Genomic DNA, 57,671 nt, shown 5'->3' on the forward strand with positions numbered 1-57,671 from the left:
CTGCCTCCGGTATCATGGTCTTTAGTTTTTTTCTGCCCATATAATACCGGAAACTTCAGTCAGGGGTGGGGGAATTTTGCGTTGTCACAAACCCCTAAAATGGGGGAATTTTAGATTATCACAATCATTTACTCATGGTTCTGTTAATATTTAACGCCTTTTCGGGTAGACATCAGAAAATACAGCAGCGTTCCAAAAGCTCCAAGAAATATTCCCATGATAATCACCTCCTTTCAATATTTACTGGTATTGATTTCATATTATGAGAATGATGCAACTGATGTGCCAAGTGCTGGGCAATTGCATTGCAATTATTTTTCAACTAGTTGCCAATAATACATCAAGGGAGGGATCAGGCAAATTAAGGAGTGTTTATTGCAAATTTGCAAGTAAGCGAGATTTCCTATTGCATTACTGCACTTATTCTGCAATTTTGCAATTAATAGCCACAAAGATTTTTCGCTCAGGGATATGGCCGGTCCGTGGTTCCGAAGGGTTTGTTGGCGGTGGATATAACTGACAGCAAAGATGCAATTCAAAACCATCATCCTGCTTATGCCTATAATTTTACTTCTCTTAAAGCTTTCTTCCGCGATCTTAACTGGAGGGCAAAATATATCATAGCTAATAAGGTTAATAGATTGGATTGAAAGCAAAGTCTGCCCATTGAGCACAGAGCGATTATTAAAATTGATGAAGAATTATAGTTTCTTCTCAAAAAATTAATAGCAGGTTGATTATCCATAGTACTCCAGACCATAAGGACAGCCTTTACAAGCAAAAGTAACGTAATATTGCAGAGAAATGAACCAAGCAGGTAAAAAAACATATAATTATCATGCGTAATCAAGGACAGGAAAATTAGCAGCAACTTTTTAAATAAAAATACCGGTATGTAGTGCAGCACTGTCGCCAATAGTAAATTTTCAGATAGAAAATTTACTACCTTTAAGATAATCGGGATGCTGCTAAACAAGTTATTAAAACTATTAATCAGATTGAGAAGAAGGATATTTGCACCCCAAAATAGTAAAAAGTATGGCGCAGATAATGGCTCCTTTATAATCTCAAGGCCAGGCCATTCTATCCTTTTTGACAAGTAATAACATGCCCAGGATATCAGGATCAAACATAGGGAAATGAGATAGTCTCCTCTCCAAATAAAGCCGTTTCGCATACGGCGTGAATATAATAGTCCCGCAATTACGAATAATCCCCAGGGAAGCAAAGGGAATGGTCCTGGTATCAGAACACTAAAGATGTTTGACAATAGGTCGTTTGATATAATAAGCATTAAAACGGATAGTATCAAGAAAATGAAAAGGTAAAGGTCTTTTGTCGCTTGTTTTTCTCTTTCAATAGCTAAAAAAATTACTTGCCAGGATAAAAGAAAGAAGAAGAATTCTGTCACGAAGAATGCGGGAGTATACATAAAGAGGTTGTGTGCGATAGCCAGGTAAAAAAAAAGTTGTAATACTGCAAGTTGATTACCAAAAGGTTTTGATAGGAACTTATCCATAGTTAAACCAAAAGCAAAAAAGAAGAACGCAGGAGCTGATTCCCCTATAAAGCTCAGACAGGAAGTTGAACTGCCTGGAATTGATCGTGCAAAGTGAATCGAGGTCATAAGGATTAAAGCTATTGCCCGCAAATAGTCTAATCCCAAGTTACGGTTAGCGGCAATATCAGTATTGTTGATTCCCAATGGAGATGCACTGTTAATCGGTATCGCTTTTTTGCCTTGATTTCTCATTTATCATCCTTGATATTATTGACATGAGTCCAGTTACTATACCACCAATTTGATAGATTTACTTAAAGGTTTTGTTGCCGGCAAAGGTAATTAATAGCCAAGGGGACAGCGAGCAGTATGTATGGGAAAAAGCTCATACTATTGGCAGTAAAATAGACTAAAACCCCTGAAGACTCTGTCAGGTTGTACACTATATGGCCACAAAAGGTAGCTGTAGTTCCCAGTAAAATGGCTTTCAGTTGAGGATCTTTAATTCTTTTTTCGGTTTGAAGTGCACTATAGAGGATGAGGATATAAAAGGCCAATACCAGAAAGGCTGAAAATACCCCCATTTGGACGGCATTGGACAGATAGACGTTATGCCCGTGGATCATGTTTGGAGGATTCACTCCCCAACCTATTCCAAAGAGTGGATTTTCTACTGCGGCCTCCCAATATTCATCCCAAACCGGTCGGTCCTCATATACCTTTTGCCATGTGGTTTGATAGATTCTCCCCCCTATCAGTACAAAAGTTGACAGATTTACTATGATAGCCAAAAGTAAAATTCCTACACCCAAGGCCTTGTTTTTCCGAAAGAGCAGAAAAAACAGGGCAAAGATGAATCCGTTCCAGGAAGAGCGGGCAGAGGCCAATATAAGGGCGTAACCTGCCAAAATGATAAGCAGAAATCGCCAGACTCTGTATCTGCCTTGAAAATGAGAATTGATACCATAGTATGACAGTATCAGCGGGAAGAAGAGAAAGAGAAAGTGCCCCAGGAAATTTGGATTGCAAAAACCAGCATAAATATTTTTAAAGAGTTTTTCTCCTCTGGACAGTTTCTGAAAAGATTCTAAGGTGGACCAGCAGGAAACAAAGATAACGAAAAAGGTGATTACTTTGCGGAAAAACTGTACATTCTCTTCGCTTCGAGCAAAAAAGTCATAGAAAATATAAGAATCGAGCAAAGCAATCAAGAGGTGGCCCATTCGCTTTACTCCAATGGCTGGATCTTGAGAAAAAAAGATCGATACACACGCCCAGAATAAAAAAAGATAAAGAACGATCAGAAGCCCTCTCTCCTGAAAGGGTATAAATCCCCTTTTCCGGCTGATATTTTTCGTAATCCAGACAATAAAGAATAATCCGTTCATCCCCCACAGCAACAGCCGGGATTGCCAGGTAGGAAGGGCAAAATAGTCCATGGAACACATAATCAATAACCAGACAATGATAATTGTTTTTAATGCCTTATCTTCCATCAGGTATAATTTATCCCCATTGAAGGTGATATGGAATTATGTTATTTTATAAAGCAGATGGTTTAAGCATTGGCAGCCTTCTCTCCACGCCCAGTCGAAGTATCGCAACACTGATTACAAGGGGGGCATAGCTCTCAAACTGCCCTCCAGTGTCCAGTAGCCTGATAATCACCATGGCCTTTAACCTGACTATGATCTGCAAAGGGGGCGGAATGAAAAGAACAGGTGGTTTAAAATTTATATCCAGCTTGATGAAATATGTCTTGTTGATAGGTGCAATTTCATATTTCATTGTCTTTATTATTGTTGCTCTTTGCCGAATTCGATATCCGTTTGAGCTGGAATGGCTCGAAGGAGGTGCGCTGGACCAGGTTAGAAGGATACTTTCTGGACAAAAACTCTACGTTGCACCATCACTGGAATTCGTGCCGTTTATTTATACTCCTCTTTACTTTTATCTTTCGGCTGCTGTATCAAAAGTCAGCGGAATAGGATTCACCCCTTTGAGGCTCGTATCCCTGGCTGCCTCTCTGAGTTGCTTCTTGATCATATTCCTTATCGTTAAACGAGAAACAGGGGATACTTTCGCAGGTATTCTTGCCTCTTGTTTATTCGCAGCTACATTCCGAATATCTGGTGCATGGTTTGACATCGCTCGAGTAGACTCATTATTCCTTGTCCTTCTCTTAGCAGCGCTTTATGAGGTCAAATTTAAAGATTCATCGAAATCATGCATAGCAGCCGGAATACTTATATCTTTCTCTTTTTTAACGAAGCAGATAGCACTCCTGACCTCCTTGCCGATAATGATCTATTGTCTCCTGGTGGGGAAGCGACGGTTCCTCTATCTTCTGGGCACAGTAGCAGTAATTATAGGGGCAAGCACTTTCCTTCTTGATTACTTTCATAACGGATGGTACAACTATTATGTTTTTCACTTGCCAAGGCAGCACGGTATTCTTAGATCCGCATTTTTTTACTTCTGGTCTTATGATTTAAGGCCAATTTCTATTGCTATGGCTCTGTCCATCCTCTATCTGTTTATCCAGTTTTGGTATAAAGCAAAAAAAAATTATCTGTTCTACTTTTTATCAGCCGCTGGTATGATAGGCGGAGCATGGCTTTCAAGGCTTCATTCTGGATCTTACGATAATGTTTTACTTCCCGCCTGCGCTATCATATCAGTCCTTTTTGGACTAGCTGTGCACTCGATTTTTCAACTTGTTCAAGCTGCACCCGCCAATAGCCGGAGCATAATGGAAATTTACGTTTATCTTGTTTGTATCATACAATTTGCCTGCCTTATCTACAACCCGTTTGACCAGATTCCCAGTCAATGGGATTTAGAAGCAGGCAAAAAGTTTATTACCCAAATAACCCAGATAAAAGGTGATGTTTTTATTCCTTATCACCCGTACCTGGCAACGCTGGCCAATAAAAGCGGTTTTGCCCATGCTATGGCCATGGCTGATATTATCAGAGGAGATAAGGGAGAAGTCAAGGCAGAATTGGCTAATCAAGTGAGGGATGCCTTGAGGAGAAAAATCTTTAGTACCATTTTCCTTGACTCAAAGCAGGATTGGTTTCAAGAAGACGTTGATCACAATTACCGGGCAATCCAGTGTTCAATTTTTGATACTGAAACCGCATTCCGACCGGTAACGGGTGGGGACACAAGGCCTGAATTCGTCTATGTTCCCAGGTGATGGCAGGTATTTAATGCACAATTCACAGCAAGCGGTTCGGATTCATGGAAGAAAAAAGAAAAAAAGCACGAATTGCCAGTATTGATTCAATGAGAGTGCTGGCCATCATGTCGGTAGTCTATCTTCATAGCATATCATTAAATATCTTCGATTACCAGGAAGGACTGCCCAGGTTGTTGGTTATTATTACCAATCAGAGTGCACGTTTTGCCGTACCCTTCTTTTTTCTCGCCGCCGGGTATTTCTTTGGGAAAAAAGTGCAATCCGGGATCAAAGTAAGGCAGCTCTTTATTCAGTATACTAAAAGATTACTCAATATTTTAGGCTTTTGGTCGATCATTTATTTCTTTATCCCCATAAGTATTCAAGAACTTTCGCACAAGGGTTTATCAGGCATATTGCATAGCCGAGCTTATTTCTGGATAGTCGAGCATCCCGGCAAGCTTTTATTAGAGGGGACCTATGACCACCTTTGGTTTCTCATATCGTTAATCATGGCTCTAGGGATCTTAACAGTTATGATCTCTTACGGGTTGGACAAAGCGATCCTTTGGGTATCGCTTTTCCTGTATGTTTTCGGCCTTTTAGGCGGCCCTTATGCCCTCACTCCCCTGGGATTCCATTTTCCCTTCAATACACGAAACGGTCCCTTTTTCAGTACAATCTTTCTAGCCGTGGGGTGGTGGTTGTCGCAAAACAACAAGCTTTCAGTAAAAGTATCGACTGCCTGCATAATTTCAACAGCAGGGTTTTTATTGCATACCACCGAAGTCTTCTTGCTGTATAATATTTATGGCATCTCTCCCATGTGCCATGACAATCTGATTGGAACGCCGCTGTTTGGTATTGGCGTTATGCTTTTCGTTCTGGCCCAACAAGACTTCCTGCAATCTTTGAATCTCCCCGCGTTGGGAAGATATACCCTGGGAGTTTATGTAACGCATATTTTATTCATATTCTTATTTAAACCCCTTAAGCCCCTATTTTCTGGTGCAGTTTGGATCGTCCTCTATCCATCTGTCACCTTTATCTGTTCACTTTTATTGACCATATTAATGTCAAAAAATCAATATCTTAAGAAGGTTGTTATGTAATCTGCAGTACTTGTCACTCAGATGCTGTCAGTAATTGACTGGATAAGAATCAATACCCGGTATTTGCTGTCCGTACTTTGAAAGGTCCACTCCTGTCATGGACATGGCTCCCTGTGCTGCATCCAGGTAATAAAGCCTGAATTGCCGTGCCTTAAGGAAACGGATATCTTCCCTGGTTACACTTTCCAGATAGAACAGGTCTCTTCCTCTGGATTTGAGGGCTGGAATCCGGCCATCGATGTTCACTTCATCGAGGGTATTTTGGTTGAAAAATTGAAAGACCGGCTGATACCACCCGATTACGACAGCTATATTATCCCCTCCGGGCAAAGCTTCAGCAAGAATCGGAAGTTTTTGTGCATTCTGATAGACTCTTCTTTTTCTTATCTCATTTTTGATCACCGTCCCGTAGTCACAGGCAAGCAACCGTATCTGCCCATTTCTCCGGTAAGCCCTTTTATCAATGACGGCAATGGAAATGATGCCATTCAGGACGAAAAAAAGGCAAAACAGGATGAGAAATCGTCGAGAGAGAATTTTATCCAGAAAAATCAAGCCGAAGGGAATGATAGGCAGTAAATAGGCAGTTTCTGCGGGAAGCTTTAAAAAGAGGAAGGTATAACTTACGATGACCAGAAGCAGGACCAGGGCATTGGGGTCTGATTTTCCTTTTGCCCGGTTATGGATAGCAGCAAAGATCCCCAGAATCAGGAAAAGAAGTGCGGGGAATCCTAAAAGCTCGGACAGGGTTCTATAGCCCCAGATATAAAAAGGAGCATTGTTTGGAACGTATTGCCAGAAGGAAAATCCATAGCTCAAAAATACCGGAGTGTATGTCAGAAGAGAAACCAGCCCGAAGAGGAAAAAGGGGATAATGAATTTCCTGATGCTTTTCTCCTGAAAGAGGAATTGCAGGCTCAAGGGGAGGATCATGAGTCCGGAGGTGATCCGAAAGCCCACGGCAATCCCGAGAAAAAAAGCGCCCCGCAAGTATTTCCGATCAAGAAAAAAATAGTAAGCCATCATGACGAAAAAGAGTGCCCACTGATAATCCATGGTGCAGGTACTGGTGATCCATAAGATAGGCGCAAAGCAGAAGGTAAATAAAAGCCAGCCTTGATTTTTAACGGACAAAAGCTTCATGATTCCCATGAAGGGAAAGAGTGAAAGGAGCGAGATCAAAGCGGTCATTCCAGTGGTTGCCACAGGGCCTCCCGGTGAAAGAAGGGCACAGATTATTTCAAAGAGCGGGTATCCGGGCGGCCGGGACATAAAGTACCTGCCTGTGGCTAAAATTTTTTGCGCACTCAAGAGGACATAATAGGCATCAGGGTCAAGCCCGTATCCTGATCCTGAAAAAATAAACGGTACTCTGGAAACCAGAAACAAGCCTCCCCATATGAGCAGGACAAAATCTGATGATAATCTGCTTTTGGGCAGGCTGAACGACACTAACCTGACTTCCTTTCCAGCATGAGAGCAAAGCTTATAAGCCTGGTGATGGGAAGCCAAGGCACTTCCCGGATCCAAAATACAGTCGCCTGCAAACCCGCAGCAACGGAAATAACCCTCTTGACCAATTCTTCAGGAGAATAAATCCGTCCGAATCTATTCAGAAATCCAAACCTGCGAACGATCGCTGCCCCCTGGTCAAGCTCAAGCCGCTGAAGGGAAAACAGGGACGGATCAGTCAGGTTAATAAAATCTCTATCGAGGTAGAGAGGAACAATGAAACACTTACCCCCTGGCTTCAGCAGTCTCTGGGCCTCTCTGATAAAGAGGGTATCAGTATTCTTCTCAAAATGCTCGAATGTACAATGGAGAGTCATACTATCGACCGATTGGTCCGGCAAGGGGATATGCGCCGCACTGCAGCCGATTTGATCCTGATAAAAGCCCTGCCGGTAAGCCAGATCCTGACAATACACTTTTTCTACCCTGCTTCTTATCAACTCGGGAAAAGGGGAAAACCAGCTCCCGATATCGATATACGTATCAGTTTCCCGAAAATCGATGAGTTCGAGAGTAAGGAAATATTCCAGGGATTTTTTATAATTTGGATCATCATATGATCCCCATTGACCGAGGGCTTTTTCCCGGCTTTCTAAAAATCTTCTGAACTTGTCCTGCTCAATGGTCAGGGAAGGACATTCTGCCCCCATTAATTTTTCTATATGCTCCCTGACCTCCGCCTGTTCTGCCTTGCTATGGCTCATAAATCCCATTTTGTGCGGCTCCCAGGGGAAGGTTTTAAAGACATGATACCAGTACCTTTTCCCTGACGACCCGGCTTTGTTGATTACTTTTTTCATGAACCAGACCAAATAGGGATAGCACCCCTGCGGTGAAAAAACCCTTCGAGAAATATGCCTGTTGTCAGCTTTCACACCAATGGCTCCTTGTGATCTTCAGCTTTTACTGCTGACTTTCTCTGCCAGCGATCGTCCGATATATAGTGAACAACTCCCTGCCGAGGGCCTCGAAGGAGTAGTGAGTATGGTAATATTCCCTGGCAGCCTCACCCATTTCTTTCATCACCTGCGGATGTTCTACAAAATACCCGATTTTCTCCTCCAGGGCTCCCGGCTCTTCTTTCTGAACAAGAAAACCGGTTTTCCCATCTTCAATCAATTCGGGAATGCCCCCGACCCTGGTTCCGATAACGGGTTTGGCATGAAAGTAAGCCAGCGATATGACTCCGGTCTGGGTAGCGTTCGTGTACGGCAGGACTACAAAATCCGAGGCGGTAAAAATCGGACTGACCTCAGAATTGCCGATATATCGATTGATCAGCACCAGCTTGTCCTTAACAGAAGAGTAGTCGAAATACAGCCGCCCTTCTCCAGCTAAAATGAGCTGTATCCGGTCAGGAAACCTGGCTGATAGCATTTCCACCGCCCGGATCAGATATTCTACTCCCTTGTAGGGCCGGATGCGGCCAAAAAACAGTATCCTGATTGTACCGCTTTTCAGACTGTCCAGTTCCGCCGGGCGGGTCGGGTGGCTGAAAAAGTCCTCCACGATATTCGATACCATATGGGTTGCGAAGATACGGGATTCGGAGATATTGAATGCAGCCTGGGCTTCAGCGATATGGGACCCGGCATTGACATGGAAATAAGGCACCCGTCTCAGGCACGATTTTCTGATGAGAAAATAAATCAGGTTATTGATTCTTTTCAACGGCGGCTGATTGGCCTCGTTATGTGGCGAAGGGTCATGAATGGTCAGGATTTTCGCCTTGATATCCAGATTGAAAAAGGCCGCCGTCATGACCTCAATGATGCATCCTGTGCTGTAATGGATAAGGTGAGGATGTATCTTTCTGATCAGCCGGGCGACTCGAAAGTAATATAAGGGATTATAGACATAAAATAATAACCTGCGAATCTTTCTGTCGAGGTCGGTTTCATACTTGAGAAAGAATATCCTTATCCTGCCTGATGGAAAGAGTGAGCGGTGATAGATTTTTTCCGTCTCCGGGGACCGCAGGGTAATAAAAAAGATATCAATTTCCCCGGGGATGAGCTCCAGGCCTTTGAGGACCGCATAGGGAATTTGAGCCAGGCCGCCCCATGCCTCCATGCCCAGGATGCAGATTCTCAGTCGGTTATGGCCGGAGAGTTTCATAATCTCTCCATCCTTGCACCAGGCAAAAACAAAGGACGAAGCAGCCGGTGTTTCATGTCAGATGTCCTTACTTTATCGAAGCTCATCCAAAGATACGTGGAAGCGATCCCACCAGGAGTGCCTTCAATTTACCTCTTGATATTCATATAAACTAAGGAGGTACCATCAATATGCTTCAAGCTGCTGAATCTCCTATCACCCCGGTAGAGCTCATTCAAGGCCCTGGTAACTCCATTCCACTCACCATAATCATGCCATAAGATTATGCTTTGATTTGTCTCGTTCATCAACTTAAGTACTTCTTCGGTATCATGCAGTACATAATCATAGGCATGGGAGCCGTCGACAAAGGCAAAATCGATCTTTCCGTAAAACGGAGAAAAATCAAATTTGGCAGAGTCTCCATAAAACTGGGTTATTTTTTTCTCGAATTCTGTCCCCCAGTACCTTGACCCGGACGTTTCCTTATTGATATATGCTTTATCCCCGACATCCAGTGCAAGTGCTGTATCATTCAAACCATTCTTCGGTAAGTCAAGGGTATAAACTTTTGATTCTGCCGAACAATTTGCAGCCATATTCAAAGTGGTTTTCCCATCGAATGTTCCGATCTCGAACAGCATCTTGGGCTGGTACTGCTGAACAAGCTTGGTAATTACCAGCAATTCGACAGGGGAAATATTTCCATCCACCTGAGTGAGCGAGTGAAGATGGACAGACAGATCATCTGATAAAACATCAGATAGCCTTACTCTGGGGATTAATGTCTTAACTCCTCCTTTACAACCAAAATGATAGCAAATAGTTGATATAAAACAACGGTGCCTTGATGAGAAAATTCCAATTGTAAACAGATACAGACACGATATCGAAGCACGAAGATACTGCCGAGCGAATACCGTTATTTTTTTCATCTTGCCTTTTGCCTGTTTGAAATCCATTTGCCTAAATATTACTCTGGAGTCCTATCTTCCCCTGCCGGATGAGGCCTTTGGATATTCCATACCTTCATCCCCATATTGTCTTTCCTCTGCTTCCACGGCAACCCGGGCAGCTTTCTTCCAACTGGGGGGCTGGCTGCCCTGAACGAACCTGACGAAACTCATAAATCCGGCTACATTTAAGGATACGAAATAAAACGGAAAATAGAAAATCTCCCATAACCCCTGCACTAACCTCATACCATCTGCTCCTTTTGTTCTTCAGGCAGAAAGCCGCTCTTAGCAGACCGGGTCTTCAACCTTATGCTTTTTCTTATTCCCCAGGTAACACAGAAAACCCAAAAAAGCCACCAGGTAGAAAGAAACCTGGCTTCCAATCAAATATTGGTATATCCGCCCCTGATGGACCAGGAATATATTGCTGATCAGGGCAGCCATCAGGCAAAAAGGAAGAAACCAGCGGATAATCTTATGAGACCACAAAATGTAAGCAATCAATCCCCGGGTAGGGGACAGAAGAGGATAAATATATTTCAATCCATGAAAGTTCCCGGCCCCGATCCGGATCTTTTGCTCGAATGAATCCACGACCCTGATGCAGGTATCTTCCAGGGCCTTGACTTGCGGGTCACTGATGGCCCGGTATCCCATACCGATGATGCGCAGGGTAATAATAAAATCATCCATGATAGCCCGGTCGATCGGCAGCGGTCTGAACAACAGCCTGCGGATGGCGTAGATGCCGCCGTTCGCTCCCGGAAGGGAAGCGATGTTTCCCTCCTTGATCTTTACCCAGGTTTCGTAGTTCCAGAACCGGCTCTCGATCATTCCCAGGGGATTTCCCTTCACCGGTCGAAACTGCAGCCTGCCGGATACACAGCCGATGTCCGGATCCGCAAAGTGGCGGATCAGCTTGCGGACCGCATCTTTCTGAACAAAGGTATTGGCATCGGAAAAGACAACGATTTCTCCCCGTACATGAGGCATGGCGATATTCAGCGCGTTGCTCTTCCCTCCCCTTGGCCGGACAGGGAGAAATCGCACAGCACCCTTCTTCTGATATTGAGCGATAATCTCATCGGTGCCGTCCGTAGATGCGTCCGAGGCGAAGAAAATCTCAAGCTTCTCTTTCGGATAATCCAGTGAGAGACAATTCTCGATTTTCTCCTGAATGACATCCTTTTCGTTGTGAGCAACCACCACGACAGAGACAGAAGGCAGAAAGCTCTCATCGATCAGGTGGTCTTTTTTCTGTCTGAGAATAATATTAAGACAGAAAATGACCAGCGGATACAGAAGATACGTATAGAAGATTAAAAACAGGCTGAAAAAAAACAGAATCTTGATCATCAGAATACGGTTCCCTATTATACGGGTAAAACACCTCTACCGCGCTCCCTGGGCAGTAATCACAGCCCAGATAGTTTTTATGACAATAACGATATCCAGGTAAAGAGAGTAATTATGAATATAGAAGATATCATGCTGCAGCTTGTCATTCAGGTCAGCATCATAGCGGCCATTAATCTGGGCCAAACCGGTCAATCCCGGCTTGATGCAAAGCCTCAGTCCCTGAAAACCCTCATATTGATTTACAAAATGCGGTCTTTCCGGCCGCGGACCGACAATACTTAATTTTCCCCAGAGTACTAAAAAAAGCTGAGGAAGTTCATCCAGGCTGGTTTTGCGCAGGAATCGTCCAACGGGCGTGACCCGCGGGTCATTATCTTCTGCCCAGATCGGTCCTGAAAGCTGTTCAGCATTATTGACCATAGAGCGGAACTTATAGATCACGAAAGGCCGGTTATCTTTCCCGATGCGGATCTGTTTGAAAAAGACCGGGCCTTTGGAGCTCAGTTTAACCGCCAGCGCAACAATAACCATGATGGGGAAGAAAAAAACGATTGCCGCCAGTGAAAAAAGGATATCGAACATGCGTTTGGCAGCCCGGTTAAAGCCGTCGATAGGCTCCAGAATCAGCTCATACAGGGGCATGGATTCCAGAGACTGGAGTTTTACCTTTCCGGCAAACAGCCCATACTGGCTGGGAAGAACGAAAAACCGGATCCCCAGGGCATCACACTGCCCAACCAGCTTATCGATCAGGTCCGGAGGAAACTTGTTACCGGCCAGAATGACATTTTTAATCTCATACTGGTTCACAACCTCTAAAAAGTTGCTGATATCGTCCAGGCATCTCAGTGAGGAATTCCGCTCCGTGGATACTTCGCTCTGCCCTGCTGAAGTCAGATATCCCACCACATTCCAGTGCTGGTACGGGATATTCTTCAATTCCTCAAATTGAGCGGCCCCTTCAACACCCTCACCAAGGATCAGGGTATTTTTCCCTGCCGGTATTTTCCGTGAAATTTTGGGTTCAAGGCAGGAGTAAACAAATCGCCAGCCAAACAGAAAGAGGATGTTCAGAATCCATTCAAAGAAACAGATATACCGGGACAGGCTGACATTCACCTGGTAATAGCTTCGCAATCCGTGGATGGAGGCGAAAATAATGATCGTACTTAAGGTTGCAGCCTTAAAAACCTTTTCAATAATCTCGTAGGCAGGACTCTCTTCATTCAGGTCATAGGCTCCGAAAAAGAACAGGAAAAACAATCTGATGCAGGTGGCAGCCAAGGCAAAGGTCCGGTAGAAAATCCACAGAGAGCCATGAAAATAGATTTCCTCTCCTGGATACAGGAGATATCCGCCGATTATGGCCAGGTTGATAAACAGGATATCAACCAGGACCGATACGGCTTTTCTCTGATTATTCTTCGGTGACAGACCTTTCATTACCTTATTCCACCTGTTGTAACAGTGATCAGTGATCAGTGGTCAGTGATCAGTGGTCAGGAGCGCAAGGCGTTATCCTGCGCAGTGGCCAAAACACAGCTCCCTGAACTCGGGTGATCAGTTTATAGCGATTAGTGATCGTTACTGCTTTACTGGCCACTGATCACTTTTCTACTCTTTAATGAACCACCGTATTTTCCACCGCAGGCTCCGGCAGTATCTTCATGGCCGCAACCTCCGGCTCCATCAGCCATTTTTCTGATAAGGTCAGGGCTTGGGGAATGCACTCGATAATCTTATTGACCTGGGTGGCCGGGGTCGGCCTGGCCAGTCTTCCTGCCTCACGGTTGGCCCGGGCCGCAATCAGACAGGCATCGATCAGGTCGATGCCCCGGTAAGCCAGGGCGGATAAAATGCCGGTTATGGTATCTCCGGTGCCGCCAATAGCTTCCAGTTCCGGGATGGAGGGTTCGCTCATGCTGTGGTAAATTTGCCCGCCACGGCAGATATGATCGGTGCTTCCTTTCACGAAGAGGATATCGGCTGCATTTTTCCAGTGATAAGCCCGCTGGACCAGTTCGCTGGCCTGCTCGTTCATATGCCAGATGAACCCCCGGGTGTAAGCCGGATGGGCCGCTTTCTCATCCGCCAGAAAAGCCAGCTCTCCCATATCGGGAGTAAAAATGTCGTAATAGGGTGCATGGCCGCCTGCCTTGGCCACATACATGGAGCCTGCATCGGCAATGAGCAGCGGTTTTTGCCTCACCAGTTTGATGGCTTTAATCAACCGGTTATTTTTCAGGATATCCGGCATGATATAGTGGAAAACCATAACCTGCGGATTCAATTCTGAAACGTGTTCGGTAAGGTAGTTATACACCTTGCTGCTGCCGTCCCGCTTGCCAATGTCCCCGGCCACGACGCACAGCGGAGCGTCCAGGCCGTATTGCTGACAGACCACGGCCACCGTGGTCATCATGGCCGCAGTCCCCCGGTTCTGATCCAGCAGATGGCCATTGATCACCAGTCCTTCGGAAGTGAGAATTCCCTGTCCGGCCAGGAGCGGTAATCCCTGCACGGGTATAGTGCCTGCCAAAACTAACATCGTTGTTCCTCCATAATTTTCAAAGCCTCTTCATAGGCCACGCTCAGGGAGTAAGCGCACAGGGTATAGCCGAGCTTGCGCGGATTGGGAGCATCGGAAAGGCGCTTGCCGATCATCTCCGAAGCCAGGTATGGGACGTCGGGACATCCTCCGCCGGAAATGTTGACGATTTTCCAGCTCAACTTATGAACCGTAATCTTCATATTGGCCGCTTTGATCATCAGATAATCCCCAAAGTCGGTTATCCGGCAGAGCTTCAGCGGCTCCAGACGGTCTCCGGAAAGCGGCAGAACATCAAGAGGGGCAATACCTTCCTCTTTCAGGCGTCGGACTATTCCCAACTGCTCCACCAGGGGAAAATCGATAGCCAGATCACAGCCGGTTCGATACTGCGCCGGCGGGCTTACGACCCCGATCTGATAACCACTGGATTTTAAAACCTCTTCGGCTTTTATGACCTCAGTGGTATTGGAAAATATCAAAAGTCCCCTGGCCTGCTGTGAATCGGCATCGCTTGGGGTCTTTTTATTATCAAAAATCCTGTTTAACAGATTCTTCATGACTCTCTCGTTCCTTCATTCACCAGGAGCTCAATCTCTGGGACCAAAGATGGCACTCCCCACCCGGACCAGGGTAGCTCCTTCCTCGATAGCTACCTCGAAATCGTGAGACATGCCCATGGATAGAGTTTTCAGAGGAGATGGCAAATACCGGTTGAGCTGATCGCGCACATCCCGCAAACCGGCAAAATATGGCCTCACCTTTTCAGGATCATCGACCTCGGGCGGTATGGTCATCAGCCCTTCCAGAGAAAGATGGGGCAGCTTGATGATCTGCCCTGCCATCTCCCCTGCCTCCTGCGGCGCGATACCGGATTTTGATTCCTCCCCGGCCATATTTATCTGGATAAGGATCGACTGTATCTTTCCTTCTCTTTGTGCCCGCTGACTGATCAGCCGGGCCAGTTCCAGAGAATCCACCGTATGAATCAGGGTAAAGAGGGGAACAGCCAGCTTGACTTTATTGCTCTGCAGATGACCGATCAGATGCCACTCGATCGGATATCCGGTCAGCAGGGGAATTTTCTCCTGAGCCTCCTGAACATAATTTTCACCCAAAACCCTGGCCCCGGCATCGACAGCCTGGCGGATCTTTTCCATGCTCTGCTTCTTGCTGACCGCAACCAGGGTAATTTCCTCCGGTGAGCGGCCAGCCCGAAGCGCTGCCCGGTCAATGCGCTCTTTGATCCTTTGCCAGTTTTCCTTTATGCTTACGGTATTCTGGACCATCTCAATCTCTCCCCAGGGCCTGTTATTTCAAAACCGCCTCTTCCAGGCAGGGTGCATCACACCTGCCCTGGCTGCATTGATCTTCCGCCATATCCTGCGCTACCTCTTCCACTTTCTCCAGGAACATCATAAGATCGGCAGGAGTATGGGCCGTGGAAATCGCCCCGCCGCCGTGCATTACAAATACCCCTTTGTTTAACAGCCGCATCCTCAACTCCTTTTCCCGCTTTTCCAGATCACAGTCTACAGCCAGGGCATGGGAATCTTTCAGCTCTTCCAGCCTGACCTTGGGGAAATGAGTCATAAACAGGGAACCGATACCCGTACACCTGGCCGCAATCCCATGCCGGGCAAAAGCCCTCTCGATACCGCCCCTGACTTGAATTCCGGCAGCTTCAAGAGAGGGATAAATTTCCCGGGCATTTTCTTCGAGATGCCGCAGCATGGCTATGCCTGCCGTCATGCACAGGGGTGCACAGGAGAACGTCCCTCCGCCGATGAGTGTTTTCCGGTATTCAGGCAGATTAGCCGTCGGACTGCACAGCTCCATGATATCCGCCCGGCCGGCGACTGCACCGATGGGCATCCCGCCGCCCAGGATCTTGCCCAGGGTGGTAAGATCGGGAGTAATATTATAGAGCCCCTGGGCTCCTCCCAGACCCACCCGAAAGCCGGTGATGATCTCGTCGAAGATGAGCAAAGCTCCGGCTTTCTGCGTCTCCTCACGGATGACTTTCAGGAATTCCCGGTCTCCGGGGATAAAACCGCCCTCGCCCAGGATCGGTTCCATGATGACCGCAGCCAGATCATCGGCATGTTCTCTGATCCGGTCAAAAGCCTCCTGGGTATCGTTGAACCGGACCAGAACGGTATTCTGGATGGCATCCTCACAGGCACCGCCCCGCTTTCCCTGATTCAGGTCCGGGTTGTCGATCGTGGCTGAATGCGTGCCCGCACCATGCCATGATCCTTCCATTTTGATAAACTTCTGCCGGTCAGTAAAGGCCCGGGCCAGCCTGCGGGCATAAATGACCGCTTCGGTGCCGGAGCAGCAGAAGCGGACCTTTTCCGCCGAAGGGATGAGCCTGCTTACGATTTCGGCCAGTTCGATCTGAAGCTCATGAACAATGCCCCACTGGACACCCTCCCGCACCTGCCTCTCCAGGGCGGAGGTGACCTGCCACGGCGTGTGCCCCAGAATGTTCAGGTAATGCCCCATCCAAAAATCCAGATACTCGTTGCCGTCAACGTCCCAGAACCGGGGCCCCTCGGCCCTGGCCAGATAACAGGGGTAGGGAGCGAAATAGCGCAAATTGTGGCTCACCCCGCCAGCCATGACCCGCGAGGCGCGGGTGTACAGATCGAGAGATTTCCCGGTCCGGGATCGATACTTTTGGTATTCCTGATTCAGAGAACTCATGTTGACTACCCTTCCATTTCTGCCTGCAGCTCCGGAACATCAAGGCGCAGCCTGCCGGTGCAGCCGATAACTACGGTCTGGTCCGGCCGGATCATTCCCTTTTTGGCCAGCTTCTCCACTCCGGCCAGAGCAGCCAGAGATTCAAGACCTGCCTTCCCTTTGGGAATGCCATCGGCATGGAACAGCTCCAAAAGCCGCGGAAATTCTTTCAGTTCAGTTTTCTTTCCACCTTCAAAAACATCTTCAAACGTCACGCCGATCCTGCACAGATGAGGATAGGATTCAAAAATTTTCGGAATACCGATGCCGATTACATAGGTATCGAGAACCGGTACCACCCGCTTGCCAACCGTACCTTCAACCAGACCGCGGGAGGCCAGAACCATCGGAGCGCATCCTGCGGGCTGAATGCCGCCAAAGTTCGGGCTCTTTTTGAAAACCTCCGTGCATCCCTTCCAGAAGGAAAAGATGCCCGTACCACTGCCCAGTCCCTGAACATACCAGTCAGGGATCCGGCCCAGGTCCTCCAGAACCTCAAGACCCAGGGTTTTCATCCCCTCGATTCTCATCTGGTTGTAAAACCAGTATTCTATGGGCAGATTCATCTTGTCGGCAAAGGCATAGGCATTGGCAATGGCCTCATCGAAGGTAGTGCCGCTGTAGTGGATCTGGACATAGCTGTAATCATATGCGCCGTCGCCGGACATCATCCGGTTATACAACTCCTCCCACCGCTCACGGGCATTATTCGGGACAAACATGTGCAGGCCCATCCTGCTGATGGCTGCTCCCCGGCAGTGAGAGATACCGCTGTCTCCGGTGCTGGCACCCACCAGTTCCCGGTAGCCCATCTCCTTCAGCCGGGAGAGGGTCATGAAGGCTTCCCGGTCCTTGAAGGTCTCGGTAGGCTGCATGGAATCCAGCTTGACATAGACCTCGGATAATCCAAACTGCCGGGCAATGTTGTGGCAGCGAATGAGCGGAATCTTTTTGATACCCAGCTCGATTGCGTTTTCCATATTGAAGAGGGGGAGAATTTCATGAAAACGCCATACCGAATCACCATACCGGGGATCGGGATAATTATCCCAGTTAACCTCCGGATAGTAGAATGGCAACAGTCCCTCCGGCGAGCAGTCGCAGTTTCTGACATGTTTATTAACATCATGGATTTTGCCGCACTTGACACACTGGCGATAAAATTGGCGGGCCATAAAAAGGATCCTCCTTTCCACATGCGGCCCTCTTCAGAGGGCGGTTTTCTTACAACGAAATACTTAAGAGGGCGGTTTTCTTACAACGAAATACTTACATTCCGGATGAACGATAATGCTTCCTCTGGTATTCTTCCGGAACTTCCCATTGCTCTTCCTGAGCAACCGATATCTTCCGGGCTTTAATCTTCCGGGTCCGAAAAGCGATACCGACCGCCAGAAGAAAAACCAAGCCGGTCAGTACGGCGACTTTACCGGCAAAGGTAGCGCCGGCAATGGTAGCGCGAATCTCCCAGCTTTGAACGATCCCTCCTCCGATCAGCATGCCCAGGAGAGTCAGACCTGCATCCGTATTCCCCTCACCGGCCATGATAACCTGCCGAAAAGGGCATCCGTTGGCCAGGACCGAGATCCCGCCCACCAGAAACATTCCCAGAAAGGACCAGCCATGAGCCAGATGAGATCCCGGCTGGCCGTTGATGCCAAGCCGGAAATGTCCGGTCAGAAGGGCCAGCCCCAGGGCTGTCAGGAACATGGCCAGAATGCCCTTGAGCAGAAAGCCGTTTCTGGCGATAAAAAAGTTCCGGAATCCGGCCATCATGCAAAAAGTCGACCGCTGCGCAAACCCGCCGATCAGGATGCCAGCCAGCAGGGAAATCCAAAGCGGGGCATGCATGGCTGCCGGGCCTTTGGCACCCAGGACGATGAAAGCAGGCTTTATCAGGATGAACAGAAGCAGGATGCTAAAAAAGACCGGCATAACCAGACCGTTGACCTTGCCAATTTCCTGCTCCCTCTCCAGGGCAAAACCTCCCCGCAGGTACTGTAAGCCAAACCATACACCCGCCACAAATCCCAGAATAGCGGGAGCAGCCGTCAGGTCACCGGCAGAAAGGCGGAGCACCGATTTTACCGGACAACCGATAAACATGGCTGCCCCGACCATAAGGAAAAATCCCATCAGGAACCGGATCAGGGCGGATGAGCCTCCCCGGACCCGAAACCGTCCGCTCATGAGGGCCATGAGAAATGAACCGATTACCAGGCCGATGATCTCTGGCCGCAGGTAGCTCATTCTCGCATTCTGGTGCAGATGGAGGGACCCGGCAATATTTTCCAGAAAGCAGGAGATGCAGATCCCCGAATTTTCAGGATTTCCCATGATAGCCAAAAAGATGCCAAGTCCTCCCAGGAGCACTCCGGTAATAATTGCACTGCTCAGCGGTATCTTTTCTGCCTTATGGATAAGTGTTCTCATGATTTCACTCACACCCCTGGCCAAGCTTTCGCTGGCAGAAATACAGATTTTGCAGAAGGTTTGCAACCTGTGCGTCATTTGGCTTCAGTTCCCTGGCACGCTTGAGCTTGGGAATGTTTTTCTGGACCATGTCCTTGAGATTGGCCGATGCCAGCTCCACAAGGTCCGGATTATTTTCGATGCTCGTGCGGCATAAGGAGATGGCCTTTTCCATGTCTCCCTGCTGGTTATAAATTGCAGCCAGAAAGACCTGCGACTCAGGTTTTTGAGGATATCTGTTCATAATGTTCTTCAATACCTTCAGGGCTTCCTCGTATTGTGCCGATTTTATAAGCCTCTCCACCTCTCCATAGAGATTCTGATCAACAGATTTTGCCTGTTGCGGCTGAGCGGAGCCTGCAACCGGAAGCGGCTCCTGATGCAGGGCAACCATACCCGTAATCAGGGCACTCAAGAGAATAATCAAGCCGATACTCAGGATATCCAGCCGGTCCATGATCAATATTCCTCGTAAGGAGACATCTTGCAGCGCCTGAGCATCTCCCTGAGAGGATCATAGTCGCTGTCTTTTACCTCGACGAAGCGCTCAAGCCCGGCACTTTTCAGAATCTTCACAACCTCTCCTCCCACCAGGGAGCTGTCTTCCTGGGTAATGCCGACGAGAAGGCTCTTGACTTTCTGAACAAGCTGAGGATCCACATGGGACAGGGCTGCAAAGGTGCAATATGCAATTGGCTCGCTTTCAGCCACGATAGTAAAGTCATTCAGATCGATTTTCCCCTCTTCAGCCATCTGATCAAGGTCGATCCGCGGCGCTGCTCCTGCGTCATAAGCACCGAACAGGACCCCGTAGATAACCTTTTCATGCTTCCACGATCCCCCCGGAATATTATAGAAAGCCAGATCTTCATCCGGATTAATGCCGGCTTTCAGCATGAGATCATACTGGGCCAGAAAGCCCATGGGGGCCAGAGACGGTCCGAAAATCATGCTCTTGCCTTTCAGATCCTGAATGGTTTTGATACCGCTCTTGCGGCTGGCAATGATCGTGCCTGCATCCTTGTTGCCATACCTTCCCCGGATCTCTCCGGTCAGGGGGACGGCCTGATACCTTTCCTTAAAGATCACATACAGGATGGAATTGGTATGGGTAAAGTCGATCTCTTTTTTCTGGACCGCAGCCTCGACATCCTGGGTGTTCAGATAAATCGATTCCACCGGCCGCTTCAACTGCTCCGCCAGATAGGCGGTGATCGGCTCGAAACGGGCTCTCGATTCAGGCAGGCTGTTGCAGATCATATAACAGATTTTCAATGGCTTTTGAGAAGAGGCCGCTGGTTTCCGGCAGCCGAAGGCCAGGGTACACCACAGCACCAGCAGGCTTAAGATGACCGCTCCCTTTTTTAACATCGTATCCTCCGTTTGAAAAGTGGTCAGTGGTCAGTGACCAGTGGTCAGTAAATTTTTGTCTGGCCACCGGGCACTTTTTTTCCTGACTCACTAGATTGCCCATCGAATCAGTTTTCTTTCCTCTAAGAATGCCTTGACCGCAACTTTCAGTTCTTTCTTCTGTTTTAACTCCCCGATGGCCTCATTGGAGACCTTGCCGCCAAGCTTATTGATCAGCCTGGGAAGGACCGGGAAGCGGTTCAGGACATCGCGTCGCGCTACACAAACCGCCTGATTCGGAATACCCTTCAGCTCTTCGGGGACATGAGGAAGGATAGCCGGATTGTCGTAACCGAAGGGTTTCAGCCAGATCAGAGAAAACCGCTTGTCAGACAGGTGCTTAACTGTGGAGTAAGCCTTATCGGGAGTTTCGATCCGGGCTTTTTCACCACCGAGAACAGTCAGCAGGCCAGAGCAGACATAATCCACATAGAGATCCAGCTCCTGCTTTTTGATAGCCTCCCGGCACTCATCCAGGGTTTTGAACTGGACAATATTTACCTTTGTGCCCGTGCTCTCGCCGATCATCGTGGCCAGCATTTCAGCCATAACCTTCTGATCTTCGATATTCGCAACTCCCAGAGAAAGAATACGGCCAACGCACGGGATTGCCTTTGGCGGCAGAAAGCCGGCCAGGAACATCATCAATACAGTGACACTCAAGATCCTTCTTCTCATTTCTCCCCTCATCTCATTCTTCCTTTGATCATACGCTACGCAACCATCACTTCCTCAGACTCTCCCTTTGGATGCTGGAGGCAGTATTCAGTTGTCAGTTCTCAGTATTTACTGACCACTGACCACTGATCACTGGCCACTGGCCACTTGCTTCTCCCTCTCCTAACCTCTGAGCTGCTTCAGCCAGTCAAAGTAACTCACTAAGCCCTGGGAAATCCTGTCGCCAAAATGAGCAGTAATGGAGATAGGTATTTCCCTCTGAAATTTGACAGCTTCGCCAAACCGGACACCGTAGTGCTCTGCCACCTGGTTGGCCGCTGTCGTCCAATCTCCGGTTGAGCCATCGTGAGGCCCGGCCACAACGAGCAGGCTGTACCCGTCATCGCGGAAGGCATAAATGTCCTCGATCTCCTGGCTGGAAAAGGGACGGCTGTCTGCCTGCCCCGACAGTATCCACAGTTGCCCGTAGCCTTCCAGGGCTGATCTATCCAGGTTCGGCAGATCCTTGCGGGCAGCGAAGGTGACCTGAAATTCCCCCTCTTCAGTAAGAATCGCCTCCAGTCCTTCCCGGAAAGAATCGTTGGTCAGGCCACGATCCACATAGGTGTTGTAAATCAGGATGCGGTTATTGTCCGGATGGATTGCAGTCTGTTTCAGCCAGCGGGCAATGTTTCTGATATACTGCTGATTTCCCTTCATGTGAAGAGACCCGTTGCGGAAACGGTTCCAACTGGCATCAAACACAATGCCGCTTCCTCCTTCCATATCCTCATACCAGGCAATAATAGGCTTTCGGTCCGGATCAACCGCCACCCGGACAGCTTCACCAGATTTGGAAATTATGGCCGACTCTCCACCGGCCAGAGCCGAGACTTTGGCCAGAATCGGACTGTTGGTATCGACATGGTTGATAAACAGCAGATTACCAAAGGTGTAGGCGAAAAATATCGTGCCCAGGATACTGATGCCCATATACAGGACAAAGACTCTCTTTCTAAACATGCTCCACAGCAGCGTCATGGCAGGAATGGCGGTTACCGGCCCGCCGATAAGGAAAGCCAGGGCGGCGCTGTTATCCATCGTTCCGGGCAAGGATGCCTTGATATGATAGAGAATGCTCGAAGCACTGATCTGGTGTAAGAAAAGCGGTATACTGCCTACGGTTACCCAGATAACGCTTAAAGTTCCCCCGTGGCCGAACAGACTTTGAATGTAGGTATGAGGGATATACCTTTCCACCACGCAGCCGACGGCAATGCCCACCAGAACATATTTTCCGATCAGCCAGAACATCTCCGTAGTTTTGGCCAGAAAGATGATCAGCTTGTTTTTCGTTTTCCGGGCTATCCGGTTGCTCATCTTCTCATTGCAGGTGCAGCGAAGCCGCTCGTCAGGATAGTCCGGATCATGAAAATCACCTTCCGGAATACCTCCGTCAAGGAATAAATCAGAGGCCTCAAATCCCAGTCTGCTGACGAGCAGGGTGACAACTCCAGCCAATACCCCCATCAGAAAGGCCACCAGGGTCCGGACAAGAGCCCAGTGCATTCCCAGGTCATTCAGCGTCAGGAAAAAGGTCGTCGGGCTCATCAGGGGTGATGAAATGAGAAGCGCCATGGCCGGTGCCAGAGGAAGACCGGCAGCGAGGAGAGCAACCACTGTGGTCAGGATGCCGCAGGAACATAAGGGGCTGAAGACGCCAATAAAGGCAGCCAGAAAAATCCCGCTGTATTTATACCGGATCAGCACTTTCCGAAGCCGGATGTGGAATTTGTAAGTCCTGATATAGCCGGCAATGATAATACCGATGAGAAAGTAAATAAATACTTCCTTAAGCTCCATCAATATTCCATGCCGGTCGATAATGAGAGACCAGAGCTCTTTTCCGAAGGAAAGAACCATCGACTGCCGGTGGTGAACCCAGACATGCCAGGTAACCAAAAGGAGTCCCATCAGGATCAGCGAGCCGAGTGTCCAGTTCACCGTTCTCTTTGTTTTGCCATGGAGCTCACAACTTTCCCTTTTGCTCATCTTGCCATCCTTACCATAAGTCCTGCTGAAGAATTAAAATGGTTATTAACCGCCCGAAGCCTGGACGGTTGTCGATATTTCAAAGTTGAAGGTTTCATGGATAATAGACAAAGGAAAATCATTTTTCTTGCACTCTCACTCCCTAGCCATTAAATTAATCAGGATATGTACCAAGATAACCTTTGCTCAGAATCCACGGCAAATACAATCTTGGCTCTGTTTCCAGCAATTTTGGTGCCTGGTTCATGCTGCCGTAAAATCCTTGGAGCAGCAAGCCCGGGGATATACTACCCGGGGATATAGGGGATATACTATATGACAATATGAGGAAGCAATATGATCTACCGGCTTATTGTCATGTAAGGAGCCCCTTTCCTGGCATCCTGATTTCAGGTTATCAGCTTTTCCCTTCACTATTTTAAATTATTGCAACACTGATGCCAAGAGGATAAGTTAATTTTTAGCCAATTTTATTCCGATGTATTTTTTGTCCCTTTTGTACTGATTATAACTGAATGTTTTAGGATAATTAAGCACCTGATACCCATATCTTCAAGATCATGGTTCTTAAAAATATTTATGGCCATAAAGTCACCATTGACGATTCCCTCCAGGCGGTAATTTTTTTGATCCCTGGGAGGAGTGGCTTATGAGTTATATTTTCCAGGTCATCAATTTTATGTTCTTTTCGACGTAGATACTACATAAATTTAGTACCTGCAAAGAATATTGATTTTTATATCTATCTTACCATATTTTATACTATGGTATATATATCATTTATACGAGCGATTGAAGCCGACCTTTCCCTTGTAGTCAATTATCAATATATTTTATATAATATAAAAAATGGTTCAATAATTTCATGGAAAAAATAAAGTTGATACAATGCATCATCATATGTAAAAATTTGCATAGTACGCAATTCCATCTGCCTCTGGCGCAAGACCTGGCAGCAGCAGTAAAAAAATGCCATTCCGGAAAACAAAATTCTTTACAAAGAAGGGGAGAGTGTGTATAATCTGCTCTTACATTTACTCAATAAGAAAAGTCCCCATCGTCTAGCCCGGTCAAGGACATCGCCCTTTCACGGCGGTAACGGGGGTTCGAATCCCCCTGGGGACGCCTTTGTGATATTTTTCAGATACCTCTTTTCTTTAACCTTTCCATCTCATTTCAACTCATTCGATACCAGGCAGGATTGTGCAGGGTGCTTCTCATGTGTGTAGAAATTTGCACACTGCCTTGAGATTTCCCCGGCGGTGAGATACGCAAGAGAAACCTCTGGATAAATTCCTCCCTTCCTGATAAAATGATCTTCTCCGGGAAAGTATTCCACAAGGCGACTTTCACCACAGAACCAGACACAAGCTCAGGGACAAGACGACCATCATGCCGATGAGAGCAAAAGCGCTTACTCCACAAGGGAAAAAACTTATTGCAGGAATTTTCTTCCTGGCATTTTCCCTCGCAGCCCGTGCGGGCACCAGCAGGGATATCTTTGTGCCGGAAGATTTTCCTACCATTCAGGAGGCCATTGAGGCTTCGGAATTCGGAGATTCAGTCCGGGTCAGGCCCGGCATTTACTATGAACGGGTTATTATCCGGGAAGGCATCTCACTGGTAAGCGACAGCGGACCTGAGGGCGAAAGACTGATCAAGGGCCCCGGTGAGAAGCAGGTCCTTCAGCGGGCACTCAAGACCATTATCGATGGATCCAAACTCGATCCTCCGGATTATCTGGTGAGCTTTCAAAAGGAAAGCACCTCTCCGATGAAACTCGATGGCTTTACCATCCGCAACCTTCCGACCAGGACTATCGATAAGCTGTACCTCGTGGAGGTACGGGGCTGCTCTGCGGAGGTTATCAACAATATCGTCTGTCAGAACCACTCGAAGGGGAAGGGAGGGGGCATGCTTCTGACAGGATTAGGCCCTTCCATGGGTTCCCCTTTGGAAACTGTGGCCAAACCGACTGTTCGTAACAACGTTATCTATGATAACTTCGGTGCAGGTATTGCCAATGGACCAAACTCGATGGCTCTTATCGAGGATAATGAGATTTTCAACAATCATTTCCAGCAGGCCAAAGATACAGAACAGGATGCGCCTGGTATTGGTATCAGGGAATATGCCAGGCCCCGGATCATCCATAATCTCTGCTATCAGAATGGGAGCGGGATTGGCGGGCTCGATCTGGTCACTCACGATCGGCCGATCGTGATCCAGGACAATATTATCCGCCACAACTGGCGGGCCGGGATCGGCCTGACCGGAATCAACGATCGGCAGAAAAATATTACCGTCTCAATAGAGGGAAATGAAGTGTACGGGAACCTCAAGGCTGGAGTACGGCTTGAAAGTATTACCGAGTCTAACCTGAAAGCCAATCAGATTCACCATAACCTGAGAGCGGGCATAGCCGTGCATGGGGGAGGAATCACCCGGATCATCCAAAATACTATCTCCGGAAATCTTTCCGCCGGCTTAGTCATAGATACCCGTGAAGCCCTGGTCAGGCACAATATGATTTACCATAACCTGACCACGGGCATTACGGTCCTGCCTCCGTCCGAGACCGTGGAGAAATAGCCGATGCTCATGAACAGAAGAGGGCTCATCTTCCTGCTTCCGGTCTGGCTCTGCTGGCTACTTTTCTCCTGTCAGAAAGCCCTGTTCAGGCAGCGGAACCTGTTCGTTCCGGATGAATTTCCCACCATCGAGAAGGCGGTGAAAAATTCAACCTCCGGAGATACCATTGTCGTCAGCCCGGGAAAGTATTCCATTTCCCCGGCAGGCATCCATATTACCCAAAAAAATCTGACTCTTCGTGCTGCTTCAGGTGCCCAGGAAACGGTTTTGACAGGAACGGGAGACAGACCGCTCATCTCATTCGGAAAGGAAAGTCAGGCCATCCTGGATGGTTTCACTCTCACCGTTTCAGCACCTGATCCCAATAAGCCCTGTCCACTCCACGGAGGGGGAATTTATTGTGCCCCTTACTCATCTCCCACCATTATCAATAATATCATCGTTAATCAAAAGGCTCAATTCGGAGGGGGAATTTATTGTGCCCACTCCTCAGCTCCGAAAATCCTTCACAACACCATCGCCAATAATCAGGCCGGAGTCTGCGGGGGAGGAATATTTTCTTTCCATGCCTCTGCCAGGATCGTACAGAACCGGTTTTTCCGAAACACTGCCTGCTTTGGAGGAGCGATATTCTGTGATACCGACAGCTCGCTTATTCAAAACAACATCCTGGCCGAAAACAGAGCCTCGCATTCCGGCGGAGGATGCAGCCTGATCGATTCTGCGGCGGCTGTGATTAATAACACCTTATCCCGCAATACTGCCCTGTTCGGGGGAGGCATCTTCGGATCAGCCGGGGAATTTCAGCAGATCAATAATATCCTCTGGGCAAACCAGGACGACCTTTGCCTCGTCGATTTCAAGATGACATCCCGGCCCAGATTTTCCAACATTGCCGATGCCGATTATCTGGGGGTCAATGGGAACATTGCCCAGGACCCATTGTTCATCGACCCCAATCAGGGAGATTACCGGCTGAAAGCCCAATCCCCCTGCCGCCACAGCGGTGATCCGCAAAGTATATACCATGATCCCGATGGTTCCCGAAATACCATAGGCGCGTATGGCGGGCCGGAAGCTTTTCAATAAGGTAATCCTGGCCAGGTGAACCTGAAAGCCCGATTCGGGCAAAGAAGTCAGAAGGCAGAAGTCAGAATGGATCGACAATGGGCTTCCAGATGTCACCGATACAACAGCCCGTCGTAGTTGTGAAGTTAACCCCTCGACTTCCTCTTTGGGGAAATTATTACTCTAGCGGTAAACAGAACCCTACCCCTGTGGTTATAAGAGAGAACAGGCGGGGTCGGCGAACCCCGCCTGTTGAAATCTTCATTCTTCGCATATACTCTCAATAAAGCCGGTCGATAGGCCCGGTTAATTCCATGCCTCTGCCTTCGTAGCGGGCGGGTTTGCGGCCGAAGCAAAAGCCCATGGTTTCATAGAGGGCTACCATGTCCAGGTTAACATGCCGCTGCTTGATGACCTCCTCGGTTTTTTGATAAAGGATGGTCCTCCCTTTAACCCCGCAAATCGTCACTCCGGAGATTCCCTGCTTCAGCAGCAGCACCGCACCGGCCCCTGCTTCCTTGCCAAAGTTGACATCGTAGGATGAGGATTCACCGGACCGCACCAGGTGGCCGGGAGTGACGCTGCGGACTTCGGGTATCTCGTAAACTCCCTCTACATACTGGCCGCTGTCCTGCATAAACTTTTTGATCCTGGGGTCAGTTTTCAGCCTTTTTTCCAGTTCCTGGCAGACGTATTTTGCCGCTCCGGCCAGTTTCTTGTGTCCGAAAGCGTCAACTCCGGCACTCTCGTCAACGATTTCTTTACCCGAAGCATCGGCCAGCCCCTCGGCCACGACAACGGTATAGGTTCCGGCCCTTACGTCATTTTCCAGGATGCGCCGGGTAAAGGTGGAAAACATATGCTGGTAGAGAATGTCAAAGTCTACCGGGATCTCCGGAATCAGGATGGCGTCAGCTTCTGCAGCCACTCCGCCCCGGAAGGCGGTATGACCGGCATATCTGCCGAAAACCTCGGTGACGACAACCCGGTTATGGGTTCTGCCCGTGGTTTTGAGATCCTGCACAAACCGGCTGATCCGGTTGATAGTCGAATCTCCCCCCACGGAGTAACTCTGCAAGTCCAGGTCCATGGTCTTTGGCGCATGGATGCAGGAGATACCCTTTCCCGCCAGGTCCACCAGCACGCTGCCGGTATCATCTCCTCCACTGATAACCAGAGCGTCGATTCCAAAGCGCTGCAGCCCCTGTTTTATCCGGTCATATTTGTCAGGATCCTTGATTTTTTTTATTTTTACCCGTGAATGGCCTGCCTCTGATCCGGCGGGATAGGCTTCGAATCGGTCCAGGCGGTTTGGGGTGAGCGTAACCAGGCTTTCGAAATTCACCAGGTTATAGAGTCCCGCATACCCATTCGGAACAATTACCGCCTCGATTCCCAGGGAATTAGCCATCTGGGCAGCACCTTTGACTACCGCGTTCAGGCCGCCACAATCACCACCACTCGTCAGAATGCCGATTTTCCTGATTTCAGCCATGCTTTTTCTCCTTTTTTGCCAACGATAAAATAATAACTGCCGGGAAATACCGACTATGAAATTGGGTGATTAGGGTAAAAGTTTGACGATCAGCGAATAAATACTGTGCTGCTGTTACAGCACAATACATACTGTGCCGTTGCTAAAGCACCTGGATAATCTGTGGCATAAAACGTTCTGTTGATTTTCGGCGGCGGTCGAAAAACCGGATGCCGAAAAAAATTCCAGCCATGACACTCAGCCCGGCCACGGCAGCGAAAAGCTCCGATGCCCGGTCGGACACAACAGGGGTCACAAGCGCCTTTCCGGCGATGGATCCCAAAATAAGCCCTGCCAGGGGGAGGAGATAGAGCAAAAACGATGCAGCCAGGACCGACCCAGGGGCGACAGACAATTGCACGCGCTGGCCGACCCTGGCCCCGGCACTGTTGCGGGCTTTGACGATTATCGTCTGATCAGGCCCGATGTGACAGAATCCCGCCGACGGGCAGTGCGCACAACCAGCGCTGCGTACAACCCTGACCAGGGCATAGGGTCCCTCAACTGATGTTACCATTCCTTCCTCGGCAGACATCTTTTACTCCTGAGAACCTGCCCACCCATGAGCTTTTCTCTGTGCCTCTGTGTCTTGAGTGGTGTCCTTTGTATTTGTTTTTGTTTTTATTTTTGTTTTTGAGGACATCCTCCTTATCTCCAGCGAGAGTTTCCCTCAGGCGACTTACTGAAGCTCTCATCTTTGGCATGGCGGACCCGGCTTTTTTTCGCTGCTCTCTGCGAATCAGTCATCCCCTGCACCAGTTGAGAGATCGTTACGATCTCATAGCCCTTGGCGCGTAATCCGTCGATTATCCCCGGCAATTGGAGGTAAACCTTGTCCTGATGGGGACGGTTTGTACTGAAATGCATCAACACGATCCCCCCATTGGCTCCGGATTCCGTACCCTTGCCGAAGTTGACAATCTGGTTGCGAATCTCCTCTGCCGTATGATACCTGCCTGAATTCGTATCCGCTACCCAGTCCATACTGTCCAGCCCATTCTCCCAATCCCGTCCGCAGGTCCATGAGACATGAACGTATCCCAGCTCTTCAGCCCACTTGCGGATATCCAGATTGGTCTCTCCATAGGGAGCACGCCAATAGGGGCTCATATGCCTGCCGGTCAGGTGGTAAAAGGCCTCCTCTGCCCTTTTCAGCTCATGGTGGAGAAATTCCCGATTGACTCCGGGAAGGCAGGTGGTGGACCGGCGATTCTCGATCCTGGTGAGGTGAGGATGGGTATCGGTATGATTTGCGACCTCATGGCCTTCCTCGACTATTCTCCTGACAATTTTCGGGTTTCGTCGAATAAATTCGCCGGTCAAAAAAATGGTTGTCCGGATACGCTTTTCTTTCAGGATATCCAGGATAACCGGGGCGGCATCCGCATTCTCCCCACTGTCAAAGCTCAGGCAAATCCTGGCCTGGTCCATGTTTCCCCGATTGATATCGAGGCCCTTTTCCATAACCTGCGAGGTCGCCGTATCGACAACCAGCTCCAGGGTATTGGAATAGCACCAGCCTCCATCCGCAGTAATCAGCTTGGCCTGCAAAACGTTCCTGTTCCTCTCCAGGCCAATCCGAGGGAAGAAAAACCGATCTCCCCTGCACGGTACAGTATCACACAATCGATCATTTTTGTAAAGAGCAATGATACTGTTTGGTGGAGCATTGCCGTAAATATCAACAATATAGACAGGTTGCTTGATACGATTAGGCGCAAGACCGATATGAAAATTGGAACATATTTCATCCATAACAGCATCGTCTTGCGTTGATTTGCCGGCAGCCTTTGCCGGAGAGCTCATCTTTGCCTTTCCCTTGGACGGGCGAGTTGCCGCAGGCTCTTTCTCTTTTGAATCCAAAGTTGTATTCTGGCCGCTGGCGGGAATTGCCGCAGGCTGAGAAGCTGCCCTGGGCAGAGGAGTATGCTTTTCCTCGGTCGATGCGGAATGCAGGAGGAGTGCGCCTGCGCCAACGATAAGCATGAACAGGAGGAAGGTTGAGTATTTATTGAGATGTTCAACTTTTGTGCGCAGGTAAAGATTGTGCCTGAAAAAAACCCGCTGGCTGTGCAGCCGGATATTCTTGAGCTGGAAGAGAGTATGACATTTCCGGCTGCAAAACGATTGATCTTTCACCCTGATTTGACAATCCTGGCACAGGGATTTCCAGCAATACTGGCACCGCCCCTTTGCTTGTCTTTCCGGATGATTTTCGCAATGCATGGATGTTATGTGCTTTTTACTCTCATCATAAAAATAGGTCAAAATTCCCGGCTACTACAATTATGGTTCCTGCAATTTTCGTGCCTTCACTTCAGCCTCTCCTAACAAAAATTGCAGTTGAGCGACCTGCTGATTGGCATTCTCGACCAAAGACTGCTGCTGTGCCAGGGTGTCAAGTTTTACCTTGAGATCCTCCGCCATCAGATCCAGGTTTCTCATCCGATAATCAGCATCGTCAATCAATTGAACATTCTTCAGAATAGTTCCCATCTTCTCGTGAGTATCGGCAATCAAATCGTGAAGACTCTTCAGCTTGGCACCGACCTCATCCACCTTCTCGCTTTCGGAAAGCAGATTTTGCATCCTTGCCCGGATGTCCTGTGCCAGCAGCCGTACTTCCTGAATTTCACGGTTGGTCCTCTCGATCACATCTTTTCCGCCTGATATTTTTGCCAGGTTTTCATCAATTCCCTGGGATAGCTCCTCCAGAGTTCCGATCTTTCTCTCCAGCTCGGAGAGGGCGGCTTTGCGGCTGGTAAGCGTATCGATTTTATGCTCGATATCCCGGTGCAGTTGAGAGAGATTTTGCAATTTATTTTCCATCTTGTCAATATCTATCATTCCATTCAAAACCCGGCCCACCCCTTCTTCCATCTGCCGCAGCAGATCCCGGAACTGCCCCCGGTGGCCCTCCGCTATTCCCTGGGCCTGGGTGCGCCAGTGTTCGAGGTCATTGATTTTATGGTCAATCGCCCCAAAGAGACTGGATATCCTGGTCTCATTTTCCACCATCTCAACATGAATCCGCTGGACTGCATCCTTATTCCGGTTGATTTGACTCACCATCTGCCGTATCTCTTCAGCCTGGGTCTTCAGCTCTGCCAGTTGAGCAGCCTGTTCCTGAATCTGCTCTCTCTCGGCCTGCAATTCGGTGTTCCTGATCTGAACATCCTCGATAATGACTTTCAGGGCATTCAACCCCTCTTCGGCCTTCTCGACTTCGGATTTATTCTGAAGAACAACCCCGATCCGGGTTTCCAGCTCGTTACTGAGCTGGCTCAGCCGCAGAATCCGGTTCTCCAGATTCTGCACCAGGGCCTGCCGGTGTTCCAGCCGCCCCATCTTTTCATTCAGCTCGCCGGAGAGGGTGACCAATTTCTCCATTTGCTTGCGGGCATCTTCAATGTAATCGATCTGCTCGATGATTTCATCTTCCGTCCTGGACAGGTCTTCGGCCAGCTTTTTAATGTCCTGGATCTGGGATTCCAACTGGCCCAGCTCGGACCGTTTGTTTTCCAGATCGTTCATTCGATCCTCGATATCCATAAGGCTGGACGTCAGGGTTTCCACTTTGCTTTCAATCCGCTCGATCAGCTTGCTTTTCTCCTGGATCTTCTCTGCCTCGGATTGCATGTTGTGAGCCAAAAGGTCTATTTCCAGTAACTGGTTTTTCACCTCTTTAATGATACCCTTCTGATTGAGCACCTCTTCAAATTCCCGCTGCAGGTCCTGCAGTTCCTGATTCACCTGCTGAATCTGATCGTTCACCCGCTGAATGTCAGTCTGGAGGGCAAGAATTTCATCTCCTTTGCGTTCCGCATCTTCCAGCCGGGAATGCAGGTAGTCGATCCTCCCGCTCAGGTTGTTCATAACAGCCCGTGTCTCATTGAGCTCCCGGGTTTTATTGCTGATTTCCGTTGACAGGTTCTGGAGCTCCTCCATCCGTCCGGTAACAGCGGCCAGAAATTCCTTGGCCTCGATAACCTGCCTGGTCTTGAGGTCTATCTCGTTGAACATGGATTCGAGCCGCCAGATATTCTTTTCCGTCTTTTTAATTAATTTATTCTCTTCGGCCAGTTTGTTGATCTTGGCTTCCATGTCCCAGAACAGGACATTGAGTCTTCCCGCTTCCTCATTGGCCTTTTCCACAATCAGCCGCTGCTGGGAAAGGGTATTCATTTTGGTTTTAATGTACTCGCCCAGGGAATTCAAACTGTCGAGTTTTTGCCGGGTGGATTCGTAAAGCTTTCGATCTCTGTCCAGCTCTTCGGCCTTTTGCCGCATATCGAAAGCCAGAGATTCATATTTGGCGACCTGCTCGGTAAAATTCTTCATTTTAGTGAGAGCATCCAGCCGCTCCTGCTCCATGCCCTGAAATTCACTGCGTAACTTTTTCGTCAGGGAGGAAAACTGGTTGGCCTCTTCCACTGCCAGGTCAATATCGACCTTGCGGTCGGAAATCTGAGCCATTTTCTCCCCCAGATCACGGGTTTGGGTCTGTAAAACATCAACCGTCCGGCCAATATGCTCGGCAGCCTGCTGAAACTGTCCGACCTCTTCCTTCATCTGGTTGAAGACCTGGGCCTGGCCGCTCAGCTCATCGAATTTTTCAGACAACTCGAGAGCCAGGGTAGTAAAACTGTCCAGTTTCCGATTGACCTCGTCGATATTTTCCCGAAACCGCAGGACCTCGGTAATTTTCTTCTCCGTGGATTGAGACAAAAACTGCAGGGTCTCGACCCGCTTTTCAACCCGCAGGATCATCTCACTGTTTTCACAAAGGCTGGCTATCTGCATCCGGATCTGATTCAGCAAGGCCTCCAGACCTTCCCGCTCTTTCCTGGACTCCTCCAGCATATGACCCAGAATAGCCATGTTCTCGGCAAGGATTGATTCTTTGTTATCGCTTCGAAGCATAGACTGGCTTTGTATATCCTTATGCATTTCCTTCTCCCAAAAATGGTAAAATCGTCCAGGAACACTCGACCTGGCAGTAATTCCTGCAAACTACTCTGGCAGCCTGTCGAAAGACCCCGTGGAATCCCTGGGATCGTGCTTTTCATCCTGCCGTGAATGAGAGCTAGAGTAATAGGAATAATAAGTGATCAATCGTCTATCTTTATATTATCATCTAAGCCCAATTCACGTAAAGCGATTTTGGTCTCTTCGATCTTTTGCTCTGAGATGCCCTCATCAGGAGCGACCTCTACTTTTAAGGTTAACTTTAGACCTTTGCCCACAGCAAACTTAGAAAGAACTTTGGTGTAAAAGTTCATCCATTTCTGTGGCTGGACATCTCCGGTCCAGGCCAATCTTGCGGCACCAGCTCTTGGCAAAGGCGAAGGTGTAACGGTAGCATTTCCTCCCCTCGGTTGTACCCCGGTGAAATCTGATAAATTGCCGGGCTCAGGCGGGACTGGAGGTCCCGGAGGCCATGCATAATTAGGAGTAGGTGTATCAGGTGAAGAGGATGTTTTTTTCGTGCTTAAGCAGGTTTCTGCAACCTCCTTGGTGATGATGAACATATCATCTGATATCTCCACTTCGTGAGCAGTCAAGCTTTTATTGTAAATAAATGGATTATAATCACCCATCCCTGTCTTACCAACATAAGCCAGCAAACCGTTACTTACCCCCCTGGCGATGGTGTCTTTAATTATCTCAGGCTTAAGAAGCCTTGGGAATTGTGGTGAAGCGTAGAACATATCCCGAACGGACTTCGTGCTCCACTCCGTGAAAGCGGGAGGCCAGTTTGCTATCAATTTAAGGGGGCTATACCCTTCTGTTATCTCATCTTCCTGCCGTAGCCGGTTCAGGATAAAGGTAACTATGGTATCGGCTGCACTGGAATGAACCAACCCGAGGTCTATGGGGCGCATGGTGTTATCTTTGCCCAAAAATAATATGTTCTTATAGGTTCGCCAGACGCATTCCCTGAGGTCTCTTTGCGCTTTCTGGTGGCTTTCAAACAATTGGCGTCTTTGCCCCTCATCAAGACGATGGGACTCTTCCTCATCCCGAATGTCCTCCCAGGCAAGAGCTTTTCTCGCCTCATCGCGGATGGTACTGGCTCCGTCCGGAATACACCAAATCAAGGCGCTTTTATAGGTTCTGGCTGAAGTACCATACTCTCTGGTCATGGTATCCACCCAATCGGTAGTCTTCCTTTCATCCTGCATTACCTGGTCAGGGGCAACAATTATTAACGTCAAGGCAGGCCGGTCAGGGATCTGGATGCTTTTTTCTGGGAAAAAGACTTGCTCTACGATATTTGATCCGCAGGTGAATACCTTCTGTATCTCATTGCGTACCCGCTCATCGATCTTCGACGACTGGATGCTGGCCCTCCGGTCAGCCAAGATTTTATTCAGGTTCTTTAAAAAGCTAAAGCGGTACTTATTTCGCTCCACACAGAGAAAATAACAGGTGTTGCTCAAGGCTTCAAGAACAGTCTCCACATTGCCGATATCCAGTCCTGGTTCAGCTACAGCAATACGGATCTCAGGTACAGTGGCTTCAGCCTTCATTTGTCCTCCATTCGATTCGAAAAAAATGGCTGTAGCTGCTTTCTTATGAAGGCAGGCTTTTTTTATGGTATCCACTGCTTCCTTATCAAGACGGACAGCATGAGAATCCTGCTTGCCGCAAATGTCTGTGGTGACAGCAGTTTCAAACTGCTTGAGGTCACCACCCAATTGCTCGAGTAGGGCTGGACGAAACAGCATTGAATCATCGAGCGGGGCTGAACCAAGGCCAATGAGGGAATCCCCATATGTTCTCTTATACCCTTCCTGGTAAGCCCTGGAAACCCATATGGCTAAAAGCCTCAAGATTCCCCGTGTCTGTTGAAAACGGGGTAATGCCTGCCACTTCCGCTCAAAGACTGAGAGCAATACCGGGTGGAACGGGTAGGTAGCTTCGAATGCTTCCCTGGCATGGTCAACAGGAAACCAGCTTGGAATCTGCAATCGATGGTCAACAATCCACTCTGCATATTCGCTGCAGGTTTGCTTCGCATCCCTGCTGAGTAAAACTTTCCCATCGCTGCCTACCGCTTGTAGTTCCCACTCAAATAACCGGCGACGAATAATCTCCGATGTTTCGCTCTCCGCAGACATAATTACCGCCTTGCCAAGACGGTCCAGCATCTTCTTGATACGCTCATAATCCAGCTTGTCTTCAACGGTCATCTCCAATTCTTCAGATGCAGGTACAGACACTACCAGGACAATAGTTTTTTCACCACGAGCAGTCTCTGACAAATTATGAAGAAAATCATAAAACTGTACTGACAGGCCGCTTTTGCGATTCCGGCTGACATAGTTCATCAACTCGTCCATAAGGATTAAGCAGGGCCGATCCTGGGGAAGTATTCTGCGGATTACATCTCCTGCCGGAGCAATCATCTGTTTTTCGTGCTCAGCCACAAGAGCAAAGGCTTCCTCGCCACCAAGCTGATAGGCAATTTCACCCCAGGGAGTTTTCCGAATTGGTCTTCCGTCATGGCCGCCGCGGCCGGTTAAGGAATCGAATTCCGTACCGACAAATACGGCCGTAGCTGCCCTGGGCACACTGTTTATCCCTGCCTTGGACAGTATTTTATTCACCCCGGGCCAGCTATTGGCATCTGGTCCGCTCTGGGCCAGATGATAGAGCAAAGTCAATGCGTGGGTTTTCCCGCCTCCAAATTGGGTAGCCATATTAAAAACAGCCGAGGCTTCAGTTCTCTCACCGGATAATCGTCGAAGAGCTTCAGAAGCAAGGGCTGTTAAATTTTGGGTCAGATAGGTACGTTCAAAAAACTGTCTGGGATTTTGATATACACCCGGCGCTCTTCCATCCCGAACCTGGTCGAGATGAACGGCAAACTCAGCAGCATCGAGAGGCTTGCCTTCACATAAATCTTCGCGCGGTGTAACAACCTTATACCAGGGTCTCAGGTTCATATTTCATTCTCCGTTAAAATCCTAGCCCTTTTTTGCGAGCCAAGACACCGTCTACCCACCGCTTTTCATCACAATGAGCCGGGTAAAGAGCTGACAGTGCCTGGGCCAATCGCCAGAAGCGTTGATCGCGGCCTACACCCTTTTCCACTAAAAACCGTTTAAGGGCTTCACCCCGCCCTGCGGCAAAAAGGATCATGCTTTGATGAATGCGGTCGAGGATGGTGATGCCGAGTTTTGGTACATTCTTTTCCCCCCAGCCTCCACTTTCCTCTTCAACCTCATCAAGGGTGACAAAAAGAGCAAGTTGTCTCGTTTTTTTCTTCTGCTTTTTTGCCTGGGGAGCCTTATCTTCATCCTTGCCAAAAAGATGCCTTGTCCGTTCCGATACCGGCATGAGTCGAGCCTTATCCCCTTTTACTTCCACTATGCTTGTCAAATGCTCCAGGTGGGCTCCAAGACCCTGGGCGATTTTTCGAGCCGCGTCATACTCAAGGACAAAGCCGCTTACTTTAATTCCAGTGGCAGGTGATTCTTCATCCTCGGTGTCGTCTTCTTGTCTTTCATTAGGGACAGATTTAGCCTTACCATTGCCATTTCCGTTTCCGTTCCCGTTTACACCGGTCGAGAGGGTCCACAGCCACATGGCCGTGAGCCGGGCATCTTCTTCAAATCCGGTGGCATCTGCTCCCTTAAAGATCATATTCAAGGCTTCCCTGGAAACAGTAGCCCAGACGTGTTCGAGATATTCTCTGAGTGTCACTTGTTCACCGCTGGCCTTCTCTACCCTTGAATATCGAGAGAAGATTTCCAGGGCTGGACCAAGACAAGCGAAAATGGCGTCGGCACCGACGACACCTTCGGCGGATAGACGGGGCATCCATTCATGGATGCGGGTGGGAAGTTCTGCGAGGATGTCACGCCAATCGCCGATGTCGGCGGGGTGGAGGAGATCGTTGAGTTTTTGGCGGGGACGGCAGACGAGATGAACTGAAGACATCAAACGAGACTGCCCGATACCAGCAACTTTTGTGGCCATTTCAGTATCGATTGGCCACGAGCCTGTAATTATCCAGCCAGCATCCATCATTGCCTGTAGTTGAGCCTCCCATCCAGATGTAGACTTATGAGCGAAGACAACTACGCCAATGCCGCCTGGGGATAGTATTCGCTGCCCTTCCGACATTGCCTGTGTCATCTTTTTAAGGTAGAAATTTACATCCTTGATACCAACACTCTCGACAGGTGTTGGCTCAACAATTATCTCTTCGGCTTTTGGAGTTAGTGGGGATTCCCACTGTTTTCCATTTAAGGTTCTTCTTAACCAAACATAAAAGAAGTCACTTAAATCTGCATAGCTGATCATGTCGTAGTAGGGTGGATCTGTAAAAAAACATTGAGCTGCACTATCGGGTAAAGGGTGCGCGGTTGCAGAAGAGCATTCAATTTGGCCAACCGACCAGTTACAGCCAATATTGGAAAGTGTCTTTACCAATGTATCAAAAAAAACTTTGAATGAACCACTCGAAATGCTTAAAGGCACTCCTTCTGCAAAGTCCCATACCATTGGGATTGCTTGTCTTCCAAAAAGATGTCGAGGACATTGCGCAATAGGTTCCCATGCATTTAAAGAATTTCCCAAGTCAGCCTGTTTATCCAATACTAAAGCTAATAATGACTGTATTGCTGAAGCTAATCCTTTTTCATGGTTGGTTGCTACCTTTTCCCCTGCTTTATGTACTAGCCGCGAAAAGGTTGATAGCATAAGTGCTTGACGGGGCGTAAAAACATCTCCCCATGTTTCCATCCCATAGAGTGGAACCCGGTTAACAGAATGAGGTAATGGATTAACCGGCTCATTGGGCAAAAGTGATAATTGGCCTACATGCGCTTTATCACGCTGTTTTAGTTCTTGAGCTGCATTCTTAAGAATTTTTATATCATAATCATTAGGTAGACGGTAAAATCGTCCCTGCTGACCCACTCGAGTTGTTACTATACAAAGTAGCACTGCATCTGCTGTCCCACCCTTTCTCTCTTTCAATTGCCGCCGCACCGAATCCACTTGAGTAGTAAATCCACAGCAAGGACAAGTAGCAGACCCACGACGAACCGTCCCATCTTTTATATCCTGGGCTTTAGCGTTCTGGATTATCTCGAAATCCACACGTTTTTCTCTTTGATTTGGAACCATCCGCAGCGCTACAGACCTGCTCCCCTTCTTAGCCAACCACAGGGACCTTATCAATGGCACCTCCGCTCCACACCCTGGCCCTTCACACCTAATAGTCCTCGCCCAAAGGTAGGCAATAGGCGTAGCGCCATCCGGATCTTTGGGGTAAAACTCGGCCAATTCTTTTTCCGCTTCCTTTTTTATCCACTCACCCCATTTGCGAACTTCATTAGCTAACTGCTGGCCATACTTTGGGATGTATTCCAGCACTACCTTATTGAGAAGCACAGCAACAGGATTTAGATCACTGGCAAAAGCATCCGCTCCTACTCTCAATGCTTCCAGGGGAATAGACCCGCCCCCGGCAAAAGGGTCCACCACAAGAGGCTTTGTTCCCGGCATGCCGCCCAATGCCTCATGAGCGGTTTGGGTTAAGGCCCTGCTGGTTTCCAGATATTCTCCTCTGGTTGAATTGTCCCAGTTGGAAAAATCGGCTATGAAATCAAGCAGTGCATATCGCAGCTCCAAGTTATCGTTAAATTTATCAGGGTTTTTCTGAAAGCCTATAAATCGCTTGAGACTTTCGGGGCTCAATAATGCGCGGTAATTATTGGCCCATTTTCGTATCCACTCCTTTGCTGCTTCCCGGAACGAATCAGGACAAAGAGGGTCTGCCGGATCTGGCCACAGGGCTGCACATATCACCGCACGGCAGGCTGCGAGTGGCCGTCGCGCCCACCAGATATGGAGGGTGGAGATATGCCCATGCCTTATGCTTTTTTCCCTGCGGGCATTTTCAGAAATCCGCTTGATGGGAAGATCCACTTCGATTAATCGCTTGGGGTATCGATTCAAACCGCATGCTCCCTGAGAATTTACTTATTTTTCTAGTTCTTCAATAATTTTTTCTATTTTTTCTTTTAACTCAGGAATCTTGTCCTGTATAGCATCCCATACAATATCCCAGTTCACTCCAAAATAATAATGGATAATTTTATCTCTCATCCCAGCGATTTTTTTCCATTGAATGTCTGTGTATCTTTTTTTGAAATCATGAGAAAGACTTTTTACTGCTTCACCAATAATTTCAAGGCTTCTGGTGCAACCTCTTTTCAGTAATTCATGAGAGATAAAATCTTCATAGGTAAATCCGCTGGTTTCATGTAAGAGAAATTTTGTTTCATCCAGGATATGTTTAAGATACGGTAAGTTCTGCTTCATAACCACTTGATCTCTTTTTCTACGTGTGGTTGAATATAGGGACTCAAACTGCCTTTCGTTATAAGTTCTATCTTTCTACCAAATAAATCTTCAAGATAAAAAGCGAGATCCATAAAATTATCAAAACTGGGAGTTTCAAACTCGATAAGAAAATCTATGTCACTATTTTCTTTTTGTTCTCCTCTGGCATAAGAACCAAATAATCCTATCCTTTTAACTTTATACTTTCTCAAAATATCACTGTGCTCTCTCAGTGCTATGAGTATCCCTTCCTCTGTAAGTTCCTTGCTCTTCATTGTAAACTCCCAAAATGCTCAGTTCTCCCTTTGGGAGGGGAGCATTACCAGTTTGTCAAAATCGAATTTCTCGTTCTCCATCCAGATCACCTCTCGCACCCTGTTGAGATGGCATGATTGACGGTTACGGTGCATTGGTTTCTATACTCTTAACGAATGGGTAATCCTCCCTCGGCAGTCATGTTCAGAAATCCGCTTGATGGGAAGATCTACTTCGATTAACCGCTTGGGAAACTGAGTCAAGTTGCTCTCTCTTCTGGAATTTGCTGGGATTCTTTAATGATTTGATCGACTTTATGAGCTGCTGATCGAGCCTCATCCACACTGATATGCGGTTTCAGTTCATTAATCTTGCGAGCCCTGGTCTCGACATCTCCATCAAACTCATAAGTCACATAGAGTGCTGTAGCCAGACATTCAAGTTCAGTTACTTTCTTACTACCAAGTTTTTCTGCAATGAATTTTACCTGATTATCATATCTTTTCAAGGTCTTGGGAAAGCGATCCTTTAACAGTTCGCTTCCTTCATCCGGGAGGAGACTAGGGCCATAAGGGTAGGGCTGAGGCTGCAACCTAATTAGCGCGTCTGCCCTCATAGCTGTAATTTCATCATTCAGATCAAATGAAAACGGCCCATGTTTGTATAAGGTGAACTCAAAACCTAGCGGAACTCCTAGCATTTGTTGAAGGAAATAGGCTGCCTTTTGGATGTGTGTCTCCCCACACCAACTCCCATGATCCTTAAGGTTTTTGGCCAATGACAGGAGTATAGCAGCACGTTGTAATCTTTTCATGATTCTTCCTCCTCTTTCGGAGCGATTATAGTTTCACGATTTTCTTTTAACCAGTTCTCGGCCTTATCTCTATGTTCCGGAGAAATAAAAACATTCGCTACCGGACACTTTTTTTTCAATTCCTGTAATCAACCGCGAATGCACACGAATAGACGCTAATAAATTCTTTTGATTTGCCTTCATTATCGAGTCCTCTTTGTTCAGTTCGCGTTCATTCGCGTTCATTCGCGGTTGTTACCTCAAAAGTGTCCGGTAGAGAGTAAAAACATAGTCTATAGCGGCAACCGGTACATTCTTTAATGAATTCGATAGAGCCAATGACGAAATGATGCGCTCGTCTTTGGCTTGTATAGGGGTAATTACTCAGGCACAGAGCTTCTGTGCCTGAGTAGTTACTACTATTTTATGTATTCACATTCATGTGAGGGGATACACTTGTAGTCGATAGAGATTGCACTATTCATTCTTGCAGTTTTTCTCACCAAGTATCGCCTTGGCCCCCACATGGTAATGCTCAATCTTTACCAGAGGTTGCCAGCCTAAACGTACCGGGTCCTGAATGGTATGTACCTCTGGCATATCAGCGCAATTAAACACAACATAGAGCCAGTAATCTTCCCTGAGCCTCTGGGCAGTCTTATATTCGTTGGTTGTCATGGCCACATCACCTACTGCAGCCCGTCCCTTTACTTCAATGAATCGAACCTCGGTGGCTGTTTTCGGGTCTTCAGGGTGCAGTTTCCGGGAGATAAGATCAAAGCCCCTATCCTCATTTTCGACACTTTCAACAACCCAGCCACGGGCTTCTTCATGAGCGATAGCCTTTTGTACTGCGATCCTCTCGATTTCCTCATCGCGAACCATAGGAGCAATATCGGGTGTTGAACGCTCCGGATGAGGCAATACCCAGGCTCGTCCCTGGTGCTGAATATCAGAAATGGTGCAATGGCGCTCCTGCTGTAATTCCTCCCTGCGCCGCTCTAAGCGAGCGTTCAATATATCGATACGATCCTCGGTAGTTTTGATATTGGCAGACAGCAGGGGATTAGTCTCGCCGGATTGCTGGCTTTCCAGCAATTCCGCCATCCTTAAATTTTGACGATGGATCAATTCATTCAGGCTGATCTCCATATGGCGGGTTATGGTTTCGATTTCCTTCTCCCTTTGGGCGCTGATTTCATCGAGAAAAGGATGCAGGGCCTTCTCAATAAGAAATTGTTCGACCCGGCCACGGTCAGGCATGGCATCATCGTCTAAAGTTTTAGTACCGACAGGTGCCGGGGTTAAATCTAAAAAAATGGTGGGTTGCCGAACGGCCATCGTGCCGTCAAGATTGGTTTGAACTACAAAAAGACGCCGGTGAAGAATATTCCCACACCCATCACGGATCGCTGCTGAGAAAACATCCAATCGACTGGGCTCTTTATGGTGAAGATCAAAGAACACCGCACCCCGTCGAAGGTCATTCTGCACCTGATCCAGGACATCTTCTCTGACGCACTCAAATAAGGGGTGTCCCGGTGTTATCCACTCCAGGGTAGGATCATCGGTGAGGAGATTCTTATCAAAGACAATTTGTTTGTATTCTCGTCCCAGTTTGCCGAAACGTGCCTCAATCCGCTCGCCCACTGGCCAGAGCGTCCGGGGAATACGGCCGATTCGATAAATGTGTGAGTCTTTCTTTCCCATCTCTTTTCCCTTAGGGGAAGCAGCCTGGGATGTAAGGACCTTGGGATGTACGCCGACCAAAGGACCGGATTGAACAAAAAAATCCTCAATTACCTCGGGGACCAGCCGCCGCTCTTTCGCTTCTGCGGATTTTCCTACTATAGCTGAGAGATTCAGCTCTCGCTTGGCCAGTCCTTCCAGGGTGGAATGAGTGATCCTCCGGAACCGCTCAATATCTACCTGCTCAACAATACGATCCTTAATGACTTCCTCGGTAAGGTTATGAGCATACATATCACGGAGCATACGCTCAAGCTGATTCGAAGGAAAGACATCGCCGAGAACATTAAATATCTTGCCGGTACGCTTCGGATCAAGATCATCCTCAATACTTTTAATACGCTCAAACAGTTTGTGTAAAACACGGCCCTCGCGGGTATTGGTTGAAACGAAGTTAAAAATCAGGCAATCTTTTTCCTGACCGTAGCGGTGAATACGGCCCATGCGCTGCTCAAGGCGTACTGGATTCCAGGGGATATCGTAATTGATCATAAACCAGCAAAATTGCAGGTTTATACCTTCGCCTGCCGCTTCGGTGGCGACCATAATCTGGCTTTCCTCACGGAATTCACGCTCTGCATAGATACGGGTCCCCGGGGTATCCCGGTCGCCGATTTTCATGCCGCCATGAATCTGCGTGACCTCAAGTCCCCATTCACGCAGCTTTCCCAACGGGCGGTTATCTTTACCGTCACCAACCAGATAGTCGAGTGTATCTTTATGTTCAGTAAAGATGAGAAGTTTCATCTTCGGGTCATGAAATATCCCCTGTTTGGTAATGACTTCCTTGAGCTTTACCAGTTTGGATTCAATTTCCCTTTGCTCTAAAAGATATGCCTGGTCAATGAGTTTGGCGAGCTGCAAAATCTCTTCCTTGAGCGCAGGAGGATCGACCGATGCAACCACATTCTCTAATTGGGTAATGATTTCCTGTTGTTCATCTTCCGGAAGGTCATCGAAATCATCAGGAACTTTTTTGAGGATTTGTTCTTTTCGGTAGCCATCAGGATCAGCCAGGATCTTTTCTCGCTTGGCTTTCATACGCTCAAGGCTTCGGCGAACGGCATAAATGCTGGAAGCAAACCGGCGTTGCAGCATAGCCATAGTAAAGCCAAGTGCACGGCCGCGGGCTGAGTCATCTGCCGCAGCTTTGATGGATTGATCCTCTACATACCGGGTCAGGTTGTCATAGAAATCCCATTCTTTCTCACAAATCTGAAATTCTGTAGTCTGAACCTTGCGTTTTGAAAAAAGAGCTTTCACTTGTTTTGTATCAGGATCGGGAAAGGTTACTAACGCTTCCTTAACACGGCGGAGATAAAAAGGAGCTTCACGCCGCTTCATGGCCTCTTCCAGGCTTTTAACGTCACCATAGACATCATTATCCAGGAGTTCGAGAAACAGGCAGAAGTTCTTGGGATCGCCCTTGTGCGGTGTGGCTGTCATAAGGAGATAATGGTCGGTCATGTGCGATAGGGACTCACCGAGTTGATAAGCCAGCGTTTTTTTATCCGAACTATATGCACTCATCTTATGGGCTTCATCGACGATAATCAAATCCCAGTGGCTGCGAAGAAGGCTTTCTTTGGCATCTTCAATCCGTGAAACCCAGGATACTGAGGTGATAACCTGATTTCTCTCCTGCCAGGGATTAGAGCCATAATTTGCCCGCAGGATTTCTCCCCGGATGATTTCAAATTGCTCGCGAAATTTGTCTTTCATCTCACGCTGCCACTGAAACGATAAATTGGCAGGCGTGACAATCAAGGTGCGCTTAATCAATCCCCGAATTTTCAGCTCCTTAATTAAGAGGCCCGCCATGATTGTCTTCCCTGCTCCCGGATCATCGGCCAGCAGAAAACGGATGCGTGGCAGCTTCAGGAAATAGTCATAGACTGCCTCCAACTGATGTGGCAATGGATCAACCCGGGCAATGGATAAGGTAAAGTAAGGATCATATTCATAGGCCAGGGCGAGTCGTATGGCCTCAATCCCAAGGCGGAACCGCGAGGCATCTCCATCGAATGGCTCCTTTTCCGGCGTAGTTTCCAGGGTGGCTAACTGCTCAGGCGATAAGACAGGCTCATACACCTGGCCGCTTTTCATACCCTTACCAATGAGCTTGATGCATTCGCCCATAGGGATAGTCGTAATCACCTGGACCGGTTCGGGAAGTATCGGCCCTTGGATAATCATATTTGGTTTAGGTATTATTCCATCATCTTTCAAATTAGAATAATTCGCCTCTTTTTTCTAATGGATTCCCATTTTTAAGAGGATTACAAGGAATCTCCGACAAGGCTGCTAGGAATACTTTTCCGCAGCTTTGGCCTGAATATCCTTGGGAAGCTGGATGCCCAACCTATAGGAAGTAGAGAGGTTGATAAAGATATCCGGTCGAGGAAGAAGAATGGGAATCTGAGCAGGAGTTTTATTCTGCTTGATGATCTGATAAATAATATTATCCGCTACCTGCCTGCCTAACCGCTTTTGGTCATATTCCAGGGCAGCCAGGGCTCCCATTTGCGCTCCTATTTTTCCGCCTCCGATGAAGGGGAGCCTGCGATTCAGGCAGCTCGAAGTAATGACCGGCAAGGCTGCCTCGACATTTTTATCCTGAACAACTCCCAGGAGAGCATCTATCTTATCTAACAGGAAATCCAGCTTCTCCGGTAACTCCCTCCCGTTTTCAGGAATCGGGAGGGGCTTTATCTCAAGGCCCTGACTGGTGCGGGCGAAATTTTGCAGGGCCTCAACCTGCTCTCTGGATCCGGGGATGCTTTCTGAATAGAGAACTCCAATCGTCTTCAGCCCCGGCAAAATACTGGTGTACAGCTTCATGCTCTCGGACCAGTCAAATCCGGAAAAGACTCCCGTGTAATTGGCAGCAGGTTTTTCCTGAAATTGAGCATAGCCGATGATCGTACGTCCGGGAAGCTTTTCAAGAACCCGTTTCACTTTCTCCGTCCCGATGACATAAACGGGATCCTCTTTAATTTCTCCTAGGCTTGACTCCTGATAGAAGATGGTATGAATCCCCTTGAACAATAGTCCCTCCCGCAGCCCCTGGATATGCGCTTTATATTCCGCGTAACCATCGACAATGGCCACCATGCCCCGTGCTCCGGGCGGAACCGGATCCTGAAAAGGTTTCCTCCTCACGAAGTAAATGATGATGACTATAATAACCAATAAGCTTAAATAAGTAAAGCTCCTAACCAAAATAACCTGCAATGCCTCACCGATATCTTCTTTTTCCTTCGACTGCATTGGCTCTCACTTCCTTCATCCCTATCGTTTGAAAAAAAAGGTTATAACAGCGGCCAGTACCCCAAAAAAGGTAACGATGGTCGATAAAGCTATGATCATGGCGAAAAATGTTTTAATGTATAAAAAGCCGACCAGGGTGGCGACGATGATTGTCAGGGTTATGGTAATCCAGGTAATATAACTGCTGATATCCCCGCTATGGATTTCACTCGCCCTTTTACACATGCGCAAAAACCGTGATTGAGCAAAATCGTTTCCTCCCAGTTGGATTTTCGACAAATCTTCAGAGCCGATAATATCAAAGAGCGCTCGCTCGATGAACCTGTCATACCAGACCTCAACGATATTAAAATACTTCCAGAGCCCGGCCTTGAATTCATCGCGTCTGGTTAACATGCCCCAGAAAAAGCGGCTGAAAATAACCCGGTCATACGCTCCACTCAACTGGCCATCCGCTCTGGTGGCGTTATCGAAAATGCTGCGCTTGTCCGCTGCCAGGTCAAAAGAGTCTGAAAATTTTTCATCAGCATGTGAAATTCTGTCAAACAGCCTTCTCTCGGCAACAGCCCTGGCCTTATCAAAAACCATATCGTACATCGCATCTACCCGGGAAAAATGACCAAACATACGCCTGGTCCGGGCAGTCCGGTCGATAACCTGGGTATAGCTCTCATCGACCTGGGAAATGTGGCCGAATATTCCCTTGGCCCGAACGGTCTGATCAACGGACCGGGCATAGTGCTCGTCAACATGGGAAATCAGCCGGAACATGCCTTTTTCAGCATGCTGAACCGGATCAGGCACAATCAGTTCCCGTTTGATTCCCGGAATCCACAGATACACCATCAGCACGGAAATAATTTTCTCGGCCACCCCGACAACTCTCTGGTAGGTTACCCGGCACACAGTGCGAAAGCCGGTAAATGCTTTCTGGTAATAGGGAGTCAATCCCCAGGCAGGCGACAGGACTTTTTCGGAAAGCCCGGAAGCCAGAAAGATGAGGAAAATCGTTCCTCCAGCCAAAATAGCCGTGCTGCCGCCGGAAAGGTTGTGAATTGCCTCCGTACTGGCCAGCAGGGTCCGGTGAACCGGATCATACCACAGCGGCAGGGTGGAGTGGGGCAGAGCGGCAGCATGGATATTATAGATCAGATGATAGGCATGAGAATGGGCGTCAAATCCAAAGTAGGGCAGCATGGGACCGATACAATGCTCCAGCAGCCAGTTGGGAAACAATCCAAAGAGCACAATACCTGCTGAAAAAAGAAGCAGTGAGATATTCATGCCCAGAGGCGAGGGAGAAGAAACCGGTTTACTCGTCGCCTCCTTTTTCGGTCCCAGAAAGACCATGCTGAAAAGTTTCATGGTATAGGCGAAGGTGCCGCCAGCCGTAATGATGAAAATGATTTCAGCTATCCGAAGCCCGAAATCGGGAGTGTGTGTGGGGGAGAAATGGACCGAGTGCTGATAGGCCTCCAGGATGGCATGGTGCAGCATGGTCTTGCTGGCAAAACCGTTCAGCAAAGGGAAGCCGGCAATAGCCAGGACACTGATCAGCAGCGTCAGGGCGGCAATCGGCAAATCCCGCCACAATCCGCCGAGTTTTCGGATATCAAGCTCCCTGGTGTGAAAGTAGACCGCTCCGACGCTCAGGAATAAGCCCACCTTGAACAGGGCGTGATTGACGATATGGTAGAGGGCTCCTGCAAGGCCCATCGCCCCGCTCCTGCCCATATAGGCAGCGCAGCCGATGCCCATGACAATGTAGCCCATCTGACTGACACTGGAATAGGCTAAAAGCCGCAGCGCCTGGGTGGAAAGCAGGGCATTGACAGCCCCCAGCAGCATGGTCATGATCCCCACAAAGATCAGCACATAGCCTAATTGCGCACAGGTCATCCAGGCCGCGGAGTTTTCCAGGTGGCTGGAAGGAGCAAAAATCAGGTTGACGGTCCGGAATATCCCATAAGCGCCAACCTCGATCATGACCCCCGACGAGAGGGCAGCGGTGAGGCAGGGGGCTGAACCATAGGATGAAGGCATCCAGATATGCTCAAGAAAGACACCGGCTTTGCCGCCAAATCCTATGAGAAAGAGCGCGGCCACCCCATACTTGAGAGCCGGATATGCCATCCGGTCAAGGGCACCCGCCGCACTCTGCATGTCAACCGTACCGGCAAAATACGAGAACAGGAAAATTCCGAACAGCAGCAAAAGGCCGGTAAATACCCCAAAGTAAAGATAAACCCTGGCAGACTGCAGGGCTTCCTCATCCTCGCGATGAATAACCATCAGGTAGAGAAAGAGAAGGATCGATTCATAAAATATGTATAGAGTAAAGAGGTCCCCGGCCAGGAAAGCCCCCAGGGTTACACTCAGGCAGCACAGATTGGCGAAATTGTACCGCAGGCGGTGCTGCTCAACGGCTAAATACCCCTGCGAGAACATGGCAACCAAAAACCATACCAGGCAGGTAAAAACCGCCAGCGTAAAGGCCGCAGGATCGACCCTGAAGGTCAAATTCAGTGAGAACGAGGGCAAAAAGGGAAGAGCATAGTAGATTCCCTGGCGCAGAGCGCCTGCAAACCTTTGCCCCTGGATCACCGGCGAGTACATCAGCAGGGAAGTGGCCAGGGTCAGACCGCTGAACAGGGTGACAATGATCCCCTGCCCCTGACTGTCCCGCAGCCACAGGAGCATCAGAGCCCCGATCAGGGGGATGAGGATAACCACCAGCGGGAGGGGGGAAGGAATGGACGTTTCCGGAGCCACTCTTTGGGTGACTTCCCCTGCTGCATGAGAACTATGCTCCGCGGGCTGTGAGGCCCAAACTTCAGACACCAGGGAGGGAGGAGAAAAAGCAGGGGAAGGAAGAGAACAAAAAAGGAAAAATACCAAAACCACGCCGACGCCGACCGATGCTGTTATCTTGTTCATGGCACAACTCTTCTCTCTGATGCTGAAAAAATCTCATACTGCTAATGAAAATAAAATTGGCTGATCCGCTGGGCCAGAGCCAGCGGGAAGCCAGGGAAAATCCCGAAAATCACCGTTCCCAGAGCCAGCAGGAAGACCGGAATCATCATCACCGGCCTGGGGTCCTGCCGATTCGCTCCCCTGTTACCCTCCTCCTGGATTCCAAACCAGGCGTTATAGACAATCGGGCCATAGTAGATCAGGTTCATGAAGCTGCTGACAATCAGGGTGCCGACGGCCAGAATGCCCACCCCCAGATTATAGGAGCCCACCTTGACCGCATCCAGTGCTCCGGCAGCCAGAAACCACTTGCTGATAAACCCGTTGAAGGGCGGAAGGCCGATCATCGACAGTGCTGCTGCCGTAAAGCAGGCGGTTACCAGCGGCATGCTCCTTCCGATTCCTTTCAGATCATTCAGACACCCTTTGCCGGTCTGATGGATAAATGCACCAGCGCACAAAAACAGGGCGGCTTTAATGATCGCATGATTGAAAATGTGCAGAATCCCGGCGGTCAGCCCCAGAGGAGAAAGCAGGGTCAGGCCGAGAATGATGTAGCCGATTTGCGATACACTGGAGTAACCCAGAAGCCTTTTGATATCTTTTTGATTAATGGCCGCCGCAGAGCCGATGAAAATGGACACCAGAGCCATTCCCAGCAGGATAGGCACCAGAACACCTGTCCGCAGGGATTCAAGACCGATGATACTGTAGATGGTCCGGATAATCCCGTAAGCCCCGGCCTTGATCATGACACCGGACGAGAGGGCCACAGCGCAGGTCGGAGTCTCGGGATAAGCCGAAGGCATCCAGAAATGCAGGGGAAAGATGCCTGCCTTCACCCCAAAGCCGAGGATGTAGCCCCAGAAAATCAGCGGCAGCCATTTACTTCCCTTTAATCCAAGGCCCACCACGGCAAGGTCGATCGAGCCGGTCAGGGAGCAGGTCAGTAAAATGGACATCAGGAGGATGAGCCCTCCGCAGATTCCCATGAAGATATAGATAACGCCCCCCCGCATGGCCGCCGGGGTCTGTTCGTGAAGCACCAGCACCAGCGAGGCTACGCTCAGAAGCTCAAAGAAGACATACAGGCTGAACAGGTCCCCGGTAAAGACCACGCCAAGCATGCCCACCAGGGTGAGGAGCGAAAAAACATCATACCGGATCCGGGCATGTTTTTTCCGCATGAATTCAATGGCAAAAAAGCTGGACAGCATCCAGACCCCCACTGCGATAAGCCCGATGAAGAATCCCAGGGCATCGACTCTGAACGAGAAAACCAGCGGGGGAAATCCTCCTTGAGGAGGGGTGAACATGGCAAAGGTCCTGGTGATGACCTTTCCCGCCCTGATGTCCGGGTACATGGCGGCAACGGTCAGAAAGGTCAGGAGCGTGGTGAGCGCGGTAAACAGGTTGACCTTTTCCGGAAATCGCCGGTTGATCCGCAGAATCACGGCAATTCCGAGAAGGGGAATGGATAATGCTAACAAGGGTAACATGCTGCTCATCTGGTTCATAGGTCTCTCTTACACAACATTCATCAGATTGTGAATCCTTCTTACTACATCCTCCGGCACAAAGGGATGGGTGATATAGTCATTCGCTCCCATCTGGAACCCTCGTTCAATCTCGGACCGCTGGGCAGAGGCCGAGAGGATGATTACCGGAATGTTCCGGGTTTTCTCGTTTATCTTGATGATCTGGCATAAATCATAGCCGCTTAGTTTTGGAAGACTGATATCGAGCAGTATCAAATCCACAGGGTCCTGGAAGATCTTTTCCAGGGCTTCGATTCCGTCACCGGCAGTGGCGATTTTCCAATTTTGCCTGCTGATGCAGGTTATGATCAAATCCCGGATAACCGGATTATCGTCAACCACCAAGATATGACGCTTCCTGGCATCCTGCTGTCTGTCTGGGGCATCCTCAGCCGTCAGGCTGTTGCAGGGCATCTTTTTATCCGAAGGCTCTACTCTGGTCCCGGCGGCCTCAGTCAAGGCTCTTCCGGCTCTGGGCAAGGTGAAGGAAAAGGTGCTGCCCTCTCCCTTCCTGCTCTTGACCCACATCCGTCCATGATGCAGGTCCACGATATTTCTGGCAATGCACAGCCCCAGTCCGGTCCCTCCGTGTTCACGGGTAGCCGAATTGTCTACCTGGTAAAATTTATCGAAAATCTTATGGATTTCCTCTTCGTCCAGGCCGATGCCCGTATCACTGACATTGATCTGCACAAAGTCCTGAGCAGGCCAGTTTTCACCCTGTGCCCCTTCCTCAACTTCGGGAAAAGCTTCCAGGACGACCTCTCCCCGGGCCGGAGTAAATTTCATGGCATTGCTCAAAAGGTTGGTGAGTACCTGGGAAACTTTCTGCTTATCTGCATAAACCTGGGGAAGCCCATCCGGGATACGGGTTGTGAAGCGGATTCCCTTTTTCTCGAACAGAGGCCGCATGGAATCGATGGTGACTCCTGCCATTCTGGCAAAATCCGAAACCTCCTGCCGGATTTCATATTTGTCCAGCTCGATCCGGGACAGATCGAGCAGGTCACTGATCAGACTATTCAAGTGATCCGCCCGCTCATCGGCGATAGTCAGCCCCTTGAGCTGCTGCTCATTGACCGGCCCCAGCCGCTGGTTTTTAATTAACGAGATATATCCCTTGATTACTGTAAGCGGCGTTCGCAGCTCATGCGACACGATTGAGAGAAAATCCGATTTTATGGCATTCAGCCTTTCCAGTTTCGCATTGGCTTCACACAATACCCGGTCCCGCCTTTCCAGTTCCTGATTAACCCTCTCGATTTCAACCCGCCGGTCCTGCAAAGATGCAGCCATGCGGTTAAACGCTCCGGCCAGCTCTCCGATCTCGTCATGGCTGCTGATGGCAATCCGCTCATTCAACTGCCCCTGGCCGATCGATTCCGCCTTTTTGGCCAGAGAAATGACCGGATCGGCAAATCTGTTCGCCAAAAATAACGATACGCCCAAGGTGGCGATAAAACTCAGCATCGTACCTGCAAAGAGGATGACTCTATCCCGTGCAGCTATCCTGTTTAACCGGTCCGTGCTTCGGATAACCTCCCGGTCCTTCGGACTGGAAGGGTCCAGCTTACCGCTCATTTCCCGAAGCTCATAACTAACCCGCAGCAGGGAAACATAGGCAAAGGTTCCCACCGTGATCGTACAAAAGATGACCACCAGAAACCCGATCATCAATTTCTGAGTAATCGAAAGATTCGTTATTCCTGAAAACATAAAAAATACCAGCGACCACAGAGGAAGGATGGTAACAACCATCACCCCCACCCAGCCTCCCCTGCCACAGGGTCTCCCTGCCTCAAGGGCAGTGTCATTGCCTTCGTGCTACTAACCCCAAGTCCCTCACCCCAACCCTCTCTCCAAAGGGACGAGGGAGAAAAACGCTCTGCCTTTTCTCTGTGTTTCTCTGTGCCTCTGTGTCTCTGTGGTGTCCTTTGCCTTTGTCTTTGTATTTGTCTTTGACTTTGCCTTGGTGTTGGTATTTGCCTTAATCTTGGTCTTTGCCTTCGTCTTTTTCCTTACCCGTCCAGGGTGACCGGAGAGTCGGTCGCCTCATTTTTGGCCGTTGATTGAGTCTTTCGCCGGTCCTTCTGGTAATTGCTCCCCTCAATCCTCTTGACGTGCTTCTTTAATTCCGCTGCCTTCTCAGCAACCTGGAGATGATGAATAAACTGGTTGTTTTCATTCGTAATAACCACAATCGAAATAGTCATCAGCGGGAATTTTTTAACCTCTCCCCTTCGATCCTCGCTGATCAGGTATCCTCTGGTTACATCCTCCTCGTTATACTGGATCGGAATGAGACTGTCGAAGATTCTGATAATTTCCTGGCAGATCTGATCCGCTTTATCAGGAGTGGTCAGGACCACAAAATCGTCGCCGCCGATATGGCCGGTAAAGTCCTGGGGGTTGCCAAAGCGCCTTACGCTGTCTGAAATCGTGTGCGCGCAAAATTTGATGATCCTGTTTCCAGCCGCATACCCGTAATTGTCATTATAGACCTTGAAGTTATCGAGATCGATGAACAGGGCTGCAAAGCTTCTCTGCTCATCAATGGCCCGCTGGATTTCCTTCTCGATGGGAACATTGCCCGGCAGATGCGTCAGGGGATTCGCATAGAGATCGCGCCTCATTTTCCGGAGCAGGGCCTTGATTCTGGCCTCCAGCTCTACCGGGTCGAAGGGCTTGACCAGGTAATCGTCAGCCCCGATATTCAGCCCTTCAACTTTATCGTTTATGGTCTGTTTGGCTGTCAGCATGATTACCGGAACATGGGCGGTTTTGGTACTTTCCTTCAGTGCCTTGCACACTTCCATGCCTGACTTTTCCGGCAGCATAACGTCAAGCACCACAACGTCAGGATCATAGGCATTAACCTTTTCCAGGGCCTCGACGCCTGTTCGGGCCTCTGAGATACGGTAAGCGCGGGAATTCAAACTCAGCCGGATAATATCCCGCGTATCCGGATCATCATCGACAATCAATATCTTGGTCTGCTCGGACGAGTTCATTCTCCTTCTCCTTGCGTCATTTTGACTCCCCCCGTAAAGTGCTGCTTTTTTTATTTTTCAACCTGTCCAGGTAGGTGATAAATCCAAAAGCCCAAAGAGCGATCCCCAGAGTCAGCTTGTAAAAAAACCGTAAAAATCCTATCTCATTGACCTCATGATATCCGGGAACAAATACTTTTGCGGCAGAATCAAAATACCCGCTTAAAATCTGTCCCTGCTCCATGAGATAGAGGGAAAGAGCCAAGAAAATGAAAAGTAAGGTCAATGGCTTGATAAGCCGATGTTTCTCCCTTTGATGGAGGAAGAAAAAATACGACACCATAAGAACCACCATGGCGATTAATCCAACCCAATACAATTTATAGAGCAGGGGAATGTTACCAGACATCCAATAAAACTCCTTCCTGATTACGGGAAGAATATACGGCTGATCTGCCAGGCAATGCGCAGCGGTATGCCCGGCGCAATGCCAAAGACCAGAACAGCAGTGGTTAATAGTAAGATCGGCGTCAGCATGACCCAATTGGGATCTTCGCTTTTATGCTCTTTCGAGCCTGGATTGGCTGAAGCGGCATGAGCGTGATCCGCCACGGCAGCATGGCTGCCGGCAGGCTGGTGGGCTGCATCGTGCTCCTCTCTTGGCTGCATCCAGGCACCGATGACTACCGGACCGTAGTAAACCAGGTTCAGCAGACTGCTGAGCAGCAGGGTCAGGAGGGCGATCAAGCCCAATCCCGGCCAGTAATTACCCATTTTCATCATATCCAGCGCTCCCAGGGCCAAAAACCACTTGCTGATGAACCCGATAAACGGCGGCAGCCCGATCATCGACAGGGCGCAGATGCTGAAAGCCAGGGTAATCCACGGCATTCTCCGTCCAATTCCCTTCAGGTCCTCCAGGTTCCGCAGACCGGTTTTATAAATAAATGCCCCGGCGCACATGAACAGTGTCCCTTTCATCAGGGCATGGCCAAAGATATGGACCATGCCGCCGACAATGCCCCGCGGAGCCAGCAGGCAAAATCCCATGATGATATACCCGATCTGCGAAATACTGGAATAAGCCAGCATCTTCTTGATTTCCGTCTGGGTGATGGCGCAGGCTGACCCCAGAAAGATAGTCACCAGACTGATAATCAGCATCGGCAGCAACAGGCCCATGTGATCCTTGACAATGTCCTGATAGCCGATGATATTGTAAATGGTCTTGAAAATTCCATACGCTCCGGCCTTGATCATAACGCCCGAAAGAAGTGCACTGGCTCCGGAGGGGGCTACCGGGTGGGCTGACGGGAGCCAGATATGGAGAGGAAACATACCGGCTTTGACTCCGAAACCGATGATGTAGCCCCAGAATATCCAGGGCAGCCATTTGCTCCCCTGCAGCCCGAGGCCGATCAGGGTAAGGTCTCCGGTTCCGGTAATGTAATAGGTCATGACAATGGAAAAGAGGAGCACCAGTCCTCCGGCGATTCCCAGGAACAGATACTTGAATCCCGCTTTCATGGCCTCAGGGGTTTCCTCGTGAAAGACGAGAATGGCCGAGGCCACACTCAACAGTTCGAAAAATATGTAGAGCGTGAAAAGGTTTCCGGTAAAGACCACGCCCATCATTCCGCTGAGTGAGAGAAGAGAGAAGATGTTGAACCGGGCATGTGCATGGGAATGATGCATATATTCGATGCTGTAAATTGAAGACAGGGTCCAGAGGACAACGGAAATGAGGCCGACGAAAAGACCGGGCAGATCGGCCCGGAAAACGAAATTGAAGCCCAGCCCCGTATCCAGGGTAAGGTCAAGGATATTCCCGTCGACAATCGCCGGATACATGGCGAGAATAAGGAGCATGGTGACTCCGCTGACAATAGCCGTATAATGATACAGCCGGTGCTTCTGGACAAAGGGGCGAAAGATCATGGCAATGAGAGGGAACATAACCACTAACAGGGGAAGATAGCTTTTAATCATAATCGTTGTCTCCTTGAGCTACCGAAAATGCGCCAATAGTAAAAGCCAGGGGGGCAGCTTCACCTCTTTTACCTTAACAGCAGCCTGGCCGCAGGCAAGGCAGCACCGTGATAAGGATATTTTACGAGCACTCCCAGGATAATTACTAATACGGCTAAAATGCAGACCGGTATCAACATTGTTTTAGATGCTTCGTCAACTGTCTCTATCTCTATCTTCGGATTTCCAAAATAGCTGATCGCCACTACCCGAAAATAATAAACCGCATTCAACAGGCTGCTGACCAGAAGAACAATAAGCAGCCACGGCATACCCGCCTGGATAGTGGCTGTAGCCAGAACCCATTTGCTCATGAAACCGCACATCGGAGGAATCCCCACCAGCGAACAGGCTCCGATGGTGAAACAGGCCATGGTGGCAGGCATCCGATATCCCAATTTTCCCATGTCGGTGATATTCCTGATGCCCGTTTTGTACAGAATGATTCCGGAGCACAGAAACATCAAACTCTTAACAATGGCATGGTTAACGATATGGAGGATAGATCCGGCCAGCCCATAGGGAGTGATCAGAGCTATCCCGAAAAGAATGTACCCCATCTGGGCAATGGTTGAATAGGCCAGCATTCTTTTTAACTGCGTCTGAACTATTGCAAAAAGTGAGCCACTCAGAATGGTGATACTGCTGATAATTAAAAAAAGCGGAGAGATGATTTCTCCATAGTAGCCTTTATGGATGCCAAAAACCGTGAACACAAAGCGAATCAGTAAAAATACCCCGGTAGTTTTGACAATCAGTCCGGATAAAAGAGCACTGATCGATGCCGGGGCCGCGGGATGAGCATCAGCCAGCCAGGCATGGCTGGGGAAAAAGGCAGCCTTGATACTGAATCCCATGATGAATAATCCCAGTGAAGCATAAACCAGATACCGGTAGGGAGAGAGCGGTGATCCGGGATGAGAGCCGACGATTTTGGCAATCTGCTGGGAGGCATAATTCATATTGAGCGTTCCGGTGGCATTAAAGAGGAGCCCAATGGCAAAAACGATCAGGATTGAGCTCAAAGCCCCGGTGAGAATATACTTGAAGGTGGCTTCCAGCGACTCAGGCCGCCCGCTGATAGAGACCAGCGTATAGGAGCTGATGGAAGCGATTTCGAAAAAAACATAGAAATTGAAGCAGTCGCCGGTGATGGCAATCCCGGACATTCCTGCCAGCATCAGGAGCAGCAGAGTGTAATAATAGGTGTGCTTTTCCTTCGGTACTTCATGGTGAATGTATCGGCAGGAATAGAGCGAGGCCAGAAAACCGATGCCGTTGATCAAAATCAGCAGGATGGCCCCGAAAAGATCTGTGCGCAGGGCGATGCCGATCGGCTGGCCTGTCTGGAGCTGGCTTTTGCCTCCCCAGTGATATCCGGTCAGATACTCGATATATCCGGTGGGGGAGGCCAGGACCTTGGTCAGGATCGCCAGAGAGGCTGTAAAACCGGCCACGGTGACCAGAAGGACCAGGGGCTCCCGGTATTTCGGGTTGAGCCTGGAAATGATGGGAATTACCAGGGCACTGGCTATTAAAATAACCGGGACCAAGATTTGTAAATGAGATGCACCGATGCCAATAGCTGAATCCATACTACCAACCATTCCTTATGAGCTTTTAGATCAACAAGTTGCTTATACCTGGCTAGCTTTCGCGCTCGAGATTATATCCTTTTGATCGCTCTCATGATCACCCTACACCAGAGAGAGGAGCATTCGTAGCCTTGATGCCGCCCTGCAAGGATCATCTATTTTTTGAGATCGTTAATCTTTACCCTTTTAATCTCATGATCTTCCGAGTATCCAATGTCCCGTAATGTTCGTATATTTTTATGGATAAGGCCAAAGAAATGGCCGTTACACTGATGCTGACCACAATGGCCGTTAAAATAAGGGCCGATGGT

General features: G+C 48.7%; 42 protein-coding genes and 1 tRNA gene (1 of these 43 running past the window's edge). 5 read left to right on the plus strand and 38 right to left on the minus strand.

Features of this window, described 5'->3' with window-relative positions; translation table 11 throughout:
- Positions 1-559 precede the first annotated feature (559 nt).
- Positions 560-1,753 (minus strand): hypothetical protein, encoded by a 1,194-nt coding sequence (locus AB1611_19705; protein ID MEW6381807.1) that lies wholly within the window; start codon positions 1,751-1,753, stop codon positions 560-562.
- Positions 1,754-1,815: 62 nt separating this feature from the next.
- A complete protein-coding gene (locus AB1611_19710) occupies positions 1,816-2,997 on the minus strand; it encodes a hypothetical protein (GenBank protein MEW6381808.1) in 1,182 nt (393 codons plus the stop codon).
- Between the two features lie 212 nt (positions 2,998-3,209).
- On the opposite strand from AB1611_19710, the gene AB1611_19715 reads away from it, so the two are divergent.
- Positions 3,210-4,703, plus strand: coding sequence for a glycosyltransferase family 39 protein (locus tag AB1611_19715; protein MEW6381809.1), 1,494 nt, complete (start codon positions 3,210-3,212; stop codon positions 4,701-4,703).
- 44 nt (positions 4,704-4,747) lie between these two features.
- Positions 4,748-5,797 (plus strand): acyltransferase, encoded by a 1,050-nt coding sequence (locus tag AB1611_19720; protein ID MEW6381810.1) that lies wholly within the window; start codon positions 4,748-4,750, stop codon positions 5,795-5,797.
- A 27-nt stretch (positions 5,798-5,824) separates the two neighbouring features.
- Here AB1611_19720 and AB1611_19725 read toward each other — a convergent pair whose 3' ends face one another.
- From AB1611_19725 to AB1611_19805, 17 genes are all read right to left on the minus strand, one after another.
- A complete protein-coding gene (locus AB1611_19725) occupies positions 5,825-7,249 on the minus strand; it encodes a hypothetical protein (protein ID MEW6381811.1) in 1,425 nt (474 codons plus the stop codon).
- A complete protein-coding gene (locus AB1611_19730) occupies positions 7,249-8,184 on the minus strand; it encodes a methyltransferase domain-containing protein (protein ID MEW6381812.1) in 936 nt (311 codons plus the stop codon). Before AB1611_19730 ends, AB1611_19725 begins: the two co-directional genes overlap by 1 nt.
- 28 nt (positions 8,185-8,212) lie before the next feature.
- Positions 8,213-9,427 carry a glycosyltransferase family 4 protein gene (locus tag AB1611_19735; GenBank protein MEW6381813.1) on the minus strand — a complete coding sequence of 405 codons (1,215 nt, stop codon included), beginning with the start codon at positions 9,425-9,427 and terminating at the stop codon, positions 8,213-8,215.
- A gap of 128 nt (positions 9,428-9,555) precedes the next feature.
- Positions 9,556-10,368, minus strand: coding sequence for a class I SAM-dependent methyltransferase (locus AB1611_19740; protein ID MEW6381814.1), 813 nt, complete (start codon positions 10,366-10,368; stop codon positions 9,556-9,558).
- 24 nt (positions 10,369-10,392) lie between these two features.
- Positions 10,393-10,608 (minus strand): hypothetical protein, encoded by a 216-nt coding sequence (locus tag AB1611_19745; protein MEW6381815.1) that lies wholly within the window; start codon positions 10,606-10,608, stop codon positions 10,393-10,395.
- Between the two features lie 39 nt (positions 10,609-10,647).
- Positions 10,648-11,718: a glycosyltransferase family 2 protein gene (locus AB1611_19750; GenBank protein MEW6381816.1), complete on the minus strand. Its 1,071-nt coding sequence runs from the start codon at positions 11,716-11,718 to the stop codon at positions 10,648-10,650.
- Positions 11,719-11,754: 36 nt separating this feature from the next.
- Positions 11,755-13,164: a sugar transferase gene (locus tag AB1611_19755; protein MEW6381817.1), complete on the minus strand. Its 1,410-nt coding sequence runs from the start codon at positions 13,162-13,164 to the stop codon at positions 11,755-11,757.
- A 178-nt stretch (positions 13,165-13,342) separates the two neighbouring features.
- Positions 13,343-14,269 (minus strand): NAD(P)H-hydrate dehydratase, encoded by a 927-nt coding sequence (locus tag AB1611_19760; GenBank protein MEW6381818.1) that lies wholly within the window; start codon positions 14,267-14,269, stop codon positions 13,343-13,345.
- Positions 14,263-14,829, minus strand: coding sequence for a DUF3343 domain-containing protein (locus AB1611_19765; GenBank protein ID MEW6381819.1), 567 nt, complete (start codon positions 14,827-14,829; stop codon positions 14,263-14,265). Before AB1611_19765 ends, AB1611_19760 begins: the two co-directional genes overlap by 7 nt.
- Before the next feature lie 30 nt (positions 14,830-14,859).
- Positions 14,860-15,558 (minus strand): YggS family pyridoxal phosphate-dependent enzyme, encoded by a 699-nt coding sequence (locus AB1611_19770; protein MEW6381820.1) that lies wholly within the window; start codon positions 15,556-15,558, stop codon positions 14,860-14,862.
- A 22-nt stretch (positions 15,559-15,580) separates the two neighbouring features.
- The gene (locus tag AB1611_19775) at positions 15,581-16,978 is read right to left on the minus strand and encodes an aspartate aminotransferase family protein (protein ID MEW6381821.1); all 1,398 of its coding nucleotides are present in this window, start codon (positions 16,976-16,978) and stop codon (positions 15,581-15,583) included.
- Positions 16,979-16,983: 5 nt separating this feature from the next.
- The gene (locus AB1611_19780) at positions 16,984-18,192 is read right to left on the minus strand and encodes a pyridoxal-phosphate dependent enzyme (GenBank protein MEW6381822.1); all 1,209 of its coding nucleotides are present in this window, start codon (positions 18,190-18,192) and stop codon (positions 16,984-16,986) included.
- 94 nt (positions 18,193-18,286) lie between these two features.
- Positions 18,287-19,450, minus strand: coding sequence for a YedE family putative selenium transporter (yedE, locus tag AB1611_19785; protein ID MEW6381823.1), 1,164 nt, complete (start codon positions 19,448-19,450; stop codon positions 18,287-18,289).
- A gap of 4 nt (positions 19,451-19,454) precedes the next feature.
- Positions 19,455-19,946 (minus strand): tetratricopeptide repeat protein, encoded by a 492-nt coding sequence (locus AB1611_19790; protein ID MEW6381824.1) that lies wholly within the window; start codon positions 19,944-19,946, stop codon positions 19,455-19,457.
- Between the two features lie 2 nt (positions 19,947-19,948).
- The gene (locus AB1611_19795) at positions 19,949-20,860 is read right to left on the minus strand and encodes a phosphate/phosphite/phosphonate ABC transporter substrate-binding protein (GenBank protein ID MEW6381825.1); all 912 of its coding nucleotides are present in this window, start codon (positions 20,858-20,860) and stop codon (positions 19,949-19,951) included.
- A 90-nt stretch (positions 20,861-20,950) separates the two neighbouring features.
- Positions 20,951-21,577, minus strand: coding sequence for a glycine betaine ABC transporter substrate-binding protein (locus tag AB1611_19800; GenBank protein ID MEW6381826.1), 627 nt, complete (start codon positions 21,575-21,577; stop codon positions 20,951-20,953).
- Positions 21,578-21,739: 162 nt separating this feature from the next.
- Positions 21,740-23,608 (minus strand): permease, encoded by a 1,869-nt coding sequence (locus tag AB1611_19805; protein ID MEW6381827.1) that lies wholly within the window; start codon positions 23,606-23,608, stop codon positions 21,740-21,742.
- Between the two features lie 1,050 nt (positions 23,609-24,658).
- On the opposite strand from AB1611_19805, the gene AB1611_19810 reads away from it, so the two are divergent.
- The 3 genes from AB1611_19810 to AB1611_19820 all read left to right on the plus strand — a co-directional run bounded on the left by AB1611_19810 (position 24,659) and on the right by AB1611_19820 (position 27,289).
- A tRNA-Glu gene (locus AB1611_19810) sits at positions 24,659-24,733 on the plus strand.
- Positions 24,734-25,000: 267 nt separating this feature from the next.
- Entirely contained in the window at positions 25,001-26,200 is a 1,200-nt protein-coding gene (locus AB1611_19815; GenBank protein MEW6381828.1) for a right-handed parallel beta-helix repeat-containing protein, read from the plus strand.
- Positions 26,201-26,203: 3 nt separating this feature from the next.
- Positions 26,204-27,289 (plus strand): hypothetical protein, encoded by a 1,086-nt coding sequence (locus AB1611_19820; GenBank protein MEW6381829.1) that lies wholly within the window; start codon positions 26,204-26,206, stop codon positions 27,287-27,289.
- Positions 27,290-27,548: 259 nt separating this feature from the next.
- Here the strand turns inward: AB1611_19820 and AB1611_19825 are convergent, their stop codons facing one another.
- From AB1611_19825 to AB1611_19915, 19 genes are all read right to left on the minus strand, one after another.
- Positions 27,549-28,754, minus strand: a complete 1,206-nt coding sequence (locus tag AB1611_19825) for a 6-phosphofructokinase (protein ID MEW6381830.1) — start codon at positions 28,752-28,754, stop codon at positions 27,549-27,551.
- Positions 28,755-28,905: 151 nt separating this feature from the next.
- Positions 28,906-29,337, minus strand: a complete 432-nt coding sequence (locus AB1611_19830; protein MEW6381831.1) for a SoxR reducing system RseC family protein — start codon at positions 29,335-29,337, stop codon at positions 28,906-28,908.
- Between the two features lie 113 nt (positions 29,338-29,450).
- Positions 29,451-31,028: a polysaccharide deacetylase family protein gene (locus AB1611_19835; GenBank protein ID MEW6381832.1), complete on the minus strand. Its 1,578-nt coding sequence runs from the start codon at positions 31,026-31,028 to the stop codon at positions 29,451-29,453.
- Positions 31,029-31,088: 60 nt separating this feature from the next.
- Positions 31,089-33,752, minus strand: a complete 2,664-nt coding sequence (locus AB1611_19840) for a hypothetical protein (GenBank protein MEW6381833.1) — start codon at positions 33,750-33,752, stop codon at positions 31,089-31,091.
- Positions 33,753-33,913: 161 nt separating this feature from the next.
- Positions 33,914-36,754, minus strand: a complete 2,841-nt coding sequence (locus AB1611_19845) for a DUF499 domain-containing protein (GenBank protein ID MEW6381834.1) — start codon at positions 36,752-36,754, stop codon at positions 33,914-33,916.
- A 13-nt stretch (positions 36,755-36,767) separates the two neighbouring features.
- Positions 36,768-39,779 carry a DUF1156 domain-containing protein gene (locus AB1611_19850; protein ID MEW6381835.1) on the minus strand — a complete coding sequence of 1,004 codons (3,012 nt, stop codon included), beginning with the start codon at positions 39,777-39,779 and terminating at the stop codon, positions 36,768-36,770.
- 24 nt (positions 39,780-39,803) lie between these two features.
- Entirely contained in the window at positions 39,804-40,145 is a 342-nt protein-coding gene (locus AB1611_19855; GenBank protein ID MEW6381836.1) for a HepT-like ribonuclease domain-containing protein, read from the minus strand.
- Positions 40,142-40,441, minus strand: coding sequence for a nucleotidyltransferase family protein (locus AB1611_19860; GenBank protein MEW6381837.1), 300 nt, complete (start codon positions 40,439-40,441; stop codon positions 40,142-40,144). The genes AB1611_19855 and AB1611_19860 overlap by 4 nt, the downstream gene beginning before the upstream one ends.
- Before the next feature lie 239 nt (positions 40,442-40,680).
- On the minus strand, positions 40,681-41,235 hold the full coding sequence (locus AB1611_19865) for a hypothetical protein (GenBank protein ID MEW6381838.1): 555 nt from the start codon (positions 41,233-41,235) through the stop codon (positions 40,681-40,683).
- A gap of 456 nt (positions 41,236-41,691) precedes the next feature.
- The gene (locus AB1611_19870) at positions 41,692-45,159 is read right to left on the minus strand and encodes a DUF3883 domain-containing protein (protein ID MEW6381839.1); all 3,468 of its coding nucleotides are present in this window, start codon (positions 45,157-45,159) and stop codon (positions 41,692-41,694) included.
- 108 nt (positions 45,160-45,267) lie between these two features.
- Positions 45,268-46,233 (minus strand): ABC transporter substrate binding protein, encoded by a 966-nt coding sequence (locus AB1611_19875; GenBank protein MEW6381840.1) that lies wholly within the window; start codon positions 46,231-46,233, stop codon positions 45,268-45,270.
- A 21-nt stretch (positions 46,234-46,254) separates the two neighbouring features.
- A complete protein-coding gene (locus AB1611_19880; protein ID MEW6381841.1) occupies positions 46,255-49,170 on the minus strand; it encodes a complex I subunit 5 family protein in 2,916 nt (971 codons plus the stop codon).
- 41 nt (positions 49,171-49,211) lie between these two features.
- Positions 49,212-50,726: a proton-conducting transporter membrane subunit gene (locus AB1611_19885; GenBank protein ID MEW6381842.1), complete on the minus strand. Its 1,515-nt coding sequence runs from the start codon at positions 50,724-50,726 to the stop codon at positions 49,212-49,214.
- A 9-nt stretch (positions 50,727-50,735) separates the two neighbouring features.
- Positions 50,736-52,505, minus strand: coding sequence for an ATP-binding protein (locus tag AB1611_19890; protein MEW6381843.1), 1,770 nt, complete (start codon positions 52,503-52,505; stop codon positions 50,736-50,738).
- 260 nt (positions 52,506-52,765) lie between these two features.
- Positions 52,766-53,758 carry a response regulator gene (locus AB1611_19895; GenBank protein ID MEW6381844.1) on the minus strand — a complete coding sequence of 331 codons (993 nt, stop codon included), beginning with the start codon at positions 53,756-53,758 and terminating at the stop codon, positions 52,766-52,768.
- Between the two features lie 16 nt (positions 53,759-53,774).
- Positions 53,775-54,146 carry a hypothetical protein gene (locus AB1611_19900; protein MEW6381845.1) on the minus strand — a complete coding sequence of 124 codons (372 nt, stop codon included), beginning with the start codon at positions 54,144-54,146 and terminating at the stop codon, positions 53,775-53,777.
- Positions 54,147-54,166: 20 nt separating this feature from the next.
- Positions 54,167-55,726 carry a proton-conducting transporter membrane subunit gene (locus AB1611_19905; GenBank protein ID MEW6381846.1) on the minus strand — a complete coding sequence of 520 codons (1,560 nt, stop codon included), beginning with the start codon at positions 55,724-55,726 and terminating at the stop codon, positions 54,167-54,169.
- A gap of 68 nt (positions 55,727-55,794) precedes the next feature.
- The gene (locus AB1611_19910; GenBank protein MEW6381847.1) at positions 55,795-57,360 is read right to left on the minus strand and encodes a proton-conducting transporter membrane subunit; all 1,566 of its coding nucleotides are present in this window, start codon (positions 57,358-57,360) and stop codon (positions 55,795-55,797) included.
- 178 nt (positions 57,361-57,538) lie between these two features.
- Positions 57,539-57,671: the end of a cation:proton antiporter subunit C gene (locus tag AB1611_19915; protein ID MEW6381848.1), read on the minus strand. The gene runs 272 nt beyond the window's last position; the window shows 133 of its 405 coding nt (coding positions 273-405); the start codon falls outside the window, past its right edge; its stop codon occupies positions 57,539-57,541.

It is taken from the genome of bacterium (assembly GCA_040755755.1).
Lineage (GTDB): Bacteria > SZUA-182 > SZUA-182 > DTGQ01 > DTGQ01 > DTGQ01.

What these genes read in the sequence shown, in the direction of transcription:
- AB1611_19705 (MEW6381807.1), bottom strand. Translation starts at nt 1,753, where the DNA reads ATGAGAAATCAAGGCAAAAAAGCGATACCGATTAACAGTGCATCTCCA.
- AB1611_19710 (MEW6381808.1), bottom strand. Translation starts at nt 2,997, where the DNA reads ATGGAAGATAAGGCATTAAAAACAATTATCATTGTCTGGTTATTGATT.
- AB1611_19715 (MEW6381809.1), top strand. Translation starts at nt 3,210, where the DNA reads ATGAAAAGAACAGGTGGTTTAAAATTTATATCCAGCTTGATGAAATAT.
- AB1611_19720 (MEW6381810.1), top strand. Translation starts at nt 4,748, where the DNA reads ATGGAAGAAAAAAGAAAAAAAGCACGAATTGCCAGTATTGATTCAATG.
- AB1611_19735 (MEW6381813.1), bottom strand. Translation starts at nt 9,427, where the DNA reads ATGAAACTCTCCGGCCATAACCGACTGAGAATCTGCATCCTGGGCATG.
- AB1611_19740 (MEW6381814.1), bottom strand. Translation starts at nt 10,368, where the DNA reads ATGGATTTCAAACAGGCAAAAGGCAAGATGAAAAAAATAACGGTATTC.
- AB1611_19745 (MEW6381815.1), bottom strand. Translation starts at nt 10,608, where the DNA reads ATGAGGTTAGTGCAGGGGTTATGGGAGATTTTCTATTTTCCGTTTTAT.
- AB1611_19750 (MEW6381816.1), bottom strand. Translation starts at nt 11,718, where the DNA reads ATGATCAAGATTCTGTTTTTTTTCAGCCTGTTTTTAATCTTCTATACG.
- AB1611_19755 (MEW6381817.1), bottom strand. Translation starts at nt 13,164, where the DNA reads ATGAAAGGTCTGTCACCGAAGAATAATCAGAGAAAAGCCGTATCGGTC.
- AB1611_19760 (MEW6381818.1), bottom strand. Translation starts at nt 14,269, where the DNA reads ATGTTAGTTTTGGCAGGCACTATACCCGTGCAGGGATTACCGCTCCTG.
- AB1611_19765 (MEW6381819.1), bottom strand. Translation starts at nt 14,829, where the DNA reads ATGAAGAATCTGTTAAACAGGATTTTTGATAATAAAAAGACCCCAAGC.
- AB1611_19770 (MEW6381820.1), bottom strand. Translation starts at nt 15,558, where the DNA reads ATGGTCCAGAATACCGTAAGCATAAAGGAAAACTGGCAAAGGATCAAA.
- AB1611_19775 (MEW6381821.1), bottom strand. Translation starts at nt 16,978, where the DNA reads ATGAGTTCTCTGAATCAGGAATACCAAAAGTATCGATCCCGGACCGGG.
- AB1611_19780 (MEW6381822.1), bottom strand. Translation starts at nt 18,192, where the DNA reads ATGGCCCGCCAATTTTATCGCCAGTGTGTCAAGTGCGGCAAAATCCAT.
- yedE (MEW6381823.1), bottom strand. Translation starts at nt 19,450, where the DNA reads ATGAGAACACTTATCCATAAGGCAGAAAAGATACCGCTGAGCAGTGCA.
- AB1611_19790 (MEW6381824.1), bottom strand. Translation starts at nt 19,946, where the DNA reads ATGGACCGGCTGGATATCCTGAGTATCGGCTTGATTATTCTCTTGAGT.
- AB1611_19795 (MEW6381825.1), bottom strand. Translation starts at nt 20,860, where the DNA reads ATGTTAAAAAAGGGAGCGGTCATCTTAAGCCTGCTGGTGCTGTGGTGT.
- AB1611_19800 (MEW6381826.1), bottom strand. Translation starts at nt 21,577, where the DNA reads ATGAGAAGAAGGATCTTGAGTGTCACTGTATTGATGATGTTCCTGGCC.
- AB1611_19805 (MEW6381827.1), bottom strand. Translation starts at nt 23,608, where the DNA reads ATGAGCAAAAGGGAAAGTTGTGAGCTCCATGGCAAAACAAAGAGAACG.
- AB1611_19815 (MEW6381828.1), top strand. Translation starts at nt 25,001, where the DNA reads ATGCCGATGAGAGCAAAAGCGCTTACTCCACAAGGGAAAAAACTTATT.
- AB1611_19820 (MEW6381829.1), top strand. Translation starts at nt 26,204, where the DNA reads ATGCTCATGAACAGAAGAGGGCTCATCTTCCTGCTTCCGGTCTGGCTC.
- AB1611_19830 (MEW6381831.1), bottom strand. Translation starts at nt 29,337, where the DNA reads ATGTCTGCCGAGGAAGGAATGGTAACATCAGTTGAGGGACCCTATGCC.
- AB1611_19835 (MEW6381832.1), bottom strand. Translation starts at nt 31,028, where the DNA reads ATGCATTGCGAAAATCATCCGGAAAGACAAGCAAAGGGGCGGTGCCAG.
- AB1611_19840 (MEW6381833.1), bottom strand. Translation starts at nt 33,752, where the DNA reads ATGCATAAGGATATACAAAGCCAGTCTATGCTTCGAAGCGATAACAAA.
- AB1611_19845 (MEW6381834.1), bottom strand. Translation starts at nt 36,754, where the DNA reads ATGAACCTGAGACCCTGGTATAAGGTTGTTACACCGCGCGAAGATTTA.
- AB1611_19855 (MEW6381836.1), bottom strand. Translation starts at nt 40,145, where the DNA reads ATGAAGCAGAACTTACCGTATCTTAAACATATCCTGGATGAAACAAAA.
- AB1611_19860 (MEW6381837.1), bottom strand. Translation starts at nt 40,441, where the DNA reads ATGAAGAGCAAGGAACTTACAGAGGAAGGGATACTCATAGCACTGAGA.
- AB1611_19865 (MEW6381838.1), bottom strand. Translation starts at nt 41,235, where the DNA reads ATGAAAAGATTACAACGTGCTGCTATACTCCTGTCATTGGCCAAAAAC.
- AB1611_19870 (MEW6381839.1), bottom strand. Translation starts at nt 45,159, where the DNA reads ATGATTATCCAAGGGCCGATACTTCCCGAACCGGTCCAGGTGATTACG.
- AB1611_19875 (MEW6381840.1), bottom strand. Translation starts at nt 46,233, where the DNA reads ATGCAGTCGAAGGAAAAAGAAGATATCGGTGAGGCATTGCAGGTTATT.
- AB1611_19880 (MEW6381841.1), bottom strand. Translation starts at nt 49,170, where the DNA reads ATGAACAAGATAACAGCATCGGTCGGCGTCGGCGTGGTTTTGGTATTT.
- AB1611_19885 (MEW6381842.1), bottom strand. Translation starts at nt 50,726, where the DNA reads ATGAACCAGATGAGCAGCATGTTACCCTTGTTAGCATTATCCATTCCC.
- AB1611_19890 (MEW6381843.1), bottom strand. Translation starts at nt 52,505, where the DNA reads ATGGTTGTTACCATCCTTCCTCTGTGGTCGCTGGTATTTTTTATGTTT.
- AB1611_19895 (MEW6381844.1), bottom strand. Translation starts at nt 53,758, where the DNA reads ATGAACTCGTCCGAGCAGACCAAGATATTGATTGTCGATGATGATCCG.
- AB1611_19900 (MEW6381845.1), bottom strand. Translation starts at nt 54,146, where the DNA reads ATGTCTGGTAACATTCCCCTGCTCTATAAATTGTATTGGGTTGGATTA.
- AB1611_19905 (MEW6381846.1), bottom strand. Translation starts at nt 55,726, where the DNA reads ATGATTAAAAGCTATCTTCCCCTGTTAGTGGTTATGTTCCCTCTCATT.
- AB1611_19910 (MEW6381847.1), bottom strand. Translation starts at nt 57,360, where the DNA reads ATGGATTCAGCTATTGGCATCGGTGCATCTCATTTACAAATCTTGGTC.